Here is a 56,872-nt window from a genome sequence, read left to right as displayed (position 1 = left end):
TTGATGATCCTCTTCTTATTCACGGATGTGGTTACTATGGAAACTTTGAAACAATCTTTTATGCATGCGCCAGCCGTAGTCATTGGATTTCTTTTGGGCCTACTTTCATTGAAGCTAGTCAATTATCGAGGTTACATGGTCGGTGTTGACTGTCTTCTTGTCGTTGCAGCAGCAATGTTGAGCTTTAATTTTTAGTATACCTCCGATCAGAAGCAAGTTATTAATATAAAGAGTGGCGGTTAGGTAAATGAAAAATTTGGAAATTTGGATATTACCTGCCATTGCCTGACCTTTCTATTCTATCCTAATCCGACCCTGCTATAATAATATTCAGATCAAATTTTCATCTCAGTTGATGACGCTTTTGATTGAACATGGATGGAACTTTTCCAGGGTATGGTGCAATCAGTATCTGTTTGAAGAATTGCTGAAGCCGCTGCAATTCCCTTGACAAAAATGGTTTCATTATCATTGTTCTTAACAATATAAACCCCTTTGGGAGAAAAAACATGCTATTGCGACTTTTTTTATGTTTTACCCTCATCCCGGTAATTGAGCTTTACCTTTTAATAAAGGTGGGGACAGTCATTGGCGGCTTCAACACCATCTTAATTGTCATCTTGACCGGATTTGCCGGTGCCTGGCTTGCCCGCATGGAAGGGCTGAACACCATGTTAAAGGTCAGGCGGAATCTTGACCAGGGTATTATGCCGGCTGAAGATCTCATGGATGCCCTGATCATCGTCATCGCAGGACTTGTCCTCATTACCCCGGGATTGATGACAGATGTATTCGGTCTGATGCTGCTTTGGCCGGTGACCCGGAATGCATTCAAACGATTTTTAAGGAAAAAATTTGATGAGCTGAAGTCCAAGGGAGATATCAATATCACCCGGTTTCATTAACCTTATATTATTGCCCCGATTTTACCCTGCCCCATAAAGGAGAAGACCTTATGTTTAATAAACTCATTGAACAGCGAAGAAGCATTAGAAAATTTAAAAATAGGCCTATTGAACAAGAAAAAATTGAACAGCTCATCCAAGCAGCACTGAGATCTCCTTCCTCAAGAAGTTTCAACCCCTGGCGATTTATCGTGGTGGACAAACCCGGTCTTCTTGAAAAACTATCAGTGGCAAAAGCCCATGGTTCCGCCTTCTTAAAAGGAGCCCCCCTGGCAATTGTGGTCTGCGCAGATCCTAGTGCCAGCGATGTCTGGGTAGAAGATGCCTCCATAGCCTCCATATTCATCCACCTGGCAGCACAATCCTTAGGGCTTGGCAGTTGCTGGATACAGATCAGAAAGCGGGACCATGATTCGTCCACGAGTGCGGATACCTATATTAAAGATCTTTTGGGCATACCCGATAATATAATGATTGAATCCATCCTTGCGATAGGGTACCCTGACGAGGTTAAACAAGGACACCCAAAGGAAGCCTTGGAGTATGACAAGGTTTCATTTAATGGTTTTAGCGAAAAGGACTAAATGGACGTAAAAACCAAAATTATTAAAATGGTACAGAAAAGGGAGAGTGATATCCCAACGCTCCCCGTCGTTATTGACAGAATCATCAGTGTTGCGTCCGATGAACGAACAACCACCGAAGAACTCGCCGATGTCATATCCTACGATCAGGGAATGAGCAACAAACTCTTAAAACTTTCCAATTCAATGTATTATGCGCAAAAAACCAAGGTTGAAACCATAAAACGGTCTATCTCGGTCATTGGATTTGATGAAATTATCGGCATTGCCCTTGGTATGGGAATTCTTTCTGCTGTTACGGATAAATCAGGGTTAAGCCTGGACATGAAAGCCCTGTGGATTCACGGAATCGGGGTTGCAACTGTGTCAAAGGAACTGGCCAAAAGGACCAACCCTGCCATTGCAAGCAAAATATTTATCCCTGCTCTTCTCCATGACATGGGCAAGGTTATCTTTACCATGTATTTTAAAGAAGAGTATATGAAAGTCCGGCAGTTTGCCATTGAAAATAAAAAACCATTATATTTTGCGGAAAACGCAATCTTCAAACTGGACCATTCCATCTTGTCTGCCCTGTTAATGAAACGGTGGAATTTTCCCCAATCCATAATGGTTCCCTGCAGATTTCATCACACCCCAGAATCTGCGCCTGTAAAATTTCGACACCAGGCCTTGATTATCAATCTGGCAAACTATCTGACCCAGAAAGCAGGAATCGGGCACAGTGGAAATCCCGTGCCCGTCACCATCAAAAACGCCCCAAAAAAAATCGGCGTAAATGAATCTGTTCTCCGGTTGACCATTGACCAGCTCAAGCGCAAGGAAAACGATATAAAAGAATTTTTTAAGATCACAACGGCATAAAGACTAAAGATCCTTAAGTTTTCGATCCCCCGAAGAATCCCTGGCCGAACGGGTAAAGGTATTCAAACTTTCTTCCAATGTTGCAAAATCAAGGGCAGAACTCACATCAATGCAATTTTCTGCTGGCTGTTCAAACGCAGTAATCACATCCATTATCGTTAAGGATTCAATATCAATTGCAGGGGAATACCCCTGGGAACCTTGGGAAGAAGTAACCTGGAACAAAAGATTCGTTGCCAATAATTTTTCCAAAAGAATTTTGATAATTTTTAAGGGAAGCTTCAATTCCTTTGATATCTCAAGGTCCGTTGCCGGGCAATCCCCACGGGCAAAGCGTTTCACACACAACAAGACCATTCTCAACACGATAAGTTTTTGCTGGTGCAAACTCAACTTATCATAGTCCATCCCATCAGCCTCAAGGCTGGCTGTGTTTTCCCACACAAAGGCAATCTCTGCACCATACAATAAAATAACCCAGGAGAGTTGAAGCCAGATGAGAAATAAGGGCAGAGCTGCAAAACTGCCATAAATCGCATTATAATTGGAAACTCCCACCTGAAATTTCAAATAAAATATCTGGACAAGCTGAAAAATAGTACCGGCGATTACAGCTCCGACAGCAGCAGCCGTGACATCTATCTTTTTGTTGGGGATGATCACATAAAAAAAGACAAACAGTACCCAGATGGATAGAAGGGGGAAAATATTGAATCCAAAAGAGATCAAATTTTCTATACTGGCCGGCAGGCTGAGGTATTCCATAAAATTTTTAAGCCGGGTGGTGACAAAAATATTGGCGCTGCTTGAAAAAATAACCAATAGCCCGGCTGCAATGGAGATGGTCATATAATCGGTTATTTTCCGAAGAAGGGATCTGTCTCCTTTCACCCACCAAATTTGATTAAAGGCATTCTCAATGTGTCCCAGAAGTTTTACCAGGGAATATAAAAGCAAAATGATCCCTATAATTGCCATGGGCCCGCCATGGGTCTTTTCCAGCAAATTGTTTGAAAACGCCAGTACATTCTTGATGATCGCTTCCTGACCTTCAAACATGACCAAGACCTTGGATTCAAGAAACTGCTGAAACCCGAACCCCTTGGCAATGCCAAAGGCCATGGCCATGACCGGAACAATGGCAAAAAGGGAATACAGCGTCAGGGAAGCCGCCCTCAAAGAACAGCGATCCCGATGAAATTCCTTAAAGGAAGAAACAATGCCCCTGAAGCATTTTTGATACCATAAAAACAGTTCTTTTTTATAGTCCATACCGAGTTAACCCCTCTGTTTCAAGCCATTTTTTTAACCTTTTAAGCCCTTCTTCCGTAGAGACGGCAGGCGCATAACCAAGATCCTTTTTTGCCCGGGAAATGTTAAACCAATGGGATGTGGCCAGCTCCTTTGCAGCAAATCGGGTCATGGGCGGATCTTTTTTTATCCCCAATGTTTTGTAAATCAATTCAAACAGACCGCCTGCCAGATAAGCGGTCCTGCCAGAGACCCGACCTTTGATAGGGGGTAGCCCTGCAGCAGCGAGGAAGGCATTGGCCAAGGTCCATTTTGAGATGGGTTCATCCTGGCTGATAAAATAAATATTTCCTGAAAGGGAAGGATCGGTTAAAAGTTTTTCCGCAGCAAGGATATGGGCATCGGCTGCATTGTCCACATAAATGGTATCGGTGAGATCGCCCCTGGGACCAATCTTCTTTAAACGTTTGGCCCGGCAAAGGATCTTGGGAACCAGGTGGTTATCTTCCGGCCCCCAGATCAAGTGGGGCCGGAGAACAATGGCGGCTAACCCCATTTTGGCCGCACCCAGAACCAATTTTTCAGCCAGGGCCTTGGTTTCAGGATAGGGTGCCAGATAGGTTTCAGGGTAGGGAATGGATTCATCCAGATTTTCCATATCCGACGCGTCAAAGATCACACTGGGAGAACTGGTATGGATCAGCCGGGCCACATGATTTGCCCGGCAGGCCTCTATCACATGCTTTGTTCCCGTGACATTGATTGAATAATAACTTTGAAAGCTCCCCCAAATACCTGGTTTTGCCGCCACGTGAAATACGGTATCTATTCCTTGAAACGCCTTTATAACCTGCGTTTTATTGCATAAATTCCCTTGGATCTGTGTCACTCCCAGGGCCTCCAATGGTGGATACCATTGCCGGGAAAAAGAGGTGACCTTCAATCCTCTTTGGGTCAATTTACGGGCAATAACCTTTCCCAGGAATCCCCCTCCACCAGTGACCAATACATTCTCTATTTTCATTTTTTCCTTTTCAGTGATCCCCATAGCCACTGAATAAAATATTTTCCCATAAAAATTTGAATCTACGCTTGACAAAAGGCCTGTTTTAAAGTAGAAATTGCATGCTTTTGCTGAGCGGGAATAACTCAGTGGTAGAGTGCGACCTTGCCAAGGTCGAAGTCGCGGGTTCAACTCCCGTTTCCCGCTCCAGCTTTTTCTTCTTTTTTACCGAAGCGATCATCCCCCCAAAAAAAAACACCTTAACAGATTAAACCTGAGTTCAAAAATCAAGTACCTGACCTATTTTTTCCTTTATTGCCAGCTCATAAACAGCTGAGGCAACAGTCAGATCAAACAATGCCATGCCAACGGATTTAAAAAAGAGGGTTTTATTCTCCAGGTCAACCGGTTTTGTAATCAGGCCGGAAAATGCCTCCACTTTTTCAGGTTTCACAACCTTATTTTTAAGGGGGATACAAATATCCCCGGACTCTCGGGCGGCAAACAAGGTATCCGCATATACATGATCCGCTGTTGAAATAACCGCATCTGGAAATTCCTTCATATCCGGCCGAAAGGATCCAATGGAAATAAAAGTTTTCCCTTTTACAAGGGATGGATCATCTTTAAACAAGGGTGTGCGACTGGTGGTGGCGGCAATAATAAGTTGGGAATCTTTCACCAGATCTTCTGAATTGTCCGTGGTCACATAGGTGACATCGGGAAACTCCGCTTTAAGACTCCAGGCCATGTTGTCAGCGGATGCAAGGCTTAAATCTTTAATCCATAATTTTTTTATCCCCCGGTTAAAAAGCAGATACCGTGCCTGGCTGAGCCCCTGGACCCCTGCCCCCAGAATACCGGCGGTTTCAAGATTTTCAGGCGTTAACAAAGCAACCCCTAAGCCCCCGACAGCACCTGTTCTTTGGGCCGTGAGGGCAGCTCCGTCCATAATGGCCAGGGGCTTACCGTTTTTGTTATCGGCCAGTACCAGCACCCCATTAACAACGGGTTGGTCATATTTAGTTGCATCGGGAAAGACAGACACCAGTTTTGTTGCAAAAAAATCATTGCTGAAACAGGGCATCAGCAACAGAGTATTTTGCTCATTTTCAACATGTATCCGGTCCGGCATGGTATAGGAATTGTTCAAAACAAGTTCATAGGCATTTTTGATGGCATTCTGAATAATTTTCTGGTCTATTTTTTGGATATCTCGTTTACTTATAAATAACATGTAGTCTCCCCTGGGTGATGTATGGTTTATTCTTAATTACCATAGGAAAGTATAAATCTCCACGAAAACTAGATTTTCATTTTTTCCTGCAAAAAAACAGATCTCTTTTCCTTTCAGATAAAAATGTGATAAAGATTCAGCCTGCCACCCTGGTTATAAAATTGGTTAAAAAACAAATATTCAAGGATAGTGTTTGTGAAAAAAAATGAAAGAGTTCTGTGCATTCATCGAGACCGTTTACCCTCTTCATGGGTCCAACCTAAAAGCATTGTCCCCCTGGGTCTGACCACCTTCATTGAAACATGTACCCAAAGCGGATTTGATTTTATAAATCGCGAAGAAGCAGAACAAGACGCCTCCCTAAAGCAGGTGATTCCCTATATTCTCCTTCAAAATCAACACTCGGATCAGACGGCCATCTATAACCGCCAGGGAAATGAAAAACGCCTCCATGATCTTTGGTCCCTTGGGATTGGCGGACATATCAATCCCATTGATCAAAAAAATGGGGCGTCATTCAAGGATATTTTGATATCGGGTATGGAACGGGAACTGAATGAGGAGCTCATCAAAAGACCGAGCTGCGACACGGCAAAATTTGTCGGAGTTATCAGTGAGGATATCACCGATGTGGGCAGTGTCCATCTAGGTGCGGTGTTTCAAATTATTACCCGAACCCCGGAATCCTATCTCCCCGGCCCCGAACTTTCCCAGTTTCAATGGGCAGGAAACAAGGAGGTGAGCCAATTAAATCTGGAACTCTGGTCAAAATTGGCCCTGGCCTTGGTTTCACTTTAGCGGATTTCACTTTAACTGATTTAAGACCTTTAATACAATCGAAGCTTTATCTTTAAGCACCTTGGAGCCCCGGGTGATTTTGCAAAGACTGATACCATATTTCTCAGCAATTTTCCGCTGGGTCATTCCATTGTGGAGGTCTTTTAGCAGTTTCCATCTCAACGAGATATCATCCAGCTCGGCCGGGGTAAAGATATCATTGAAAAACCGGTTTAGCTCATCCAAATCATTGATGGACGAAATAATTTTTAGTAATTCCTTATCTATGGTCATATGTTTTTCCAGGTTCACGTTTATATCAGAAACGAATACTCCATTTTATCTATCTTTTGGCCCCGATGTTTAAAAATCAGGGGGCTCCCTATCCAGCTCTCCAAAAGACTGGACCTGATAAGTATAAACCTTCAATCCGCTTTTTTCCCACTCAGAAGCAGCCAATCCGGCTTTCATGCAAAGCTGGGTCAAAAACGCTTCCGGTTCCGGCAGTTGATCCCACACCTGGGGTAAAAAAGTAGCCCGATGATGATCTTTTTCAAGTATCACCCCATCAATCCCCGGGGCAAGGGATGAAATCAGTTCTTTTGCGCCTTTATAGACCAGGCGTTCCGGTTGGGTCAAAATACTGATTTCAATATCGATCAGGTTCAGTTCGTCCAAGGCCAAAGGAGAAAATCGGCTATCTTTAAAGGCAGCAGATACAGCATTCTCCCGAACCCCTTGCACCAGTGTTTTTACAGGTTCAATATTTCCAATACACCCGCGAAGCCTTCCCTTTTTGTGCAGGGTAACAAAGACACCCCGTTTTTTTTCAAGCAACCCTTTGGAAATCCCATTGGTAATCCCATTGGTAATTTGAGCCTCTGTATCCTTACCTTTCAATTTTCCGGCAATACACGCCCTGGCCAATCTTAAAAGTGCCAATTCTTCTTTACCAACGACAGATTCTTTCATTTTTACCCTCTCCACTTTGTTACGGTTAGAACACACTACCATTGGTTTAAGCAATAAAAAAACTATTTGATAAAAAAATTAACAACTCGCTAAGGGAAATGAAGTCAGGGATGAACGCCTTCAAGAAACTCCATTTTTCAACGCAAATAGACGTATTTTAAAGGGAATATATTACTTTAATGAATAGACCTCCGTGGAACGTCTAATTTTACGGCATTCTAACTTTTCATTGTCTTTTTTTTCCGGGTTAATTCGGATTGACTCAATTCTCAATCTTTAATATCATAGGAACCAATTGGATACGATCCCCTCAAAAATGAAGAAGACTCTCACACTTGGAAAAGGCTCCTAAATCACCCAGACAGCAAGGATAACAATGAAGATCATTGATCAAAAACTGATTCACAAACTGATTGAGAATGGCGTAGAAGCCTCTTTAATCCCCGGTTTTATCCGCAGCCTTGCCAATGCATATTTAATCAACCCGGACATGTCACATTGCCAGGCAAACAAGCGGCTCAAATTTCTTGGCTGGCATGATATCCAGATTGATTACCATACATTTGTGCTGGCCATTGATTGCCTGGAAACAAGGGGACTCAACCAGCTCAAATATAAATCAGCCCCATGGTATCTGAGCAGCTTCAAGGTCAAAACCCCTTCAATTACTCAATAATAGCATTTTTTTATTCGGGAAACCGCCGGTTAATTCCAATAAACTCATCTATATTTGTCAGAAAAATAGCCACCAGTTCCGGATCAAACTGAAATCCGGCTTCACGTTTAAAAAGATCCATAATTTTCCCCAAAGGCCAGGCCTCTTTGTAGCACCGTTTGTGGCTCAAGGCATCGAACACGTCGGCAATGGCTGCAATCCGCCCGAACACATTGATATTTTTGCCTTTCAAGCCCTGGGGATATCCCTGGCCATCCCATCGTTCATGATGCTGATGTGCAACGATGGCAGCTGTTGCCATAATCGAACTATTGGATTTTCTAAGAATTTCATACCCGGTTTGGGCATGTTTTTTCATAATCTCAAATTCATCGAAGGTCAGCTTTCCGGGTTTGTGCAAAATGGCTTCCGGCACTCCAATTTTTCCGACATCGTGCATGGGAGAGCCCAATCTTAACAATTCAGTTGTGGGTTCATCCATACCAAATTGTTTGGCAAGGCAATAACAAAATTCCGCCACCCGGGTAACATGATGGGCGGTTTCCTGGGACCTGGTTTCCACAACCTCCCCCAGGGTTAGGATGACTTCCTTCTGGGTATTAATAATTTCCCTGGCCAACCGGATATTATCAAACCCAATGGAAATATTATGGGCATATATTCTCAAAAGATATTTTTCAACGACACCAAGGGGAACAGAACTCTTTAAATATAAAAGGTTCACAAACCCTTTTTCAAATTTAAAAACACCCAAATATTGGTCTGTCAAAAAGACCTCTCCACCCGTCGAAGCCACCCGTTCATATTCTTTTAAAATAGATCCGGGAAGCACCTCTTCGAGGGGAACGCCTTCCCTGTCGCCATAAGATCCGGTTCCCGCCATGAGCAGTATCTGCCCAGCGGGCAACCCCATGAAATAAGCCGTATCTGCACCTGCATGCCTGTCAAGGTTTAAAATCACGTAGAGCTGATCCAGGATTTTATGTCCAAACTTTGCAAAGGAAGAATTTTCAAAAACAATGGGAGAAGAATTGATAATGGACTCAAGACCTTCCTGATTTCGCTCAATGGTTTTAAGGTTTTCGTAAGCCCGCAGGCAGGCCGTCACACAGGTAAATAATTTCTGGGCTGTAAATTCCGGCTTGGTTTTATAATCATTGATATCATACCGGGAGATGACAGTCTGCTCCGGGGCCTTTCCCGGCTGACCGGTTCTCAATACGATGCGGACTGAGTTATTTTCCAAATCATTGCGAATATACTCCACAAGTTTAAGACCGGTATCCTCTTGTTCCATAACCACATCCAAAAGAACCAGGGCAATATCTTTTTCTTCGGCCAGAATTGTCTTCACATCATCAGCGCTGTATGCACTGAGCAATCTTAGGCCCCGTCCCTGAAAGGTGAATCCTTTCAGGGTAATCCGGGTGATCTTATGAACATCTTCTTCATCATCAACAATCAAAACCGTCCAGCGTCCATTGATATCCTCTGAAAGGGTCTCCCTTCCCTGCAAAGAGATTTCTTCTTCGGCAAAAACAAGCGGTGCATCCAAATGGTCTTGTGGTTCATCTGGCATGGAAGAATACGCTCCTATACTTTTGTATTAAAATAGGTATCAACCAATTTTTCAGCAAGCCCCACATAGGTTGCTGGCGTCAATTGCCCCATGCGCTCTTTAAACGCCGGCGGAACCTTTTCAAGGCCGTCTACAAAGGTTTGCAATTCTTTTTTCCCGATTTTATGGCCCCGGGTGAGATCCTTTAACCGCTCATAGGGATTTTCTTCTCCAAAGACCCGCATGGCCGTTTGGAAAGGTTCCGCCAGAAGCTCCTGATTCGCATCAAGATCATCTGCCAGGGCCTGGGTGTTAAGATCCAACTTGGCGAGACCTTTTAAAGAATTTTTAACCCCAATTGAAAAATACCCGAATACAGATCCCAGGCTCCTTAAAACCGTGCTATCACTCAAATCCCTTTGAAATCGGGATTTCTGAAGCTTGACAGCTAAATGTTCCATCATGGAAATGGCAAGGCCCATGTTGCCCTCAGAATTCTCAAAGTCAATGGGATTGATCTTATGGGGCATGGTCGAAGAACCGGTCTCCCCCTCTTTAATCTGCTGCTTAAAATAACCAAGGCTGATATATCCCCACATATCCCGATCAAAATCGATCAGAATGGCCGCAGCCCGGACCAGGGAATGAAGCACCTGGGACAATGAACTATTGGGATTAATCTGGGTGGTAAACAAAATAGGGGCAAGATTAAGATGCTGGGTGATGAAACGGCTTGAAGCAGCAATCCAGTCAATCTCAGGAAAAACAAACCAATGGGCATTGTAATTTCCCGTTGCGCCGTTTATCTTGGCCTGAACCTGCTTTTCTTCCAGGAACAACGATTCCTGACGGATACGCCAGGCAAAGTTGACAAATTCTTTGCCTACCGTGGTTGGGGTTGCAGGCTGGCCATGGGTTCTGGACATCATGGGAACCGATTTGTATGCCATCGCCTTTTCTTCCATTTTTTCAATGGCCAAATTTAAAAGATCTGTTGCCAGTTCCTTGCCCTTTTTAAGCATCAAGGCATAGGCGGTATTGTTAATGTCATCAGAGGTGCAGGCAAAGTGAACCCATTCCTTGATAGGGCTAAGCCCTCCCTTGTCAAGCTTGTCCTTTATGAAATACTCAACCGCCTTTACATCATGGTTGGTCTTTCGTTCGATACTTTTAATCTGTTCTGCATCTGCCACATCAAAATTGGTGAGGATTTTATCTATTGTTTCTAAATCATGGGCCCCTAAATCAAGCCCATCGCTCTGGACAAGCTTAAGGTCGCTGATAATAAATTTAAGCCACTCAAGCTCAACCTGCACCCGATGTCTGATCAGCCCGTATTCAGAAAAAATCTCCGCCAGTTCATGGGTCAACCCGGCATATCGCCCGTCCAGGGCAGTAATTGCTTTTATCGTTGTCATAACCACTCCATCGTAAACCAAAATTAAAACGAACTATTTAAGACTATTTAATATTATTTAATATTATTTAATATTCGCCATCAAAATAATTAAATCTCCAGAAGAGACTCAACGCCACATACAAATAGCAAACTAAAAACAAATTAACAATCTAAATTGAGCCCTATGAATATCTGTTTAAAAAACGGAATATCAAATAAAAGAGAGAAGCGCGTCTAAAATAGCCAACGGATGAGGCGGGCATCCCGGAATATAAAGATCCACGGGTAAAATTGAATCCACCCCATTTTTCTGCAGACCGTGATCCCGGTATATTCCACCGGATATCGCACAGGCCCCGGTGGCAATAACTACTTTCGGGTGGGGGATGGCGGCATAGGCTTTTTTAAGTGCCCCCTCCATATTTTTTGTCACAGGCCCTGTGATAAGAAGGCCATCCGCATGCCGGGGCGATGCAACAAAGTCAATGCCAAACCGGGACAAATCCCAGCCAATCGTGGTCAGTACATTGGTATCGGCTTCACAGGCATTGCATCCGCCGGCACTGACCTGGCGCAGTTTAAAAGACTTTTTAAACAACCGGCCATTTTTTTTACCCCCAAAATCAGCAGGCTGCCAGCTGTTTTGGCTGATAATCAGCTGGGTTCTGTCCAGGACAGCCATCCGGTATTCTTTTGAAAAAGAGATAATCTTTTCGGGGCAAATATTTTCACACTTCCGGCAGAACAAACATTTGCCCAAATCAATAGACAATAATTTTTCAGACCCTTTTTCTTTTTCTGAAAAATGCATGGCCCCTGTGGGACAGATATCTTTGCAGGCACTACAGTCCTTGGGGCAGCTTTTTTTAATTTCAGGGCGGCCCGCATACCGATCCGGTAATTCCGGGGCCGGTCCATCCGGCCATGCAATGGTTCGGTATTTTTGTTGAAACCGACTTTTTAATATATCAAACATGATAAAAAATTTCCTTTACAAGTCATGACCACAATAGGAGAGATTAAAGCTCTTATTGCACAGCGGAAAATCACTGATCTGTTCGTTGCGCAGAGACAAAGACACCCCGAACCAATTATGGAATGACGGATCAACAATTTTGTAAAACAAAAACTTTCCATTGCTGTCCGTGGCGGCCGTATGGCAGATTTCACCCCGCCACCCTTCCGTCAAGGTGCAGGCCATCTGCCGTGAGCCCAGTGTTTTGTCCCATGGTACCGCAACGGGTCCTTTGGGAAGATTCTCAAGCCATTCACGGACCTGGCTGAAACTTTGCAGGGTTTCCTTCCACCGGACATGGGCTCTTGAAAAACAGTCCCCGAAGGTTTCCACACAGGTTGATATTGCACAGGCTTTATAAATACCGTAAGGATGAGTTGTCCGGATATCTAAATCCCTTCCCGAAGCCCGAGCACAAGGACCGACAAGCCCAATTTTCCGGGCTGTTTTTTCATCAATCCGGCCGGTGTTTTCAAGCCTTGCCAGAACGGACGGTGTGTCAAACATCAGGTCAATGGCGGTCTTGGTATCTGTCTCAATGCAGGTTAATCGATCCAGCATCTCGGATATCTGATCCGGGGTAATGTCCCAGAAAGTTCCGCCGGGAATAACCAATCCCCTTCCAAACCGGTTGCCGCAGATCATTGCCGTCAAATTGAGGACCTCCCCACGGATGCGGCCGCAATAGCTTGATGTGGGCAAAAAACCCACATCCCCTGCAATAGCACCGATATCGCCGATGTGGTTGGCGATCCGTTCCAATTCGGCTGCTATCCCCCGGATCATCTCTCCTCTTTCGGGCACCTGAATACGGGCCAGGGCTTCTATGGTTCGACACCCGGCTGTGGCATGGCCAATGGTGGAATCTCCGGACAGGGTCTCAAAATAATGGAGGATTCTGTTATCCGGGCCGCCCTTCAATGCCGATTCAACCCCCCTGTGCTGATACCCCAGACCGATCTCCAGATGGTATACGGTTTCACCATGGCATTGAAATCTGAAATGGCCGGGCTCAATAATCCCGGCATGAATCGGTCCCACTGCCACTTCATGGACTTCTTCACCCTGCATGCTAAAAAATTCCATTCCTGATTTATTTTTTTCTTTTCCTTTGCCGGGTTGAGCAAATTCGGTGAACCGAACCGGCTTGAGCCAGGGGTGGCCTTCGGGCAGGATACCGGATTGCTCATAGATTTCACGTTCAAACAAATGAACCTGGGGGCATTCATTGGTTACACTTTTAATCCGGTCTTTAACCCGGGTTGAGACCGTATCAAGGGTGCCCTTTTCGTCATCTGCCAGGACCGCTATCAGCGTTGTTGCCAAATTCTTTGAGGGGACAGCGAAATAAGAACTGATGCGACGACCGTTTTTCACCTGGGCTATGAGAGTCTTGCAAAATTCATCTGTTCCTATAATAGGGAGATCCTCTATATTTTTGGATACCTTTTCCACTATTGTCCTCCAAGAGATTGGGACACACGGTTTAACAGCTCAGAAAGCCAAGGGGGCATATAAAGGCCCAGCACAAGAGAGAAGGAACCGAAAACCGCAAGGGGTGCAATGGACCAGAACGGTTCAACCCGAACCGACTCACCACCGGATTTTTTTACACTCTGCAATAATTTTTCATCATTTTCATTGGAAGGCGAAAATACCATGGGCAGCACCTTGGCCATTAAAACTGCGAAAATAACCCCCAAAGCGAACAGATAAACAGCGGCAACAGCATATTGACCGGAATCGGTCATACCGCCTAAAATCGTTAATTCGCTTAAAAAAGTACCAAATGGGGGCAGTCCTGTTATGGCAATGCCACCTGCCAGCCACAACACGGCTGTCAGCGGACGTAGATAAATCAACCCTCTGACATCTGAAATAGTTTTTGTCTGATAAGCCGTCATAATATTGCCCGCTGTCATAAACAGCATGCCTTTGATCAAGGAATGATTGATTGCATGAAAAAGGCTACCGCCAATCCCAATACCGCCAATCCCGATCCCCAATGCAATAATCCCCATATGCTCCACACTCGAATAGGCCAGCATCCGCTTAAAATCTTTCTGACCAATGATAAACACGGCGGCAAACACAAGGGAAACAAGGCCCAGCAGGATAAAAAGGGTTCTGCTGGTCTGACCAAGGCCGGCCGCAATCATCACAGTATGAATTCTTAAAAGCGCTAAAAATGCACAATTTAAAAGTGCACCGGATAACAGGGCAGATACCGAGGACGGGGCTTCGCTGTGGGCGTCCGGCAGCCAATTGTGCATGGGGGCCAGCCCCATTTTAGTGCCGTATCCCACAAGGCATAGAACAAAAGCCGCCTTCATCCAGATTGGATTCAACTCCCGGGCATGGCTCAACAGATCATCCAGGCCCAGCAAATTACCGATACCCTCAATATGGGATCCGGCAACAACAATAAAAAAATTACCCAGCATGGCAAGTGCAATGCCCACCGAACAGATCAAAATATATTTCCAGACCGCCTCAAGGCTTCTGTGATGCCGGTGGTAATAAATCAGCGGGGCACTGGAAAGCGTCGTCGCCTCAATGGCGACCCACATGAGACCTAGGTGCCGGCTAACGGTCACAAGCGTCATGGTGGACAAAAAGAACAGCATGCAGCCGACAAAAACTGAATTGTGGCTGTTTTTGAAAAAAAAGTGTTCTTCAAGATCTTTTTTTTCATTTTTGGTTTCTGATTTGAGATATCCGAATGTATAAACAGATGACCCTAAAAAAAGCAGGCTGGTGATGCCCAAGAACAAAAGCCCGGTATCATCCAGACCGATCCAGCCGGAGGCGATGGTGCCGGTGTGATCCATCCCCAGCAAAATAACCAGAATGAAATGAAAAACGGCTGATGCGCATAAGATATACCGGCAAAGACTGCTGCTGCGGGAAATCAGACAAAAAAGGCCCAGCACAGCCGGAACAGCCAGCAAAAGGATGATCATCATATATCCCTCAAAACAGATAATTTGTCCGTATCAATATGGTGAAATTCCCGGCTGATATGAAAAATGGCAATCCCCATGATTAACACGGCGACAAAGATATCCAGCAATACACTGAGTTCAACGATAAACGGTTCATTGATGGCCATGGCCACGCCAAAGGTATAAATACCGTTTTCCATGACCATATATCCCAGCACCTGGGTGATGGCCTTTTTCCGAGCAATAATGAGAAACAACCCTGTAAAAAGCGTAAACAATGATACTGGGAGAAAAAAATCTTCGACCAGGGTATGGGATAGCGAAAGCGGCTGTGAAATCAATACGCTGATACCCAAAAGCATCGCACCGATAATCAAGGACGGCGTATATCCGACAAAGGGATCCAACTCCCTGGAAATCATGGCCTTTTGAACAACACGGGTCAGCATCCAGGGCAGGATGACCGCCTTTAAAACAATATTAACAGACAGCATGATATAAAGATGGAGCGCCATATGCCCATGGTGGGCAATAAAGGCCACACCGGGAAGAATCACAGCCTGGGCCACCAGGATACGGATACAGGGGATCAGGCGGCTTGAACTCAAGAGTCTGAAATTTAATAAAATTAAAACAATGACCAGAAAACTAAATAGGGTATTCATTTTATTACCTTATAATCAAGATCAGGCTGATAAGAGACAAGATGGTGGCCCCGACCAAAAGCTGGGGAACCCGGGTCAGCCGTAACCGGGCCATGATCGATTCAATGATCCCGACTGCCGCGGCCACGACCATTAAGGCCATCAGTCCTGCAACCAGGGATGTCCACTCACCCTCAATCCCCTGGGGGACGATAAGGCTTGCGGTTAAAGATGCATAGGCCCAAAATTTTAAAGCGGCCCCATATTCGATCAAGGCAAGGTCCGGGCCGCTGTGGTCCAGAATCATGACCTCATGGATCATGGTCAATTCCAGGTGAGTTGTGGGATCATCAAAGGGAATTCTTGAATTCTCCGCCAAAAGAACAATAAAAATAGCACCGGCCAGAACCGGCCGAGTACCGGCCTGAAGAGAGGTTACCATGGTATTCATAGACATCTCGCCACCCAGGGCGCTTAAGGCACAAAGGCCCAGCAGGAGAGCCGGTTCAGCCAGGAGGGAGAACTGAACCTCTCGGCTTGCGCCCATGCCTTCAAAGGGCGAGCCTGTATCCAGTGCTGCCAGAACGGTGATAAACCGTGACAGGCCAAACAGATACACCAGAAGGATCATATCTCCGGGAAAGGCCAAAAGCCCGGGGGTTTGTCCCAGGGGCACCACCATGACACCGATGATGCCGACCAGGACAATCACCAGGGGGGATGCCTTAAATATCCATGTGGTGGTGCTGCTGTAAACAGCGCCCTTTTGCAAAAGCTTTGCCAAATCATAATATACCTGCAAAAGAGGTTTGCCTTTTCTGCCGGCAAAAAAAGCCTTGACCCTGATAACCATTCCCAAAAGAAGGGGAGACAGTAAAAGCGCTGCGATCACATGAATAATGACGGTTATTTTCATATTTTCCTCTAAAACCAGAGTATCCAGAACAATAATACCAGCATCGTAATGACAATATAGAGGATATAAAGCTGGTTGTACCCCCGCTGCAGCCAGTGAAGTTTTAACGCACAATATTCAATCAGAGAAAATACCGGACGGTATACCCGGTGCATAAAGATATCTTTTGGGTGGGTCTCAAGCATAAAATTTGTTGGAAACAATCCCGCGTCTGCTATTATTTTTTTTTCAGGACAAAGAATACTGTCAAACATGGAGACAATAGGATCGGCAAAAGAAGATGCCGTATACTGTATCCTGGCAGTTGGACAGGAATACCCGCACCCCCAGGTGGAATCTTTCTCCACAATGCGGCTCTTTAACATCTTGTTCTTAACCAATGCCAGCAGGCATACTGCCAGAATCAAACCGGCCCCCACCCTGGAGATCATGACGAGGGGGAAAAAAGCCGGTTCCATCGATACAGCAACCAATGGACTCTCGACCATGATCGTCTTAAAAACCGGGTCCAGAAACAAGATCACCTGGGAAGAAAAAAGTCCGATAAAAAGACATAACCCCGACAAAATAACCATGGGCATTTTCATCATCCATCCTGCTTCTTTCGCATTCTGGATACCGGTTGTCCTTGGTTCTCCCAAAAACACAATTCCAATAGCCTTTGTAAAACAGGCCAACGCCAAAGCACCGATAAGGGCCAGGGCAACGATTACCGTCACACTAGCCAGTACGGAAAAGGTTCCTTTTGTGTTGTACAATGATGAAAAGGAGCCAAAATAAATTAAAAATTCGCTGATAAACCCATTAAACGGCGGCAGGGCACAGACTGCAGCAGAGGCAATGATAAAAGTTGTCCCGGTTACAGGCATCTGTTTCATCAATCCCCCCATCTTTTCCATATCCAGGGTGTGGGTGGCATGCCGAACAGCACCGGCTCCGAAAAACAAAAGGCTTTTAAATATGGCATGATTCATGACATGCAAAATCCCCCCGCTTATCCCCAACAGTCCGATAACGGGATGGCCGGTGGCAAGGCCTAAAAACCCCAGACCGATACCGATGGTGATAATCCCAATATTTTCTACACTACTGTAGGCTAAAAGCCGTTTCAGATCATGTTGGGATAAGGCGCAAAGCACACCGAAAAGACCGGTAAGCGCACCTGAAATAATCAATGTCCATCCCCAGGAGACCTGGACAGGTCCGACAAGGATACAGATTCGCAGGATACCGTAAATGCCGGTTTTTATCATGGCGGCACTCATCACGGCGGATACATGGGAGGGAGCAGCCGGATGGGCTTCGGGCAGCCAGACGTGGAAGGGTAAAAATCCCGCCTTGGTCCCAAAACCGATAAATGCCAGTATAAACACTGGGGTGGCCAGGGCACCGGACACATGAACAACATTAAAATCATAGGAATGAGAACTACCTAACAGCATGAACATCACCATTAAGCAGGCGGTTCCCAGATGGGTGGCAACCAGATATGTCCAGCCGGCCTTGAGCACACCGGGGCGTTCAGATTCAAAAATAACAAGGAAAAAAGAGGATACCGACATGATCTCCCAGGCGATCAGGAAAAGGACACCGTCCCATGCAGTGATCACCAGCATCATACCGAACATCAGCAGCAAAAAAAAAGACCAGCACCATCCCAGGTGTTTCTTATCGGTATAAACAGCAAGATAGGACTTGCCATACATGGCGGAGAGTCCGCATACAAGGGCAATCACCATGGCAAAAAAACCGGAGAGCGGGTCCATTTTCAGGTGAAGAGCGCCAAGCTTGAGCCCCCATGGCAAAATGAAATCGAAACCATCCCCTAAAACGGCATAGACACCGGATACAAAGGCTAAAACAGCCCCGACAACCGAAAACAGTGCCCCCATTGTATTTGCCAATACCCCACGACCGGTTAAAGGCAAAGACAATATGCCTGCCAATAATGTAATCATGGCCCATTCAAAAAGCGCCATTATTTTTATCCACCTTGAGTTAACATTCTTTGGGTCGTATACTGAAGGGGATGAAAAAATGTTTCAGTCGAATTCAGACGATCACGAGGGAGAAAAATATACCTGCTCTTTATCAATGTCAATACAAAATTAAACACTTTGTTGAGACAAATCTATTGTGAACCCGATCTTCCATGCCCTCTGCATTTGTGGATGCCACCAAATCAGTGGCAATGCCAGGGGGGGGGTTATCCCTTGACAACCCCCGAGGTTTTAACGTATTTTAACGATTATTTTTTAAAAGGCAAATGTCTTGCGGGAGTACTTTTTATGGCATTAACAAAAACCATCATTGCAGAAAAGATAAAGGATAGCTGACCTTCATGTTTTTTTCAGAGCACTTCATTACCACCCTTATCCTGGCAACTCTGATAATAGGATATTTGATTAACAGCCTGGCAGAATATCTCAACATTCGATACCTGAACCCAAACCTGCCCCATGAGTTTTCAGATGTTTATGACACAGACAAATATACCAGATCCCAAGAATACCTGAAGGTCAATACACGGTTTGGATTCATTACTGAAAGTTTTGACCTTGTCATTTTGCTGACCTTTTGGTTTGGGGGGGGATTTGGTGTCCTGGATACCTTTGTCAGAGGGCTTGGACAAAACTCAATTATCACAGGTCTCGTATTTATTGGGATCTTACTGCTTTTAAAGCTTGTGATATCCCTGCCTTTCAGTCTGTATTCCACCTTTGTCATCGAAGAAAAATTTGGGTTTAATAAAACAACCCCTGGATTATTTTTTAAAGATCTTATAAAATCTATTCTTTTGTCACTGATTATAGGCGGCTTTTTTCTATCCCTGATTCTCTGGTTCTTTGAATCCTTCGGCCCCCTGGCCTGGCTCCTGTGCTGGATGGCAAGCATCCTGTTCATCATGGCGATACAATATATAGTTCCCACCTGGATCATGCCGCTTTTCAACAAATTCACCCCCCTGGAACAGGGTCCTTTAAAAGAGGCCATTCTCCGCTATGCCAGGTCCATTGATTTTTCACTCACCCATATTTTTGTCATGGACGGTTCCAAGAGAAGCGGCAAATCAAATGCCTTTTTTACGGGTTTTGGGCGAAACAAACGAATCGTCCTTTTTGACACCTTGATCAAGCAGCAGAGTGTTGAAGAACTGGTGTGTGTTATTGCCCATGAAATGGGGCATTTCAAAAAAAAACATATTATCAAACGCCTTGTGGTCAGCATCCTTCAAATGGGGATTATTTTTTTTCTCATTTCCCTGTTCATATCCCAAGAAGGGCTGTTCCATGCCTTTTTTGTGGACAACCTTTCCATCTATGCCGGTTTAATATTTTTTGGTATGCTCTTTTCTCCCATTGATCTGTTTCTTTCACTGATCCTGCAGATTTCCTCCCGAAAAGATGAATATGAAGCAGATAGATTTGCTGCAATTACCACCGGGTCCCCCCATCACCTTGTCACGGCATTGAAGCAATTGAGTGCCCACAATCTGGCAAACCTTACCCCCCATCCCTTTTATGTCTTTTTAAACTATTCCCACCCACCGATTCTGGAGCGGATTGGGGCCTTGAAAAAAATGGGGAACACCTTAAAAGGTCTGACACCATGACCCGGCTGTTTGTCACGGCAGACATACATGGCAGCCTGAATACCTGGATGACCATCGAGGCATTGATGAAACCCTCTGACTGCCTGGTCATTGCAGGGGACCTTTTTGATACCCGTTACGGAAACTATTCCCACACCGACTTTCAACCTGAATTTATCCGAGAAGCGATACAAAAACGCTCCCCAATTTATTATGTATACGGCAATTGTGATGTCCCTTCTTTTTTTCCCGGATACGGGTTAACACTCGAATTCACCAGATTTGAAAAAAATATTTTTTTACACCACGGCCATGGCACCCTCCCCATTCCAGAGAAGACCGATATCATCATTTCCGGCCACACCCATTGCTGTTTTCTAGAAAAAAAAGGGTCCCGGATTTTCATGAACCCGGGGAGCCTCACAAACCCACGAAATAAGGTCTACACCTATGGTATCATTGATCGCTTCAAAGCTGAGATTTGGGATTTAAAAACAGGCCACTCCCTTGGTGCCATTACCATTTAGCAAAAAAGAGCCTCAAGGTTTATGTTTATTCCCAATGGGATTTACCCGGGTGACAGGCCCTATTTTTTCAATTCTACTATAATTTTGTTCTCCACTAGGCCGTCTCCTGGCATCGATTTGTTTTTTTAGGGCCATATACTTTAAAAAACGATTGTAGGGGTGAGCATCTGCAACCCGGGAAAGGTCCCTGGAATCCCGTGACCGAGTCCTGAAATACCGGCCGCGGTCCATTGTTTTATCCACAGTTCCATCAGGGTGAAGGGTATTCAAAATCGCAGCAAACCGGGCTTTTTTTATGGGGTTTTTTTTCTGTCGTTCCCTTGGTTTTATCGGCGGTTGAACAAAACGATTTGGCTGATTGCCGGGTTTCCTGTACAATGCGAATCTCTTTTTGAGCCTTTCTAGCATATCCAAAAACCAGATGTCTTTGTCGTTTGAGTCCTTGTCGCTTGAGGCCCTGGCCTTCTTTGCCTTAAAAGATGGCGGTATATCGGTTGATGCTTTGTCCGTCAATGCATCGGGTCGGGTCAACAAGGGCGCCAGCAAATGAAATGCCTGGTTAATCTCTTTCATACGATTCAATCTGGCCTCTGCCGGAGCCGGCAAAGTTTCATCAGTGGGAGAACGGTCCGGGTGGAATTGTTTTGCCAAATCCCGGAAGGCTTTTTTTACCTGGGGAAGGGATGCCCCTGGCCCGAGCCCGAGTATTTTAAATGCAGTTTTCTGATTCATCTCCATAAAAATACCCCCTGATACCCGGCAAAGTCAAGGCAATTGAAAAGAGATTATTTGAAAAATCGGTACTGAGGTGATACATTCTTTGCCTGAACCTATATTAAGGAGATCCCATGACCCATAACGGCTTTACCCCCATACAGATCGGAAAAGACCCCGACGTTGATGCCTGGTTCACCGCATTTTTTCTTGAAAATCATATTGACCCCTTTGCCTACCCCACAAAAGTCAGCACCCTGGAACAAATTGAGTTTATGGTCTATCCGGAAAATAATGAACGATTTTATCCTTGCTCTGATAAAATGTTTGACGCCATCATGTCCCGCAATTACCCTGACTTTCTTAAAGAAAAGTACCAGCGTGTCTATGATAAGGTCATTCAACTGGTGGATGACCTCATTGATTCGGACTATGACCGGCAATTTCTAAAATCCCTGATAAAAATAAAATATGACCATGAGATAGAAACAGGTCTTCTCGTCCCTTCACGCCTTGAAAAAAGGCTGTGTAAAATCTTTTTAAGCCGGACCCATATTGAAAATCCCTGTTTTGATGAAAAGAAAAAGGAGAATAGCCGGGTAAAAAAACTCTTAACCTCTGAAACCTTTAAAAAAGCCTTGAATCAGATAAACGGTTCCATAGAAAATATCAACAATCTGTCCTTGTATGAGCTGAGGGAAAAAATAAAGGAGATCGAATTTCACCGGCTTTTAAGTCTCCTGTCAGCCCCCCATTTATGGACCGGGGAAAATTTTGAGATTCCCACCCTGTCCCAGATCAAAACCATTTTCAACACCCAAATCTCAGGGAATGGAATGGCCTGTCTGACAGAACTGATCCATACCCCGAAAAGTAAAATTCTCTGGCTCTTGGATGAATCAGGTGCTGCACTGGTGGACATTTTCATTGCCAATTTTTTAGCAAATCTGGGCCACACCGTTATTCTTGCCGTTAAAGAGACGCCTTTTTTCAAGAAAATATCCCTCACCGATACCCGAACAGACCCGATATTGGCAAAAGCCCTTGAAACCGCCCAGTTTATCCATGAAAAAACCATCGGAAAAAACAAACTGGTCCAACTTCTCAAGCAGGATGAAAATATCTATGTGATCTCCGACGGCACCCAGGAGACATTGAATCTTCTCCTGACATCCATCACCTTTTCCCGGATTTTCAAAGAAGCAGACTGTGTGATCTCAAGGGGAAGGGAACAAAAAACCCGGCTGATCGACACCCATTTTCAATTCACCCGGGACATCATCAATATCAGTCCAGACGACAAAGGACTGTCCATCACCTTTAAACCCCGACACCCTGATTTTATAAATTTTTCCCATACAGATTTAGAAGAAAAAGCAAACAGAATCATAGACCAGATGAAATCAGCCAAGGCCCGGAACATGACCGTAATGTTTTACAGCGGTATCATCGGTTCCATACCCGGCAAGATCGATGTGGCCAAGGAAATCATGGGGCTCTTTATCCAGGATTTAAACCAATTGTCTGCCGATCTTTTTATCATCAATCCTTCCAAATATTATGAACCCGGCATGGATGCAGATGATCTCATGTATATGTGGGAAATTGTCCAGAGAAGCGGCTATATCGATATCTGGCGGTTCCAGACAGCAGACGATATCACCGACAGTTTTGCCCTGATGAACAAAAAAGTTCCCCCGGAATGGATTGGAAAGGACTCAACCTACAGCACCGGCTGCACAAAAGAGATGAGAATTGCCCAGGATGTCCAGAAAAAAAACACCGAAATGCAGCTCATTGGCCCCTCACTGGATAAATTCATGCGGCGCAATGAGTATGGCGTGGGCTCCATGTATGATCAGCGCCTGGCCGATATATAACCTATAATATAAACCAGGCTACCCGGAAATACTATCCAGGGAATGATCATTCTAAAAATCAAATATATTTTCTGTCATTGTCATTTTCACACATATTTTATTGATAATTGATTCATGAAGAAGCCTGATCTGTGATAATTACGCTTATGCCTGAACTCTCTTTGTCAAACCCATCTATTCCTGATGGTATACAGCTTTTAAAAATAAGACTCAAAGGATCAAAAAAACAATGGAAGCAGGTAATTCTAAAGATATAATAGAAAACCAAACGCCCAAAAAAGAAATAGAGGTCATCATTGAGATCCTTGCGGTACAAGTTTCTGAACTCAGACAAACAGACCTGATTGACTGCATGAATCGTCTGGGATACAAGGATAAAAAAAATAAGCTGCTTTCATACAAAACCATCCGTCCGTTTTTAACCGATCTTGCTCAAAACGGTTCTATTATCCACGATGAAAACGGTATCACCTGCCAGGACGGTTTATGGTTAGAAACCATTGAGCACCTGGTGACCGAAGACAGGTTCAAGGTAATTGCACCAGCGGTTTTAGCCACTGTCCCCCTGTTTAAACCTGCCCAAGAAAAACGTTATACCTTTAATACCATAAAAGAATTTCACAGGGCCGTCCTGATTGCTGTATTCACCGACGAACAATTTGCCGATCTGGACCTTGTCTACCGTTCCGGGAAAAAAATCAAAAAATTTTGGAGGGAAAATCCCCCCCCCTTTCTATCGCTTTTCAACCACCCTTTCCTTCCCAAACTGATGGAGAGGGTAAACTTGTCCATCAGGTGGAAGGTGTTGGGATATATGTTAGATGACGCACAACATAAAATGATCCCTGCTCCGGAAATCATGGTTCTAGGAGAATCTCTTTTATCCCAATTCCCCGGATCAGACAAAGAATACCGGGTACTGGATCATTATTTTATGATAGGCCAGCTGAACCTGCACAAAAAATTGTTATCCGAATTTAAGGATACAGACTCGCACCACCTTTTCCAGCAGGGGAAATCAGCATTGATTTGTGGAAACAACGGGGCCGCATTGATTCTTTTCAAACAAGCCCTGGCAATCATGGCGGAACAAAAATATTCTCCAAAGGGAGATAATTTCTTTTTTTTACTGCTTGCCCTGCTGGGAAGTGAAGAAGCAGAAGATCTTCAGTGGGGAATCCGCTGTATTCTTGATTTAGACGACCGTGAGTCTAATAATTTGTCCATGGAGATACTCTCAAAGGCCATGTTGCCTTTGTTTTATGCACAAGTTGGGAAAGATTTCGAACCCTTTATTTTTCCGGAAACTCTCATCTCCATGAGAAACCCAAGGATTGCTTTTTTTGCAATTTTAATTTTGAGCTGGCTCCAGGAAACCAGAGCAAAACCGTATGTCTACCTGCTGGAAAAAATTCGGGAAATGACAATGGATTGCCGTTACGACTGGCTGACGGCTGAAATCTGTGCATTGCTTGCCCGGTTGGGAAGAGAGACGAGTGTCAACATAGCCAAAGCACAAACCCTCCATGAAGCAATGGGAACAAAAACCATTGTCAACCTGTTCAGCCCTGTTTCCGGTTGGGAAAAGGCTCTCATATCAATGATTCGCATGGGAGAACATGGGGAAAATGATGCCTATGGGCTTGACGACAGGGCCAAGCAACGACTGATCTGGCAACTGAGATATAATAAAAACGACCGAAGTTGCCAACTTACCCCCCGTATCCAGAAAATAAACAAAACCGGCAGATGGACAAAGGGAAAACCCATCCCCTTGTCAACCCTCGGGGACACTTACCTCAGGCTGGATTGGCTCACCCCTCAAGATCATAGTGTTTGCACCGCCATTGTGAAAGAGATCCGCCATGACTCATTTGGATATTATAAGGATACAGGGTTTTGTTTAGATCTGGAAAAAGCATTGCCTGCCCTTGTGAACCACCCATTGATTTTTCTTGAAAACGAGTTGAATACCCCCATTGAATTTGTCAGCGGGGCCCCGGAAGTCCGGTTGCGAGACGTTGACGAAAAGCTTTATATCAGCATGGAACCCAGGCCGGTTGACCAGAGGACCTTTGTCACACTTTTAAGGGAAACCGCCACCCGGTTTAAGGTAGTGTGTTTTTCCACAGAGCATATCAACATTTCCCGCCTTGTCGGGGAAGGGGGCTTGATCATACCCAAAAAAGAGAAAAAGCGGGTCGGCCAGGCAATTGCGGCTGTTTCAGCATTTCTCACCGTTAATTCAGACATAGAAGCGGAAGGGATGCAACTCCTTGTGCCAATGGCGGCTGATCCAACCCCCCATGTACACCTGATCCCCTGGCATGAAGGGATTAAAATGGAAATACGGGTCAGGCCCTTTGGGCGGGCTGGATCATATTTCAGGCCGGGAGAGGGAGGATGCCATGTTCTGTCAGATCTTGAAGGTAAAAAAGCCAGGGTTATTCGTGATCTTGCCCTGGAAAAAAAGAATGAGCGAATCATCCTTGATGCCTGTCCAACCCTGGAGCAGATGGAAGCTGTGGGCGGAGAATGGGTGGTGGAAGAACCGGAACAAGCCCTTGAGCTGCTCCTGGAATTAAAAACCTGTGAGGCAAAACCAATATTAAAGTGGCCCCGGGGGCAAAAAATTCAACTGAGATCCAGCGCCTCTTTTTCCGATTTTTCCCTGACCCTGAAAAAAGAAAGAAACTGGTTCAAGGCCACGGGGAAACTTTTGCTGGAGGATGATACCACGGTTGATCTGCACCGGCTGATGGATCTTCTGGAATCCTCAACCGGCCGTTTTGTCACCCTGGATGACGGTACGTTTTTAGCCATTACCAGGGGATTAAAATCCCGGCTGGAGGAATTAAACGCCTATTCAACCCCCCATGAAGACGGATTGCTGTTTTCGCCCCTGGCGGCAACGGCCATGGAAGAACTCACGGATCAGGCGGGAGCACTGGAAACCGACCTTGCCTGGAAATCCCATTGCAAAAGCCTAAAGGAAACCATTGAGCCCAAAATTCCCGACACGCTCCAGGCCAGACTCAGAGATTACCAGATCACAGGTTTTAACTGGCTGTGCAAGCTTGCCCACTGGAATGTCGGGGGATGCCTGGCAGATGATATGGGCCTTGGGAAAACAGTGCAATCCCTGGCGTCCATTCTTGTCAATGGGTCCAAAGGCCCGACACTTGTGGTGGCACCGTTGTCGGTCATGAACAATTGGAAGGAAGAATGCCAAAATTTTACCCCAACCCTCAATCCCCTTCTCTTTGGCGGCAAAAACCGACAGCAAATGCTGGACGAGCTGGCCCCCTATGATCTTGTTATCTGCAGTTACGGTCTTCTCACGATCGATGCAAAAAAACTTTCAACGATTGATTGGCAGATCGTTGTTTTGGATGAAGCCCAGGCCATTAAAAACAGGAAAACCAAGCGGTCAAAAGCCGCCATGGCATTAAAGGCAAAATTTCGTTTAATCACCACGGGAACCCCTGTGGAAAACCGATTGGACGAGTTGTGGACACTTTTCAATTTTTTGAATCCAGGGCTTTTGGGAAGCTATTACCGGTTCAAACAGATGTTTGTTATTCCCATTGAAGGGAATCAGGACAAGGAGGCATCCCACCGCCTCAGAAAACTGATTCGCCCCTTTATCCTCCGCCGCCGTAAAACAGAAGTTCTCAAAGAGCTGCCGGAAAAAACCGAAATTACCCTCCAGGTGGAAATGAGCCGTGACGAAGCCATCCTCTATGAAGCCCAACGCCTTAAATCCATTGAAAAAATTCATCAAACAGATGAGAATGCCCCGGCACAAAAACATTTCCAGATACTGGCGGAATTAACCAGATTGCGCCAGCTGTGCTGCAACCCTTCCCTGGTATTGCCCGATGCCAATATTGAAAGCTCAAAATTAAAAGTATTCATGGATACCATAAAAGGATTGCGGGATAGCCGGCACAAGGCGCTGGTATTCAGCCAGTTTGTGGGTCATCTGTCCATTTTACGCAGGGCCTTGGACGAAGAAAACATCAGCTACCAATATCTGGACGGTTCCACTTCGGCAAAAAAACGCATACAGAGGATCGATGCGTTTCAAAATGGGGAGGGGGACTTTTTCCTCATCAGCCTCAAGGCCGGCGGAACCGGGCTGAATCTCACGGCTGCAAATTATGTGATCCACATGGATCCCTGGTGGAACCCGGCAGTGGAAGACCAGGCTTCGGATCGGGCCCATCGCATCGGCCAAACCCGTCCGGTAACGGTTTACCGCCTGGTGGTTAAAGATTCCATAGAAGAGCGGATCGTCGATCTTCACAAGGAAAAAAGGGATCTTGCTGAAAGCCTTCTGGCCGGTAGCGAGACTGCGGGCAAATTATCTGTATCGGAGCTGCTCGAATTGATGCAGGGAAAAAAGACAGAACATTAAAAAAACCGACAGGGTTATCCCAGGCAAATTTTGATTTGAATAAACAACACTGCTATTTATCAAAATAAGACCGAGGCAGACGAGAGAAGACTCCGATGCCGAGGAATAACTATTCTTGTTGACATCGCTGAATCTTAAATATAATGTTCCAGACTGACCGGTCAGTTTTGCAATTCACTCATTTCTAAACTGCAAAAAGGAGAAAAACCGATGCTGGAAGAGAAAATTCACGTATATCCATACCGCTGGGTGGTGTTTTTTGTTTTTGCCTTTATACTGGGTTTCTTTCTTCTGGGGGCAGGGGCTCCGGTGGGGTTTCAATATTGTGCAGAAGTCACACGCCCCGCACCTGAATCCATCTCCCAGGGCCTGCTCCTTTTCACGGGCCAGGTGTCCGGAATCCTGTTCATCGTTTTTATGAATTTAGTGGGGATAACCCCTGCCATGATGATATTTATCGGCCTTGCCCTTATTAATATTCTCCTGAGCCTGGGCCTCAAAAAATCAAAAATGATCCTGGCATCCAGACAAATAGATGTAAAACAAATGTAATCCTACAATTTTCCTTGTATTTTATGACTATAAAATAGTATTATTTTATAGTCATAAGTAAGCTATAGATTTTATGAACCATTCCTCCTGTCTGATACATAAGGGGGGACCTGGAAAGGAGAAAATATGGGCGTCAGACTGCAGGAATCCTTTAATTTTTATTCCCATCTGGCAGGGGGTATTGCAGCCCTTGTGGGAACCATCTATTTGGCAAGGGTGGCAAGCCATTCAGCCTCTATGCTGATCACAGCCATTATTTACGGACTATCTTGTGTCTTCCTTTTTTCTGCCAGTTCCCTTTACCATAGATTTAAAAAGAAAGAAAATGAGCTTTCCTTTTGGCGGAAAATGGACCGTTTGGCTATTTTCTTTATGATCGCCGGAACCTGCACCCCCATCTGTTACTTTTGCCTGGAAGGAAATTGGCGCTGGACCATGATCGGGATCCAGTGGGGACTGGTAGGCTTTGGGGTCATCTCCCAATTATTTTTTCCCCGGGCACCCAGGGCCCTTTATGTGCTCATCTACATTATCATGGGCTGGTCCGTCCTTCTTCCCATGAAACAAATACTTTCAAACATGTCCCTATCCCAGGAAGTGTTATTATTTGCCGGTGGGACTGCCTTTACTCTGGGCGGTCTAATTTATGCCCTTAAAAGACCCCGGCTTGTTCCGGGAATATTTAGTTTTCATGAATTGTTTCATGTCCTGATTCTCATCGGTGGTGTCCTCCACTATGCCATGATTTATCGGCTCTATTTTGAAATCGTTACCTACGCTTAAATCATCAGCATACCCTTACCCTTAGCGTTTCCATGCCTAAAGGAGTTCATCAGACACCAACGGCAGGTTTAAAAATGAAAGCACCTAACCCGACAAAAGAAGGAAGAGGAGTGATCGGCAAAAATCTTCTTGACCAGGAATGCCAGCGCTTTAAACGGGAGTATCAAGCCCATTTTTTAAACGGCGAAACAAAGCCAAAAAATATTGGAGAACCCTTTCTTTTACGCAATGCTTCACCAAAGGCGGGGATTCTTCTGGTCCACGGCTTAATGGCAGCACCGGAAGAGGTTCGGCAATGGGCCCAATTTTTATATTCAAAGGGATATACCGTCCATGTGCCAAGGCTTGCCGGACACGGCACCTCTCCAATTGATCTTTCGACCCGGCATTATGGCGAATGGATAGAATCCGTGGATCGTGGAATTGATATCCTCAAAACCTGCTGCAAACGAATGGTGATCGGCGGTTTTTCCACCGGGGCAGGACTCGCGCTTTACCAGGCCATCCAAAACCCCACTGCCTTTGATGGGGTCATATCCATCTCTGCCCCCCTTAAGTTCAAAGGGGTTTCCACAAAGTTTGTAAAAATTCTCCACGCATGGAATCAAGTTGCAATCCAATTGGGCATGGCCCGATTGGCAAAACGCTATGCACCAAATCATCCGGACAATCCCCAGATCAATTACCACCACTGCCCCATACAAGGCATTGTGGAGGTAAAGGCCCTCATGAAAAAGGTATATGATTCCCTTTCAACCCTTAAAATTCCCTCCCTGATTATCCAGGGCAAAAATGATCCAAAGGTGGATGGGCAAAGCGGGCTAAAAATTTTTCAGCGTATCAATCGTATGGATTCCCATTACAGGGAAATTGATTTCCATCTCCACGGAATTATCCGGGGGCCCATTGCCAAAGAAGTGTTCCAGGAGGTTGAAACCTTTCTCAACACCCTTTATCCTGAGTATCCCAAAGCCCTGGCCACTCACTAAAACCGATACAGGGGCCACCCCCGTTCATTGGCACAGGCGGCAAGCTGTTTTGTGGGATTTATGGCAACCGGGTGCCCGACACTTTCAAGCAAGGGAATATCTGCGTGATGATCCGAGTATGCAAAGCTATGGTCCAGGTCAATTTCCATTTCCCTGGCAAATCCACGAACCACAGATTATTTTTCCTCCTGGGCAAAAAGGGTCAGCAAAATTTTCCCCATATATGCCAATGATGGGATTTTATTTTTTAGAATAAATTTGGCTTCCAATGCCTGACTTTCCCCATAGATCAGGGTTCCGTCCACATCAAAAAAAGCAGCATTTTTTTTCTTCACTTTCCCTTGCGCTCCTTGACTTTTTTTATGGACCCGTCAATTTGACGAGTTGTATTGACCGGTCAGTTTTTTTAATTGACAGGGCTCAGTTCGTAAAATATAACTGCCCCATGAAAAAAGAATTAAAAAAAGACCAAATCCTTGGAGCTGCCGGCATTGTTTTTTCCCAACGAGGGTTTCACCAGGCAACAATGGATGAGATCGCTGTCCGGGCTAAGGTTGCCAAAGGCACCCTCTATTATAATTTTTCCAGTAAATCCAAACTTTTCTCTGCCACCGTCACCCAGGGACTGAACAAAATAATGGCCCAAATCAAAGAAGAACTTGAGTCGGATCTACCCTTTATGGCCCATCTAAAAAAACTTGTCGCCTGCATTGTCCGCCTCTATATCTCCCATAGTGAAGTGAGCCGGATTTACGCCAATGAAATGTCTTGCAGTATTGATGACCAGGTGCGATTGGAAATCAAAGAGGTTCGAAAAGAATTCATCCACTTTATTGAAGATATCTTGAAAACCGGTGAAGAAAAAGGGTATCTTCGACCCCTTCCCCACCACCTGTCTGCCCTGGCTGCCGTGGGTATGATTGATACCCTGTGCGCAAATCATCTGGAAAATCCGGACAAGGACACAATTGATCTTATCAGTGAAACGGTTTTCACCATCCTTTCCACAGGACTTGTGGCACAAAATTCTGGGTCCACGTCTTAACATTCTCTGATCCCGGCCCCTCAACGGTTAGGAACGTTATTTAGAGCCCAAAACAATTTTTTGTTCTGAAGATAAAGCTGTTTAAACACCCGAAACATCCGGTTATATTGATCCCGGGTTTGGCTGTCCGGGGTATAGGTGGAAGAAATACAAATCAGCTCCTTGACGTTTTCTACCGAGGAAATGGCCGCAAGTCCCAACCCGCAGATAATGGCAGCACCGGCTGCCCCGACATTCTGGGGGTCTTTTGGCACCTCTATCTTGTGACCGGTGATATCGGCCATGATCTGGCAGAGAATTGTTGACTTGGCACCTCCCCCCACAAACCGCAGGCTGTCCTGTTTGGGCACTTTTTTTTCAATGGCTTCCAGCATCCACCGCTTGTGGAATGCGATACCCTCGAGCACAGACCGAATTAATGCCCTTTTCCCTGTATTCAGCCCAATATTAAAAAACATGCCCCGGGCAAAGGGATCCTCCCGGGGGGAGCGATTTCCATAGAGCCAGGGAGTAAAAATACCCCCCCCCCTGATCCCGGCGCTATCTGCGCTACCTTTTCATTCATTAAATCATAGAGATCATTATTTTCCAGAACATCATGGGTCTTGTTTCCCCTCAGATAAACACCTATCTCATCCAGGGCCAGGTGATCCCGGACCCATTGAAGGCAGAGACCCGATGTTTCCTGTTCTGCCACATAATTGTAATGACCTGAGATCGCACCACAAATAGAGGCCGTGAAATTTTTCAAATCCACCATTCTTCGATCAACATTGGCAACCACCCAACCCGAAGTCCCACATAGATATGGGTATCATTGAGATTTAAACAGCCGGACCCAATGGGAATCAACGAGATGTCCCCTCCCCCGCCAAAGACCGGAGTTCCCGTTGTAAGCCCCAGATCCTTTGCCGCCTGGCGCAAAGTTCTCCGGACCTGTCCGTGGCTTCCTGGACCCTTGGTAAATGATCCGGGTTGACATTAAAACGGTTACACAGACTTTTGGACCAGCCGTCCATATAACCCATGGGGTTCCGGACGGCTCGGCCAGCCTTATCCACCAAAACCAGAGCCTGCATCTGGCAGGTTTTAGCACCGGTGGTACCAATGTCATAGCTCAGCAGATGAATGGCATCTTTCATTTTATCTCTACCTGTTTTAAATCATCATCCCAGCCCCAAACACATACTGACCAGTCAGTATAGTCAGCTCTAAGAAAACATGGTATTATAAGTTATAATAATCAGCCTATTACAGAAAAATCAGGGTGTAACGCAATATCATTGACAACACTATCTTATCAATCAAAGGATTGATCTATGGGGTATAAAACAGTATAATCCTGTCTTAAATATTTTAAAAAAAATTTGAGGGTATATCGGGTATAAAAATGGTTCAAAAAATTGACACCCTGTTTGAGGTGTTACGAAAAACAAGTCCGGTTATACGCAATTTTACGGTTCCGGAAACCCTGGCCTTTAGAATGGCTCCGACAAAAAAGGGAATATCTCTTGCCATTATTGATGGTTCTGGAAAAGAGGTAAACCCGGGCTATGAGTTTTATTCCGGCCCTGAGCGAAGTATTTTAAAAGAGATAAGCAGGGTAAAAGAACAGGATGCTTTCACCATTGACTGGGAAGAACAACCCGATAACCGATTCTATCTCAATGGCAATGATTATCTGCTTTCCCTGCTTTTTTCTTCAGATCATTTTATTGATGAAAAAGGGAAAAAAATAGAACTCGCCCCAGGAAATGCCCGGGTCAGACTCACCATTGTGCAAACGGATAAAGGGCTTGAAACCGACATGGGGCTGTGGCATGAGTCAAAACATATAGTATCTTTGGTCCCCGTGACAGAGACCCACATACTTTCAGGCCATACCATCTATTGCGTCAAACCGCTTGGTAAAGGCTTTGATTCATTGTCTTTGTTTGAAACCACCTTAAATTTAGATCTTCTGGAACAATACCTGACCTTATTATTTTCTAACCTCATCAATATTGAGATAGCCTATTCCGGATACACTATTATCAAGGGAGATCCTAAAACAACCCGGCCTGCCGTGATATTTGAAAATGTTGCAAAGGATCAATCCCTGCATTTAAGGGTATCGGCCACCTATCCTGGGTTTTCTCCTGATTTTTTTGATAATTTTGAAATGGATCGCCTCGTATCGGTCAATGAGATGGAAAACACCATTACCTTAAGCCCCCTGGTCCACGGTGATATTGCTGCTTGCTTTAATGATGTCCACAAGGCCTTAAAGCGTCATGCCCGCGCCCTGAAACAGGACAAGGCTATTTTTATCCAGGACAATTTTATCATCATTGAGCCAGATCTGGCAAAGCGCTTTATCACCCTGGAACTTTCCTCCCTGCTGTCGAGGTACACGGTTATGGGGGCGGAAAAACTCAAATCCTATAAGGTGAAATATGTTCAACCCCAACTGGATTTGCGCCTTGCCCACGGCATTGATTTTCTTGAAGGAGATGCGAGCCTCACCCTTGCCGGGGAAAAATTTACCATTAATGATGTTTTGAAACAATATCAAAAAGATTCTTATGTACGGTTGAGCGACGGTTCCAGCGCTGTTATCAACCCTGAATACATGGAAAAACTGGCCCGGATTTTCAAGAAACAAAAATCCGGTGTAAAGGTCTCTTTTTTTGACCTTCCCCTGGTGGAAGAACTCATTGGAGAGAAAATTGCCAAAGAGGCCTTTAACCAATCCCGGCAAATTTTTCTGGGATTTAACAAATTGAAAAATTCCAAAAAACGATTGCCTGCCATCAATGCCACTCTTCGGGGGTACCAGAAACAAGGGTTTCGGTGGGCCTCCTATCTCTATAAGCACAAGTTAGGCGGCTGTCTTGCCGATGATATGGGGCTTGGAAAGACCATCCAAACCATTGCCCTTCTGGCTTCCGTCTATCCTGGCCAAAAGCTGCCAACCCTTATCGTCATGCCCAAGACACTCTTGTTTAATTGGGAAAATGAACTCAAACGATTTGCGCCCAAGCTCTCCTTTGCCCTTTACTATGGTCAGACCCGGGATATCAAAACAATCCTGACACACCATATTATTTTGACCACCTATGCCATGGTGAGAAACGACATTGAACAATTAAAAGAAGAACCCTTTCATATGGTTGTCCTGGATGAGTCCCAGAATATCAAGAATATTAATGCCAAAACTTCCAAGGCGGTTATGCTCTTGCAGGCAGACCACCGCCTTGCCCTGAGTGGAACCCCCATTGAAAACAACATTGGGGAACTCTATGCCTTGTTTCGGTTTTTAAATCCAGCCATGTTTGGTACCACTGCTGATTTTACAAAAAATTACCTGAATCCCATCCAGAAAGGGGATAACAAAGCCGTGGTAAAAGAATTAAAAAAAAAAATTTACCCCTTTGTGCTGAGACGGCTTAAAACCGAAGTGTTAAAGGATCTTCCAGATAAAATGGAACAAACGCTTTATGTGGACATGACCCAAGAGCAGGCCCGTCTTTATAACCAGAGACGGCTGATGTACAAAAGAGCCATTAAAGAAGAAATCCAATCCAAGGGGCTGAAAAAATCCAAACTTTTTATCCTCCAGGCCATGGGAGAGCTTCGCCAGATCGCTTCCATTCCCGAAATCAAGAGCGAGAATAAGATCATCTCTCCCAAACGAGAAATTCTCATGGACCATGTGGCAGATGCCGTGGCCGGCAAACACAAAGTGCTGGTGTTTGCTAATTATCTTCATTCCCTGGAATGCGTTTCCAAGGACATGGAAGCTGCTGGAATTGATCATTTGGTCATGACCGGAGCCACCCGTAACCGAAGCTATGTTGTGGAACGGTTCCAGGAGGATGATACCTGCCAGGCCCTGTTGATGACTTTAAAAACAGGGGGACTGGGGGTGAATCTAACGGCTGCGGAATATGTGTTTTTATTTGATCCCTGGTGGAACCTGGCCGCTGAAAACCAGGCCATTGACAGAGCCCACAGGATGGGCCAGAAAAATACCGTATTCAGTTACCGCCTCATTGCCCGGAACAGCATTGAAGAGAAAATTCTTGAGCTTCAGGAAAAGAAAAAAGAGTTATTTGACTCCCTCATTGCCAGTGACAATGCCTCCATCAAACAGATGGAGGAAGCTGATATCGATTTATTGCTGGGAGAGTAATGCTATGAGAACAATGATGATACGTCTTGATCAAATTAATGACATGGAACCCTGGAAAATCCTTCAAAGGGAATGTCCTGTCTGTAAAAAAATGGCAACTTTGTTTACCGGAAATATTACCGACCAACAAGCATGCACGGCTTGTTTTCATAAACAATTGGAAACCTTGCTTATACAAAAAGATATAAGCCAATGGACCTGGGAACGTTTTTCCTTTTCTCTTTCTTCTTTGGGTGAAATGGAGGACCGCCTCAGGGCATTGATCCATTTTAGCTTTTTCCAAACCATGGAAGCCACACCAGAACTTTTGGTTGAAAACCTGGGATTTGACACGGCCCATCCCCTGGCCTGGTATGCCCGACAAAAGGCCCATGAAGCATGCCTTTATTTTAAAGATAAAGAAAAAATAATCAAAACTATTCTGGGAATCGAAAAATTTGGTTCATGGCAGCAAAAGGCAAACATGGTCAACGTGAGCTATGATATAGGTCCTACCCAGGCAGAAGTTATTGAATTTATAGAAAGAATGGCTTCCGACCCCAGTCCCAGTGTAAGAAGCTGTGTGGCAAAAATTGTCATAGCAAAAAAAGTAAAAAAAATAAATTGGGCAAAAACCCTGTATGAAAAATTATCCTATGATAAAAATCTTCTGGTCCGGGAAGCCTGTGGTATGGAAAACAAAGACCAAAATGATATTTTTTTCCACACCGCTTTTTTAGAAAGAAAAAGAGAAGGCAGAATCAGAGCCAACAGAACTAAAAAACCAAAAGCTTCCTATAACGTAACCGAGATGATCATCAACCAGCATTGTAATTTTCCTTTACAGGAAATGGTTTATGAACTTTATTTAAGCCATATTCCCGATCTTCTGGATAAAAATCAATATAGTAAAGATACATTGACAGCACTTAAACAAAATACAAATGACGCCTTTGTCAGGATACTTGCCGCTGCGATAAACAATGATCTTTTATTTAAAACGATTCTTGAACGATTGCCCAGACAGGTGGTAACGCTGCTTTATCTGTTCGTGTGGGAGTTTGAAAAATGCGAAATAAAAACGCTGGCACAAAAGCTTGACTCACTCATGAAACAAGATAGGTCTGACGCTGTTTTAAACCAACAGACAACCATGCCTTTGCAGGAGGCTGTGAAAAAAGATCCAGCCTATTTTATGTTCCAGATTTGCAAGGACTGGTCCTATCACAAGGGTGATATGAATTTTATATGTATCAATCGATATTTAAGCGCTCATATCCAAAAACGATTGCCGGCACCTGATTTTGGACGCCTTGATCCGGTGCAGGATATCCAGCCCCAGGTTGAAAAAGTCCATGAAGATAGCCAGGAGATTTTCCGACAATTACCTGTTATTTTAAGCTTTATTGCCCAGGGAAATCTCAAGTTCAATAAAAACGGCAACACCCCCCTTTTGGGCTCCTTGAAAAAGATGGCAACTGCCTGCAAGATTGACGAATATTACACCAATGGCGTCAAGGACTTAGCTTATTTAAAAACAACCCTTCTTGCCGAATTTTTGAATTGCACTGCCTTTAAACCAAAAGACCTGGAAGATCTGCCGGCCTTTATAAAGAATCGAATCAATCATTATTTTTCATTTAAAGACTTTACAGCCCACAGTAGTCGTAGTGTCTTTGGTTATATCAAACGGCAAATGTACGATCTTGGGCCTAGTAGTGACGAACAACAGATACGCCTGAATTTTAAAAAAATTTTAAACTCACTTCCTAAAGGAGAGTGGGTTTCCACTGACAACCTTGCCAGGGCTACATTTTATGATGGCATTAATTTTAATCCTTTTTTGGAGCCCTATGAATTCAACAGCCTTTATATCCAAGTGGATGGTCCTGCTAGTTACGCCGGCCAGGAAAAACAACATATACATAGGCTTTCTATCTATGATGTTATCACGCTTCCCTATGTCAAGGCCATGATGTTTCTTTTCGGGGCCTTAGGCATGGTGTCCCTTGGATATTCATCCCCCGAAAATAAGATTTATCGCCAATACAAGAAACCCTGGCTCAGTATTTATGACGGATTAAAATACGTAAAGCTGACCGAGTTTGGAAATTATATTCTTGGCCGAAAAAAGCGGTTTATCAATGAGATAACAATTTCATCAGCCAAGATTGAGATTGATGAACAAAAAACCATGCTTTCCATATACGGACAGAATCCTATAAAGCAAATGGCATTGGAGGCTGTGGGCCAACAAATCAATGGTTCAAGCTATATGGTCAATTATCAATCTTTTTTAAAAGAGTGTGACACCCACAAGGATGTTGAAAATAAAATACAATTTTTCAGGGATAACATTGTTAAAAAACCGCCAGCCATCTGGGAAGATTTTTTTAAGGAAGTCTACGCGCGGATGAATCCCCTGGAAGAGGTTCCGGCCATGTCTGTTTTCCGTGTAAAACCGGACAGGGAACTTTTGACCCTTTTAACAACGGACAAGATGCTAAAAAAATATGTTATCCGGGCGGAGAATCATCACATGATCGTTCTAAACTCTGATTTTTCAAAAGTGAAGAATCGGTTGGCTTTTTTCGGGTTTTTTATCAGCTGAGAATGGAGGGGGGATTTTTGTATTGACAATACCCTAAAAATTTATTTTTATACTGGCCAGTCAGTTTATAAAATCACAATAAAGCCCCCCCCCAATCCGGGGTGGAAGCCTGGGTCATGCACAAGGTCTATTTATTCATGTATTCCAAGAATAAAGAAGCAAACAGGTAAAGCCTGCTGCCACATATCTGTTTCAATGGTTCCGGGACAAAAATGTCCCGGAACTCTGTTCCAAATTTCTGCGCTTGATACAAAAGAGACAGTCTATATTCTTATTTCACTTTTTGCATCGATTCTCCTTTTTTTATCCGACCGGGTAAAACTCCCTTGAAAAGACGCTTTGAATTGTTTATGCTATTTTATTTTCAAACGATGTTAATTTTCTTACATTGACCCCTTTCGGATGTGGCATAAGAATTGCTTTTCAAGTTGCTACTCGGGTTGTAGAACTCGAAAAACTATATCTTAAGAAAGGACACGGGGCATAAAAAAACAATGAAAAACAATAACCCAATAAAAGTTATCGACACTGTCTATAACTTTTATCGGGATGGGTTCAGGGGAATGACCCTGGGAAAAAAACTTTGGAAAATCATTCTGATTAAGCTGTTTGTGATGTTTGTGATTCTCAAACTTTTTTTCTTTCCCAATTTTTTAAACACCAGTTTTCACACCGATGAAGAGAAAGGAAGTTTTGTGCTTGAACAAATGACACGCAATGCAGACCCAGGAAAATGATCTCGCCACACCAATTTAATTTTTTCATTTAACAGGAGGGAAAATAATGATCGATATTGATTTGAGCATGGTAAACTGGGCCAGGGCTCAATTTGCGTTTACTGCCATGTACCACTGGATATTTGTCCCGTTAACACTGGGACTTTCTTTCTTATGCGCTTTTTTTGAATCCATTTATGTCCGAACCGGAGACAGGGAGTGGCGAAACCTTACAAAATTTTGGATGACCTTGTTCGGCATCAATTTTGCGATAGGCGTTGCAACGGGCATCATCCTTGAGTTTCAATTTGGTACAAACTGGTCCAATTATTCATGGATCGTCGGGGATATTTTTGGTGCTCCCCTTGCCATTGAGGGAATTTTTGCTTTTTTCCTTGAAGCAACTTTTTTTGCGGTCATGTTTTTCGGCTGGAACAGGGTTTCAAAACGCTTTCATCTTTTTTCCACCTGGATGGTTGCCATCGGTTCCAACCTTTCTGCCGTATGGATCCTTGTGGCCAATGGCTGGATGCAAAATCCGGTTGGGATGATCTTTAATCCGGAAACCGCCCGGTTTGAGATGAATAGTTTTTCTGAAGTGGTTTTTAATCCCGTGGCGATTTCTAAATTTATCCATGCGTCCAGTTCCGGTTTCTTAATGGCCTCTTTGTTTGTGCTCTCGATTTCCTGCTGGTACCTTATGCGGGGCAGACATCTTCAAATGGCAAAACGCTCTATTATTGTGGCCTCGGTCTTTGGGTTGCTATCTTCAAGCTATGTGGTTCTCACCGGAGATGAATCCGCCTATGAAGTTGCCCAGAAACAACCCATGAAGCTTGCCGCCATTGAGGGGCTGTATAAGGGAGAAACCAAGGCCGGAATTGTTGCCGCCGGGATTCTCAACCCGGACAAAAAACCCGGAGACGACCAGGACCCCTTTCTCATCAAAATGGAAATCCCCTATCTTCTGTCTCTTTTGGCAAATCGTTCCCTTGACTCATTTGTGCCCGGGGTTGACGACCTTGTCTATGGCAATGAAGCACAAAACATAGAAGGGATGGCACCCAAAATGGCCAGGGGTAAAATGGCCATAAAGGATCTGGCCGAATTTAAACAGGCAAAAAAAGAAAACAACAGCCAGCAGGCTGAAGTATCATTGAAAAAATTTAAGGAAAACCAGGATTACATGGGGTACGGCTATCTGGACACGCCTGAAGAAGCAGTTCCACCGGTTGCAATTCCCTATTACGCCTTTCACATCATGGTAATCTTAGGCTCCCTCTTTCCTGTTCTTTTTGCACTCTTTCTTTTTTATGGTCTGAAGGATTCTCTTCCCCAGAAAAAATGGTTATTACCCATTGGGTTAATATCGGGTTTTCTGGGACTGATGGCCCAGGAGTCGGGATGGGTGGTGGCAGAGGTCGGCCGCCAACCCTGGGCAATTTACGGACTATTACCCGTTAAGGTGGCAACAACAAATCTTGCAGCCGTAAATGTCCAGATTACCTTCTTTATGTTTTTAGGATTATTTACGCTCTTACTGGCTGCGGAAATATCCATCATGCTCAAACAAATATCCATCGGACCTTCGGAAGGAGAGTTAAAATGATCTCAAACCTTGACTATGCAACCTTGCAGCAGCTTTGGTGGATAATCTGCGCCATTGTGGGTTCACTTTTTTTGTTTCTTACCTTTGTCCAGGGGGGCCAGACCCTTTTGTGGCAAATCGCTAAAACCGATGTTGAAAAATCATTGGTGGTCACCTCCCTTGGACGCAAATGGGAAATGCCCTTTACAACCCTTGTCTTGTTTGGCGGTGCCTTGTTTGCGGCCTTCCCCAAATTTTATGCCACCAGTTTCGGGGGTGCCTACTGGGTATGGATACTGATTCTTTTTTCATTTATCATCCAGGCGGTGAGCTATGAATATCGGAAAAAACCCAATAACGTTCTGGGATCAACTGTTTATGAATTATTTCTTTTTATAAACGGTTCCGTGGGGATTCTGCTCATTGGGGCTGCCGTGGGAACCTTTTACACCGGCTCAAATTTCACCCTTGACCTCTACAACAAAGTTACCTGGGATTATACCCTGCTGGGAATCAATCTGAGGGGACTTGAGGCAGCCTTTTCCCTTTTCAATCTTTCCCTTGGCATTTTTCTTGTCTTTAATGCCCGGGTTTTGGGGGCTTTATACCTTTTAAACAGTATTGATCTTTCTTTAACCCCGGATCTTGAATCAAGATTGCGCAAGGGCGCCTGGACAAGTTTTCTCATTGCCCTTCCCTTTTTGCTCTATGTATTTATTTCCCTTCTCGTGATGAAAGGCTTTGGTGTAGACAGCACAGGCACAGTTTCTCTGGTCGGTTCCAAATATTTATCAAATCTTCTGGCCATGCCCCATCTTTTGGTTCTGCTGCTTCTGGGAATCGTGCTGGTACTTTACGGCGTTGTGTCATCGGCGTTTACACAAAGCGACAAAGGAATCTGGTTCAGCGGATTGGGCACGGTTTTTGTGGGCCTTGTTGTCCTCTGCCTGCCGGCATTTAACAACACGGCATTTTATCCGTCAAAATTAGATCTCCAATCAAGCCTGACCATTTATAATGCGTCCTCTTCCATGTTTACCCTGACCATCATGACCTATGTTGCAATCGGAATACCCTTTGTCCTTGGCTATATCGTATATGTCTGGAAACTCATGGATTCAAAAAAACTGACCGTGGATGAAATCACCCATGAAAAAACATATTAGCATGTTTGTCACAAAACAAACCTGCTAAAAAAAAGGAGACCAATGTTAATGAGCGCAATACTTTTGATACTCTATGTTGTTTTGATAATTGCATCTTATAAAGGGACAATATTTGCCCTTAAAAAAGCAGATTTATTATAACGGATCATTTTTGTTTTTAGATTTGATCCATTGGAATATAGTGAATGGAGTAACTTATAATCAATAGATAAAGGAGAGTGTATTATGGACAAATATGTATGTGGACCCTGTGGTTATGTGTATGACCCTGCCGACGGCGATGCTGACAATGGGATTGATCCGGGAACCAAATTTGAAGATCTTCCCGATGACTGGTGCTGCCCCATCTGCGGCGCATCCAAAGATGAGTTTGATAAAGAAGATTAGTGAGTTTGATAAAGAAGATTAGACTATTAAAATAAGTTGTTCCCTGAAGCTCATGGTGATTTTTTTTCTCTCCTTGGGTCTTCAGGGTAACAGCAAGGCCGAATTCAAGAGCAGTAAAGTTTTTATCGGCCTTTTTTTATCTTTTTTTCTAAGGAAAAAACCATGGCCCTGTCTGTTGTTGATCTTTATGTAAAAATTCTGCCCAGAACCAATTGCAAAGACTGCGGGTTTCCCACGTGTATTGCCTTTGCCGGCATGGTGGTATCGGAAAAACTTCCCCTGAAAAATTGTCCTCACATTGACCCCGCTCTTCTGGCACCGGCCCAGGAAGAACTGAACGAACAATATGCTTTAGGTAAATGGCTAAAAAAAGATATGGCCGCCGAATCCCTGTCCCTGGCAAAAGAAAAAGCCGCCTCCATGGCCCTTGAAGATATTGCCCAGAGAATCGGCGCCAGCCTCGGTACCCATGACGGCCCTCTCAAAAAAATTGACCATATCGTTCTGCCCTATTTTAACCGGACCGTCCTCATTTCCAAAAGCCGGGTGACAGACCAGACCGGAGGCGATCTGACCCGGAATGAACAAACGGTTATCTATATCCACATGGCATCCGGCGGCACTACCTCACCCACCGGCAATATGAAAAGTTTTAAGGAATTCCCCAATACCGTCTCCAAAATTGTCTCCATGAGGAATCAGGTGGAAATACCCCTGAAAAAAGCATTTTCCGCCCGAAAACAAAACCTTGAAATTGCCTGCAAAAAGGCAGGCGGGACCAATGTAAAGGACCGGTATGAATCCCCGGACCTGGCCTTTCAGTTCAGGGTATTCCCCAAAATTTTTATCACCCTTTTGTTCTGGGATGCGAACGAAGGATTTGAGGCCGATGTAAAACTGCTCTTTGACGAGACCATTTTAGACCATCTGGATATTGAGGCCACCCTGTTTTTGAGCGAACATCTTTGCAGGCTGCTCACCGAACAGGTCACCTAGGTTTCCAGTCACATCAATCCCATGACGGCATGGACGCCTCCAACACCGTCACCTCAAAAACAGGCCAGGCAATTTTCACTAAGACCTATAAGACAATAATGGGAAGAAACTAAGATTAGATTGCAACTTTTTTGACAGCTTCCCAACCGACTATTGCCTTTTTCCTGGAAGAACCCCAGCGATATTGGTGGATCTTGCCGGATTTAGCAATAACCCTATGACAGGGGATTAAATATGCAATCGGATTTATGGCAATGGCACTTGCAACAGCTCTAAATGCTTTTGGACGACCTATATATGCGGCTATATCCTGATAGCTGACTACATTTCCACTGGGTATCTGTAATAATGCTTTCCATACATTGATTTGAAAATTCGTACCCTTGACCAAAATATTAAATGGACGAGCGTCATCAACCTGATCAAGATTGAATATCCTATTTAGGAGGGGCTCAATTGGTTCAGAGTTTTCATAAAACATCGCTCCAGGCCATGCCTCATATAATTGACTAAGTGCATCAGATCTATCATTTTTTTGAAGGAATCCAAAATGGCAAACGCCTCTTTCAGTCGTCGCGATCAAACATTGGCCAAAGGGAGAACCACAAAAACAATACTTTATTTTCAGACCATCCCCCTGTTTTTTGAAATCACCTGGTGTCATTGCATCAAATGTAACAAACAAATCATGTAATCGACTGGGTCCGGAAAGACCCGCATCTAATGAAGCATCTAATAGGCTTTTTGAATTTGCCATTTTTTGTTTAGTGTAATCCAGAGTAATAAAATGTAGAAACTGAACAGGCCCAATTCCTGCCCACCGTTTAAAAATACGGTTAAAGTGAAATTTGCTTAAATGGACACTTTTCGCAATTTCATCAAGTGTAGGTTGAGATTTAAAATTATCTTCAATAAAATGAATGGCATTTTCGATCCTTTTATAGTCGTCTGCTTGTTGTGAATAATCAACCATAGCAATCTTATTCTCCTATTTTTATAATATTCTAATTCAATTAATGCCTGATAGCCACCCGAATATTGCTATAAAATTCAGCAATATTCGGGTGGCTAATTTAATTTTAAATGCTAAATTGGTTACAATATAAAAACATTATTAAAACTGGAGGTTCAATATGGAAGATAAATATTCAGTATTAAACATTGCTTTGACAGAGGCAAAAAAATGGCTTAACGAAATTGATGACAGACCTGTTAGCGCGAAATTGACATTTGAGGAACTGAGTGAAAAAATAAGGTTCCCTTTGAATAGTTCAAGTATACCAGCTGAAGATGTAGTTAAGCATATTGTTGATTCTACCAAGGATGGTTTATTGGGATCTGCTGGTGGAAGATTTTTTGCCTGGGTAATTGGAGGCTCGGTCCCTTCTGCATTGGCCTCAGACTGGCTTGTCAGTACCTGGGATCAGAATTCCGCACTTTATGCCTGTAGTCCCGCTACAAGTATCATTGAAGAAACAGCAGGTGAATGGATATTGGAGTTACTTGATTTGCCGAGAGAAAGCTCTTTCGCCTTTACAACCGGCTGTCAGCTTGCACATTTTACCTGTCTTTCAGCGGCAAGAAACAAGGTGTTAAAAAACGTCGGTTGGTCTGTTGCTCAAGATGGGCTTTTTGGTGCCCCCCCGATTAAAGTATTTACCAGTCAGCATCGCCATGGCTCTGTTGATCGTGCAATACGCTATCTTGGCCTTGGGAACAAATCGTTTCAAGCAATTAATACAGATCAGGGTGAAATACTCATTTCGGAGTTTGAAAATGCTTTACAGGAATTCAAAGGGCCTAAAATCGTTGTCTTAGATGCAGCTGATCTAAATATCGCAGCATTTGATTCATTCTCCCAGCTTATTCCCATCGCACGACAACATGATGCTTGGGTACATATTGATGGTGCTTTCGGCCTTTTTGCTCGTGCTAATTCAAATAAAAAACACCTTACAAAAGGTATAGATTTAGCTGATAGTTGGGCAACGGATGCCCATAAATGGCTTAATGTTCCTTTCGATTGTGGTATAGCCATTGTTAAAGATAAGGATTCTCACCGGGAAGCAATGACAATACAAGCGTCTTATATTGCTTCTGATAAAATAGCCAGAGATCAAATTGATTGGAATCCGGAATGGTCACGAAGAGCCAGAGGTGTTCCAGTTTATGCAGCTTTAAGAGAACTTGGTAAAGAAGGCGTATCTGATTTAGTAGCAAGAACTTGTAACTTTTGTAAAATGATTATTGAAGGAATTGGAGAACTGCCTGGTGCTGAAGTCATATGGAAGTCCCAACTAAATCAAGGGTTACTAAGATTTCGTGATTTAAAACAGACTGCAAGCGAAATAGATCATGATACTCAAACACAAAAAATTATGGATGCTGTTAATGATTCTGGAGTGGCATTTTTCTCGTCAACTACCTGGGAGAATAAATTGGCAATGCGCGTAAGTGTCGTAAATTGGAGAACAAGCGAAAGCGATGTCAAAAAAACGATAGAAATATTTCGTAAATTGCTATCTTAAAATTTGGAATGTCACGATGGTGATGTACAATACGATGGAACCTTTTTTTCCGGTATCTCAAACACAGGAATCTATTGCCGTTCAACTTGCCATGCAACATCTCCAGTAGAAAAAAATAATTCTTTTTATCAAACCAAGGCACAAGCCAAGAAAACTGGTTTGAGACCGTGCCTTCGCTTCCGGTCTGAATTAGCACCAGATAAACCTATTTATTTAGATTCTATGTGACAGATAAATTTTACAGAAGAAATAGCTGCCATTGAAGGTTTTTCACAAATACTTCCCTTGTTAAGAACACCAGACTTAAATATGAATCCCTGAAATTACGGGATTTTTAGCTCTATGATTTGCCAAATCCCGGGATATAGACTGCCTTTTCTATCTTCTTTAAGACCAGGGTGGCCAGGGAAACCAGAACAAGATAATAAAGCCCGATGATGGCAAATACTTCTGTAAACCGGAAGTATTCCGTGGCAAGGGTTTTCCCCTCTCCGGTCAACTCCATGAAGGTCACCACATATGCCAGAGAAGAGTACTTGATCAGGTATACAATTTCATTCCCACAACCCGGCAGCGCCTTTCGCATGGCCTGGGGAATAATGATCCAGACGATGGACTGAAAACTTGAAAAACCCAGGGCCTGGGAGCCGAAATACTGGCTCCTCTTGATGGAAAGAAGTGCCCCTCGGATATATTCCGACTGATAGGCACCGCTGCACAGGGCAAACCCGATCACTGCCGCCGCATAGGGAGAAAGATAAATACCGATATTGGGAAGACCAAAATAAAGAATAAACAGCTGAACCACCAAGGGGGTGCCCCGGAAAATGGCCGCGTATATGTCACAGGCACTGCGGACAGAGAATCTCCCGTAGGTTCTGAGGCATCCGGCAATGACACCTATGAGAACACCGCCAAGGGCGGAAGGGATGATCAGCCCAATGCTCATGAGAAGCCCTCGGTTCAGCGCTTCAAACAATTCCTGGTAAAAAGGGGAGAGCACCATTCTTAACGCCTTTCCCCGGTGATACGATTAAGTCGATCGCAAAAGTCCTGACTCCGGCCCCCCTGGATCAGCAACTCGTTGGGCTGTCCCTGTTCCACCACAGACCCTGCCTCCATAAAAAGAATTTCATCGGCAAGGGTACGGATCAGACTGATCTGGTGGGTGGCCATGATCATGGTCATCCCTTTTTCAGCCAGGTTGCGGATCACATCAATCACCTCGCCCATCACCTCAGGATCCAGGGCCGAGGTGGGTTCATCCAGCAAAAGTACCTTGGGGTCCATGGCCAATGCCCTTGCAATGGCAACCCGCTGTTTTTGCCCCCCGGAAAGTTCCGCCGGATACAAATGTGTCTTGTCTGCTAACCCCACCTGGGCGAGTTCTGCCATGGCCCGGACTGTTGCTGCTTTTTTGCCCAACCGTTTAACCTTGCAAAGGGCAATGGTCAAATTATCAAGAGCGGTTAAATGGTCAAACAAATTAAAATCCTGGAAAATCATCCCCACCTGCTGCCGAAAGGCATAGAGTTCCTTTTTATGGGTGATATCCACGGGTTTTTCTTCCAGCCAGAACTTGCCTGAATCCGGGGTCACCAGACAGTTCATGCACTGCAGCAGGGTGCTTTTCCCGCCCCCGGAAGGCCCGATGAGAATTTTGATTTCCCCCTTGCCCAAACTTAAGTCCACTCCCTTGAGAATGGCTTCGCCATTAAAAGATTTTCTTATGTTTTCCACTCTGAGTATGGGATGACCCATGGGTTTACATTCCTTTGTTCGAATAGCCTGGTATTCTGACGGTTTTTTCCAATTTTGACAAGGCCATAACACCGGCCCATGTCAAAACAAAATAAATAAGCCCTGCAATAATATACAAGGGAAGGTGCTCGTATGTCCGGGAAGCAATAAACTTGGCCCGGGCCATAATCTCCGGTGCCCCCAGAACAAAGGCCAGGGCCGAGTCCTTCAGGACAATGGAGAACTCATTAGACCAGGCCGGTATGGACAATCGCAATACCTGGGGAAGGATGATACTGGTAATGGCCGTAAGATCACTCATGCCGATGGCGCTGGCCGCCTTAAACTGACCTTCCGGCAACAAAAGAATGGCACCCCTGAAGATATTTGCCTGATAAGCCGCCGTGGCCATTCCAAGAACCACCATGACCGCTGCAACAGCACCGATGTTGAGGCCGATATAATTAAACAATCCAAAATAAAAAAGGAACAGAAGAACCAAAATCGGGACCCCCTGGAAAAACCAGATGTAGATCCCAATGACCCGTTTAAGAAAGGGATGGCCGTAGACCTGCCCCACGGCCATGCAAAGCCCCAGAACAAGCCCCAATGCCATGGCACCCACTACGATCACAAGCGTTATCACGCCTCCCTGGAGAAGATAGGGCAACGATTCTTTTATGGCGTTAAAACTTTCTATCATTTTATCACGCTTCAACCTTAATTACCTGGGCCCGGACCAAAAGCCCGGGTTCAGGCCCAGCAACCTTATTTTATATCGTATTTTTTAACCAGTTCTTTCCAATGGGGAGAGGCCATAAGTCTTTTCAGGCCTTCGTTTATATCGGCCATGAGCGTTTTGTCCTCTTTGCGGATGGCATATCCAAAATCTTCTGAATGCATGCCAAAGGTGCCAAGGACCTTAACATCTTTTTTACCGGCAGCATCCTTTGCAGGGGCATCGTCCATGGCAGCCGCAGCAATTCTTCCGTTGAGGATATCTTCAACCGCCAAAGGAGAAGAATTGTAATATCGAAGTTCAAGGTTCCATCCGTTTTTCTTGGCTCCTTCCTTGAGCCATTTGGCCTCGGTGGTTCCCTGCTGAACCCCGATAAGTTTCTTGCCGCGAAGCAGGTTGTCCAGGGTCAAATCAGACCCCTTTTGAACCACCATCACCTGTTCAATTTTCCAATAGGGGTTGGTAAAGGCAACCTTTTTCAACCGGTCCGGGGTAATACTCATGCCCGAAGCAACCATATCGATTTTTTTAGTCAGCAGACTGGTCACAATCCCGTCCCAGTCAAAGGCCTGGTGTGTCACTTCATAGCCCATCTCCTTTGCGATCCAATTCATGGCTTCCACGTCAAAACCGCTGGGGGTACCTGTTTTATCAATAAAAGCAAAGGGAGGAAAGTTGGCATCGATTCCATTTACAAGTTTCTTACCTGCCAGGGCCTGGCTGCTTCCTGCCAGGAGAAGTGCCATGATACCGGCCAGGATTATCAGATTTCTTTTAAACATTTTATAGCTCCTTTTTTTAGTTCGTGTATCGGGAGTGGGGTTCACTCCAGTTCCATAAAATCAGCCGGGTGCCAATCCAGCACCCGGCTCAATAACATCATACTTTTTTTATTTACCACAAAACCGGCTTCATTGTCTTGATTTTTTTCCGAAATATTATTCTATTTTCTTCCCCGCTGTTTTTTCAACCAGACAAACAATCCAGTCGGCAATCGCTTTTTGACTCACCCCTTTTATCTCTTTACGGACAAGTTTCAGGGAAAGTTCGGCCCGGGCCATGGTCTTTTTTCCACCGGCAGACCCGAATTTCGCAAAGGCCTCCTTGGCTGTATTGCCCGCTCCTTTTCTCAATCCATCATTGCGGAAAATGATGATCAATTCCCTTCCCATTACCCCGGAAATGATGCTCCAATTGACCCGGGCAATGTTCAAGAAAAAATCTGCCACCACCACCAACTCATCTGGTTTGGAAATAATGCCGGCATGGAAAAAGGCCCGGTTATTGATAACCTTTCTTTTTTTGATGGCATGCCCTATAAAATCCATGTTACTCTCTGTTATCAATGCCCGCCCCACCTTTGTGACGATATGCATGTCTGCAAACCGATACAAATACTGAAAGGCCCGGATATCCTTAAGACTGGTCTGACGGGTAAAATCGGCGGTATCGGTTTTAATGCCCAGCATCAGGGCAGATGCAAGTTTTGCAGAGGGCTTGATTTTCAATACCTTTAAATATTCGGTCATGAGGGTAGAACAAGCACCGTACCCGGGCCTGATATCTGCATAGGCGGCCTTGTCAAAGGACAGGGGGTGATGATCAATAATGGCATCATAGGTAAAGGGCAAAAATGCCTCATTGTGATCCGGCTGGGAATCCACCACCACAAACCGCTGAAAACTCTCTTTTTGTATGGATTCCAAAGGAACGAGTCCGGCCTCGGTATACTCAACCATGGCCAGGTTATCCGGGCGGCTGATCCTGTTAAAATGGGCAATACAAACCTCTGCAACCTTTCGCCAGAGGATTCGTTTGATGACCATGGCAGAGCCAATGGCATCGGGATCTGCATTGATCACCACCAGCACCCGGTCCCCCTTGGCAAACAGGGCTAAAAACTTTTTTATTCTCTCAACATTTCTCATTTACCGCCCCCCCCCTAAGGGATACTTCCCTGTAGTTGCTGCTAAAAAACAGGGTAATGGTAATAAAAGCGTATCCTATAATAGCCAACATAGCAAACCAGCCGTAGAAAACCCCTAAAGGGGCTAAAACAATAGCGGTTAGCCAATGGATAAAGATAACCGTGGGGGAATGGAGATTAATGGGAAAGTCATCAAACCGGCAAATCAAGGACAAACCGCAGAGGTTCCAGCCATAAAGGGAGGCAAAAACATGCATGTGGAGCAGCCATTTCGTTTTTTCCGGGTTATAGTCGTCTCCCATCTGGAAAAAAATATAAAGAATACCGGAAATAGCCGTAAAAATCAAAAACCCGATACCCGAGGTTAAGAACAGCTTTTGCTGCATCTTGTCGGCAAAGGTTGAGTACAAATAGAACACCGTGACAACCGCTATAAAAAGGGCAGTTGTTACAAATATCTGGGGTATAAAGCGTTCAAACAGTATAAAGACAAAAAAGATGATCACCCCCAGAGTAATGGTCCAGAAACACGCTTCCATAATAACTTTCCGGCCGGACCCTTCAATCTTTTTCAACATTGAAAAAACAAGGGAAAGGGTGATCAGGGATAAGGGAAAAGAAAACCCCAGAAAGAATGTGTTTAAGGTCAATTTTTCCATGGTAACCCATTTGAAATATTCATTGTTCAAAATCACCAGGGATGCCATGGCAATACCCGTGGAAAGGCAGAGCAAAGAGGCCTGGTGAAATTTGTCCGACACACTGACTCGGTTTTGAAAGAACTGAAGGGGAAGAAAAGAAAATTTTTCTATTCTCACCTTTTCCACTAATATATAAAGGCCCACAGAGACAAGTATTGTGAGAGGATAGACCAGGAAAAAAGCAGAGAAGGCATAAACAAGAGACCCCAAAAAAAACAGCTGCACGGTTTTGGAGACCCTTGCTTGACCTTCGGTATAATACAGCAAAATAGAGCCGCCGGTGCAAAGATTAAACAAAAAGATATGAAGCCTTTCAAAACTATAGGTCTGAACGGGATAATATATATCGATGAACCCGAATGCCAGGGCTGTAATCATCAAAAAAGAGAACAAGACTTTTAATTTGTTATTCATTGAGGAATCCGTTTTAAGTTAGTTATAAACTCTCTGGTTTCTTTTATCCTGCGTATGGTTTGTTGTCTGCATCACCTTCCCAGCATATCTTTCAATGCCGGGGCCAGCTCATTATGCTCAAACACAAAGCCGTTTTCTAGTAATTTTTCCGGGACCACCCGGGCAGAGGTCAAAAGGGTTTCTTGTCCCATGTTTCCCCACAACCCAACGGCTATCCACCGGGGAAGAACAAAAAAGGCCGGCCGAGAAAGGGCACGGCCAAGGAAGCGGGTAAATTCTTTATTGGTCACGGGATGGGGAGCTGTCAGGTTGACCGGCCCTTGGATGGCCTTATTTTCTAAAATATGAAGGATACCGGCGAGCGCATCATCCATGCTGATCCAGCTCATGTACTGACCGCCATGGGACAGCCGGGCCCCAAGCCCCAGGGAAAAGGGCAGCATCATCCTTTCCAGGGCTCCTCCGGCCGGGGTAAGGACCACCCCGAACCGCAATTGAACCGTACGAATCCCTGCGGATTGAGCCTTTAAAGAAGCTGTTTCCCATTGGTCACACACAGAGGAGATGAACGAGTCTCCCTTTGTCTGATTTTCCGTGAAGACCCGGTCTCCTCCCTCTCCATACAACCCAATGGCAGAAGAGGAGATAAAGATGGAGGGCGGGTTGGCCATTTCACTCATTTTTTTTGCCAGCAAAGTGGTGGGTGCTACCCGGGAATCAACAATCAATTGTTTCTGATCCTTTGTCCATTTGCCCCGGGAAATATCCACCCCGTTCAAATTGATCACCGCATCAATAGGCCCTGCTTTTTCCATATCTAAAAGATTATTGTACGGATCCCAATAAAGTTCATCCTCGGCCGGGTTTGACGAATCCCGCACCAGACGGATCACCTCGTGGCCGCAGGTCCGTAAAAAAGGCACCAGAATCGAGCCAATGGTGCCGCTGGCACCGGAAATAAGGATTCGTTGTTTTTTAACTTTGTCAGCTCTTTGTTCCAGGTCATGTTTCAACACCCGATGGCGGTAGTCAAACACCCTTGCCAGTTGCCTTCGGGCATGGCCGTAAAAGGGAAGACTTAAAAACCCCAGAGGCAGTTTATACTCAACCCGGTCCTCCATAATGGTCCTGTTTTTACCCTGGGCATGGAATAAATGGGTATGGATCCATTTGCCAAAGGGACCCTTTGTCTGGTGATCCTGGAAAAGAACATTTTCATGGTAGGCGATGTGTTCGGCCTCCCAGATCATGGGAATCTTAAACAGTCTCATCTGGAACCGAACCTGGACCCCTTTGTCGATGCCATTGCCGCTGCGGGAAATAAGCCGAAGGGGTGCCCAGGGCGGTGTCAGCCTCAAAATAGCCCCATTCCTGGCATGCCAGGCAAACAATTGTTCCACCGGCACATTAATGGTGGTTTTTTTTGTAAATATCCGATCGTTCATGATATCTCTTTTATTAAATGATCATTGATTTTAAGGCCCTTATCCTATAATAATACCAATCAAGTTGAAACCTTTTTTATCACTCATCCGAGGTTCTCCTTAAAGGCACGGCCTTTGCATATGTTTTGTATTGGTTTTGTATTGGTTTTGACACGACAATGATCGAGTATAAGATGGTTTTTAAATTATTATTTTACTTTTTTTGGAGGATATGATGATGAGTAAATATGAATGCCCCTGCGGATATGTATATGACCCGGCCCAAGGAGATTCTAACAATGGTGTTGCCCCTGGAACTTCATGGGATGACCTTCCTGAAGACTGGGTCTGCCCCCTTTGTGGTGCTGCCCAGGAAGATTTTGAAAAACTGGATTAAATTTTAAAGAGGTGGCACCATGTATAAACCCATTGAAATAGCAAAAGGGGTATTTTCTGTTGGATGCCGGGACTGGGATATCCGTGATTTCCACGGATATTCAACCTATGAAGGCACCACCTATAATGCCTTTTTGGTTCTAGGCGAAAAAAATGTTCTCATTGATACGGTCAAGGAACACTTTGGGGATGAGCTGCTGGCCAATATCAGCAAAATCATCGACCCGAAACTCATTGACATTGTCATCAGCAACCATACGGAAATGGATCATTCCGGTTCCATTCCAAAGCTGATGCATAAAATCGGGGAAGACAAACCCATCTATTGTTCCAAAATGGGGGCCAAAAATATAGAAGCTCACTTTAACCGGAAATTCAATTTCCAGGTGGTGGGAACTGGAGATACGCTCAAGATTGGCAACCGGACCTTTTCCTTTCTTGATACAAAAATGCTCCACTGGCCGGACAGCATGTTTACCTATCTTGCAGAAGAGGCCATCCTCTTCTCAAGCGATGCCTTTGGTCAGCACTATGCCGGAGACATGTTCTTTGATGATGAGATCGGCGATGAAATCATGCCCCATGCCCGGAAATACTATGCCAACATCCTGCTTCATTTTTCCCCCAGGGTCCAGGCATTGCTCAAGGATGTGGCCAAGCTAAACCTGAAGATCGACATGATCTGCCCGGACCACGGGATTATCTGGCGGGACAACCCATCCAAGATCATCGACGCCTACGACACATGGTCCAGACAGGAACCCACCCGAAAAGTTGTGATCATCTTTGATTCCATGTGGGAAAGCACCGCAAAAATGGCCCGGGCCATCACCAGCGGAGTTGAATCCGAAGATGTCAATGTCAGACTGATGAACACCCGCAAATGGCATAGAAGTGATATCATGACAGAAATATTGGATGCCGGTGCCATTGCCGTGGGATCCCCCACATTAAACAATAATATTTTCCCTGTGATTGCCGACGTCATGACCTATATCAAGGGACTTCGTCCCCAGAACAAAATTGTTGCAGCCTTTGGATCCTATGGCTGGAGCGGTGAAGCCGTTAAAATTTTGAACAAAGATTTTGAAGAGATGAAACTTACCATTATTGATCCGGGTGTTAAAATTCAATATGTCCCTGATGAAGCAGATTTGGAACGCTGCTTTGAGTTGGGAGTAAAACTGGCAAAAACACTCAAAGAAAAATTATCTTAATCATATAATAAATTTGGAGGAAAGAATGGCCAACGAATTCTGTGCAAATGATATCTTGGAAATAGCAAAGCAAATTGAAATAAACGGTGCCCGCTACTACCGGGAAGCCGCCAACCGGGTGGATGAAAAGAAACACAAACAATTTCTTATTGGCCTTGCTGAAATGGAAGACACCCATGAAAAAACCTTTGCCAACATGCAAAAAGGTTTGGCAGGTTCAGCAATTTCAACCATGACATATGATCCGAAAAATGAGAGCGCACTTTATTTAAAAGCCCTTGCCGACACCCGGGTTTTTTTTGAAAAAGATCAACCGGAAACCTCCATGAAAGGAATTCTTACCGCGGCCGTCACAGCGGAAAAAGATTCCATTGTCTTTTATCTTGGCATGAAAGAACTCATTTCAGAAAAAATGGGCAAATCCAAGATAGACAATATTATCAAAGAAGAAATGGGCCACATACGAATGCTTGCCGGAAAACTGATGGAATTTAAATAAATTCAATCCAACAAAACAATAAGAAATCCCACTGTTTTTCAAAGAAAATACAGTGGGATTTCTTTTACTAACCGAAACTCCTTTAAACAAGAATCAGGGAGAATCAGGATTTCCAAAGGCCGTGGAGGTTACAATAGGCCAAGGCAACCACCTTATCCGAATCGGTTTTAAATGTGGCTTCCGGCACACTTGTGGGCGTCAGCATCTGCCGTTGTACATAGTTCCCCTCACAGCTGACAAGCTCAATCCATTCGATCCAATGATCGGCGGTCATGGGATGGGCCACACTGCCAACTTTGACCCGGTAGCCGCCATCCACTTGCTCAACAACCGGTATATGTTTTTCCACTGCTGCATCCACTGTATTTTCCACCAAACGGTCCATTGCCTGGCCACAGCACATAACCGGTGGTGTCTCTCCATGGAGAACCTGTGCGATATTGCCGCATTTAGCACACTTGTAAATACCCATTTTTTCTGCCATTGAATTCACTCCTTTTTTTGGTGTTTTGTTTGAACGAACTGATTATCGATTAAAAAATAGAGATAATAATTTTATATGCTATTTACAAAAAATTTACCATGAATATCTGAAGAAGTTGATATTAAAATCTCTTCCATCAATTCAGTTTTCAATTTTATTTCATCCTGATCTTTTTTAGCCTGGGTGACCTCTTTAAAAAGAGAAGCCATTTGAAAATATATTTCGTTTTTGGATTTTAATGCCCCGTAAAAGTTTACAGACAATACTTGGGGATTCTTTTCCAATCCTTTCCCATATTTTTTTTTCTTTTTTTGAACGTTGAATTCAGCCATGTGCATTCCTCCTGAAGTATCTTTCGCAACCTTATCTTTTTACACTATCCTTAATTTTTGCAATCATCATACCAAACAAGGCAATTCTTTAATAATATTGCATCACAGGTCTCGTTTGAGTATAATTGTACGCAAAGCAGACCCTTGAATACAGATCTGTCTCAGAAAATCGTATCACTAATCCACTTTGTTCAGTACAAATATGTCCCAGGTGGTAAAAAATATCGCAAAGAATAGTTAAAAGAAGAGGCGATAAAAAATAATATCAGAATCATGTCAAAAAAATCAAGGCCTAATTTTCTGTTTTTATGACACTTTGTAAAAACTTCGGACGGGTTGTGGTGAATTAAGCGCAGCAGAGACTATTCCGGATATATCAACTCAAGGCAGTTGATCATGGTGGACAGATGATCTTTCTCCGCCTCGGCCAGGGTAAAAAACATATTCTTAATCACCGGCCCCTTTGAACGCTCAGCCATGGTCTTATATAGATCATAGGCGCAAAACTCCAATTCAATGGCAACCTCAAGGATATCGACTTTATTTTCAGGAGAAACCCCTTCCAGGAACCTATTCATTTCGTCAAGGGACTTTCCCCCCTCAAGGATATCACCCGGACATCTATCAAAAACATCCTCAAAGGAAAGAGGGCCGGGTTCCTTTTCAGAAAGCATCTTGAATATGATCTTTGCATGGCCCACCTCGGCCTGGGACATCTTAACCATGATCCCATGCAAAGGGGTTCCGATAAATTTTTTCTTTGCAGCATCATAGAAAAGAAACGCCCCTTTTTCAAAATTAATGGCGCGTTCCATAACCGCCACCAATGTCATGCCGGAAGAGAAAAGGTCCACCCGGGGAACGTCCAGAAGAATTTCCCCGGTATAGGCCATCATGCCCCCCCTCAAATGAAAGGCATTTTCTTGGTTCAGTCCCGCATCGGTTGCCAGCACAACAGCCACTGTTGACCGGATGCCGTGGCGGCAATAAAAAATCACCTTCCTTGTTTCATCAAAAACAAAGGGATCAGACCCAATCTCTGCCAGGGGGATATTCACCGCCCCCGGAATATGGTCCAGGCGGTATTCCGCAGCCTGGCGGACATCCACGATCAAAAACGCCTTTTCCCTGGTGTCTGCAATCAATTGTTTCAATTGCTGGGCTGTTAATTCGCACATTATGCTATCCTTTCTTTGGAAGGGGGCAGGCTATCCCAGATACTGCGCAACTCTTCCATATGTCGGATCAGAACGCCCATAAAGACTGCCTCTAATTCCAGCATTTGTTCATCTTTTTTCCGAAGCCACTCTGCAAGCCAGGCAAATCGCAGGGCCAAAATATACTCGGGAAAATACTGCCACCCCATGGGGCTGATAATCCCGGCAGACCTGATTTTGCCTAAAAAGGTGGTGACCATGGGCATGGCAAGCCCCTCGGGATTTTCTATCCCGGCGCACCCCAAAAGGTTGGCGGCATCATAGCAATCGGGTTTCAGGCCAGCAAATTCCCAGTCAATGACAGCCCTAATCCGATGCTGATCCCAGAGCACATTCAGGGGATGAAAATCCCCGTGGCAAAATATTTGGGGCAAACGATCATGGGCATC

General features: G+C 44.5%; 57 protein-coding genes and 1 tRNA gene (2 of these 58 running past the window's edge). 27 read left to right on the top strand and 31 right to left on the bottom strand.

Annotated features, from left to right (window positions below):
* The 4 genes from ACZ45G_RS07940 to ACZ45G_RS07925 all read left to right on the top strand — a co-directional run.
* Positions 1–195, top strand: the 3' end of a protein-coding gene (locus tag ACZ45G_RS07940) for a sulfite exporter TauE/SafE family protein (protein WP_464176761.1). Its footprint begins 525 nt before the window's first position; only the last 195 of its 720 coding nucleotides appear in the window; its start codon lies beyond the left edge, outside the window; the stop codon is at positions 193–195.
* Positions 196–509: 314 nt separating this feature from the next.
* Positions 510–905: an FxsA family protein gene (locus ACZ45G_RS07935; RefSeq protein WP_464176759.1), complete on the top strand. Its 396-nt coding sequence runs from the start codon at positions 510–512 to the stop codon at positions 903–905.
* A 50-nt stretch (positions 906–955) separates the two neighbouring features.
* The gene (locus ACZ45G_RS07930; protein ID WP_464176757.1) at positions 956–1,489 is read left to right on the top strand and encodes a nitroreductase family protein; all 534 of its coding nucleotides are present in this window, start codon (positions 956–958) and stop codon (positions 1,487–1,489) included.
* The gene (locus ACZ45G_RS07925) at positions 1,490–2,353 is read left to right on the top strand and encodes an HDOD domain-containing protein (RefSeq protein WP_464176755.1); all 864 of its coding nucleotides are present in this window, start codon (positions 1,490–1,492) and stop codon (positions 2,351–2,353) included. It begins immediately after the preceding gene.
* A 3-nt stretch (positions 2,354–2,356) separates the two neighbouring features.
* Here the strand turns inward: ACZ45G_RS07925 and ACZ45G_RS07920 are convergent, their stop codons facing one another.
* Positions 2,357–3,625, bottom strand: coding sequence for a YihY/virulence factor BrkB family protein (locus tag ACZ45G_RS07920; RefSeq protein WP_464176753.1), 1,269 nt, complete (start codon positions 3,623–3,625; stop codon positions 2,357–2,359).
* Entirely contained in the window at positions 3,615–4,628 is a 1,014-nt protein-coding gene (locus ACZ45G_RS07915) for an NAD-dependent epimerase/dehydratase family protein (protein ID WP_464176751.1), read from the bottom strand. The genes ACZ45G_RS07920 and ACZ45G_RS07915 overlap by 11 nt, the downstream gene beginning before the upstream one ends.
* A 114-nt stretch (positions 4,629–4,742) precedes the next feature.
* Between ACZ45G_RS07915 and ACZ45G_RS07910 the strand changes: the two genes are divergently transcribed.
* A tRNA-Gly gene (locus ACZ45G_RS07910) sits at positions 4,743–4,817 on the top strand.
* Between the two features lie 70 nt (positions 4,818–4,887).
* Here the strand turns inward: ACZ45G_RS07910 and ACZ45G_RS07905 are convergent.
* The gene (locus ACZ45G_RS07905; protein WP_464176748.1) at positions 4,888–5,844 is read right to left on the bottom strand and encodes an ornithine cyclodeaminase family protein; all 957 of its coding nucleotides are present in this window, start codon (positions 5,842–5,844) and stop codon (positions 4,888–4,890) included.
* A 195-nt stretch (positions 5,845–6,039) separates the two neighbouring features.
* Between ACZ45G_RS07905 and ACZ45G_RS07900 the strand changes: the two genes are divergently transcribed.
* Positions 6,040–6,642, top strand: a complete 603-nt coding sequence (locus tag ACZ45G_RS07900; RefSeq protein WP_464176746.1) for a phosphoesterase — start codon at positions 6,040–6,042, stop codon at positions 6,640–6,642.
* Positions 6,643–6,648: 6 nt separating this feature from the next.
* On the opposite strand, the gene ACZ45G_RS07895 is transcribed toward ACZ45G_RS07900, so the two are convergent.
* Together ACZ45G_RS07895 and amrA are read right to left on the bottom strand one after the other, a co-directional pair.
* Positions 6,649–6,915 (bottom strand): Trp family transcriptional regulator, encoded by a 267-nt coding sequence (locus ACZ45G_RS07895; RefSeq protein WP_464176744.1) that lies wholly within the window; start codon positions 6,913–6,915, stop codon positions 6,649–6,651.
* A gap of 69 nt (positions 6,916–6,984) precedes the next feature.
* Positions 6,985–7,593, bottom strand: a complete 609-nt coding sequence (gene amrA, locus ACZ45G_RS07890) for an AmmeMemoRadiSam system protein A (RefSeq protein WP_464176742.1) — start codon at positions 7,591–7,593, stop codon at positions 6,985–6,987.
* A gap of 376 nt (positions 7,594–7,969) precedes the next feature.
* Between amrA and ACZ45G_RS07885 the strand changes: the two genes are divergently transcribed.
* Positions 7,970–8,269, top strand: a complete 300-nt coding sequence (locus ACZ45G_RS07885) for a hypothetical protein (protein ID WP_464176740.1) — start codon at positions 7,970–7,972, stop codon at positions 8,267–8,269.
* Between the two features lie 10 nt (positions 8,270–8,279).
* On the opposite strand, the gene ACZ45G_RS07880 is transcribed toward ACZ45G_RS07885, so the two are convergent.
* The 8 genes from ACZ45G_RS07880 to ACZ45G_RS07845 form a co-directional block, all read right to left on the bottom strand.
* Positions 8,280–9,848 carry a DUF3369 domain-containing protein gene (locus ACZ45G_RS07880; RefSeq protein WP_464176738.1) on the bottom strand — a complete coding sequence of 523 codons (1,569 nt, stop codon included), beginning with the start codon at positions 9,846–9,848 and terminating at the stop codon, positions 8,280–8,282.
* Positions 9,849–9,862: 14 nt separating this feature from the next.
* A complete protein-coding gene (purB, locus tag ACZ45G_RS07875; protein ID WP_464176736.1) occupies positions 9,863–11,245 on the bottom strand; it encodes an adenylosuccinate lyase in 1,383 nt (460 codons plus the stop codon).
* Between the two features lie 192 nt (positions 11,246–11,437).
* Positions 11,438–12,202 carry an NADH-quinone oxidoreductase subunit B family protein gene (locus ACZ45G_RS07870; protein WP_464176734.1) on the bottom strand — a complete coding sequence of 255 codons (765 nt, stop codon included), beginning with the start codon at positions 12,200–12,202 and terminating at the stop codon, positions 11,438–11,440.
* A 15-nt stretch (positions 12,203–12,217) separates the two neighbouring features.
* On the bottom strand, positions 12,218–13,696 hold the full coding sequence (locus tag ACZ45G_RS07865) for a hydrogenase large subunit (protein ID WP_464176732.1): 1,479 nt from the start codon (positions 13,694–13,696) through the stop codon (positions 12,218–12,220).
* Positions 13,696–15,207, bottom strand: coding sequence for a proton-conducting transporter transmembrane domain-containing protein (locus ACZ45G_RS07860; protein WP_464176730.1), 1,512 nt, complete (start codon positions 15,205–15,207; stop codon positions 13,696–13,698). Before ACZ45G_RS07860 ends, ACZ45G_RS07865 begins: the two co-directional genes overlap by 1 nt.
* Positions 15,204–15,851, bottom strand: a complete 648-nt coding sequence (locus ACZ45G_RS07855; protein WP_464176728.1) for an NADH-quinone oxidoreductase subunit K — start codon at positions 15,849–15,851, stop codon at positions 15,204–15,206. The genes ACZ45G_RS07860 and ACZ45G_RS07855 overlap by 4 nt, the downstream gene beginning before the upstream one ends.
* A 4-nt stretch (positions 15,852–15,855) precedes the next feature.
* Complete coding sequence (locus ACZ45G_RS07850) at positions 15,856–16,746, bottom strand: respiratory chain complex I subunit 1 family protein (protein ID WP_464176726.1); 891 nt, start codon at positions 16,744–16,746, stop codon at positions 15,856–15,858.
* A gap of 8 nt (positions 16,747–16,754) precedes the next feature.
* On the bottom strand, positions 16,755–18,725 hold the full coding sequence (locus tag ACZ45G_RS07845) for a proton-conducting transporter transmembrane domain-containing protein (RefSeq protein WP_464176724.1): 1,971 nt from the start codon (positions 18,723–18,725) through the stop codon (positions 16,755–16,757).
* A gap of 362 nt (positions 18,726–19,087) precedes the next feature.
* On the opposite strand from ACZ45G_RS07845, the gene ACZ45G_RS07840 reads away from it, so the two are divergent.
* Positions 19,088–20,359: a M48 family metallopeptidase gene (locus ACZ45G_RS07840; RefSeq protein ID WP_464176722.1), complete on the top strand. Its 1,272-nt coding sequence runs from the start codon at positions 19,088–19,090 to the stop codon at positions 20,357–20,359.
* A complete protein-coding gene (locus ACZ45G_RS07835; RefSeq protein ID WP_464176720.1) occupies positions 20,356–20,865 on the top strand; it encodes a metallophosphoesterase family protein in 510 nt (169 codons plus the stop codon). Before ACZ45G_RS07840 ends, ACZ45G_RS07835 begins: the two co-directional genes overlap by 4 nt.
* Positions 20,866–20,877: 12 nt before the next feature.
* On the opposite strand, the gene ACZ45G_RS07830 is transcribed toward ACZ45G_RS07835, so the two are convergent.
* Positions 20,878–21,603 carry a J domain-containing protein gene (locus tag ACZ45G_RS07830; RefSeq protein ID WP_464176718.1) on the bottom strand — a complete coding sequence of 242 codons (726 nt, stop codon included), beginning with the start codon at positions 21,601–21,603 and terminating at the stop codon, positions 20,878–20,880.
* Positions 21,604–21,713: 110 nt separating this feature from the next.
* Here ACZ45G_RS07830 and ACZ45G_RS07825 point away from each other — a divergent pair, with 110 nt between their 5' ends.
* From ACZ45G_RS07825 to ACZ45G_RS07805, 5 genes are all read left to right on the top strand, one after another.
* Complete coding sequence (locus tag ACZ45G_RS07825; RefSeq protein ID WP_464176716.1) at positions 21,714–23,459, top strand: ARMT1-like domain-containing protein; 1,746 nt, start codon at positions 21,714–21,716, stop codon at positions 23,457–23,459.
* Positions 23,460–23,688: 229 nt separating this feature from the next.
* Positions 23,689–27,879 carry a DEAD/DEAH box helicase gene (locus tag ACZ45G_RS07820; RefSeq protein ID WP_464176714.1) on the top strand — a complete coding sequence of 1,397 codons (4,191 nt, stop codon included), beginning with the start codon at positions 23,689–23,691 and terminating at the stop codon, positions 27,877–27,879.
* A gap of 210 nt (positions 27,880–28,089) precedes the next feature.
* The gene (locus ACZ45G_RS07815) at positions 28,090–28,431 is read left to right on the top strand and encodes a hypothetical protein (protein WP_464176712.1); all 342 of its coding nucleotides are present in this window, start codon (positions 28,090–28,092) and stop codon (positions 28,429–28,431) included.
* Between the two features lie 126 nt (positions 28,432–28,557).
* The gene (trhA, locus tag ACZ45G_RS07810; protein ID WP_464176710.1) at positions 28,558–29,214 is read left to right on the top strand and encodes a PAQR family membrane homeostasis protein TrhA; all 657 of its coding nucleotides are present in this window, start codon (positions 28,558–28,560) and stop codon (positions 29,212–29,214) included.
* Between the two features lie 74 nt (positions 29,215–29,288).
* Entirely contained in the window at positions 29,289–30,203 is a 915-nt protein-coding gene (locus tag ACZ45G_RS07805; protein WP_464176708.1) for an alpha/beta hydrolase, read from the top strand.
* On the opposite strand, the gene ACZ45G_RS07800 is transcribed toward ACZ45G_RS07805, so the two are convergent.
* Entirely contained in the window at positions 30,200–30,376 is a 177-nt protein-coding gene (locus ACZ45G_RS07800; protein ID WP_464176706.1) for an HAD family hydrolase, read from the bottom strand. The two genes, ACZ45G_RS07805 and ACZ45G_RS07800, sit on opposite strands and share 4 nt — an antisense overlap.
* A 3-nt stretch (positions 30,377–30,379) precedes the next feature.
* Complete coding sequence (locus ACZ45G_RS07795; protein WP_464176704.1) at positions 30,380–30,538, bottom strand: hypothetical protein; 159 nt, start codon at positions 30,536–30,538, stop codon at positions 30,380–30,382.
* A gap of 41 nt (positions 30,539–30,579) precedes the next feature.
* Between ACZ45G_RS07795 and ACZ45G_RS07790 the strand changes: the two genes are divergently transcribed.
* Positions 30,580–31,248 (top strand): TetR/AcrR family transcriptional regulator, encoded by a 669-nt coding sequence (locus tag ACZ45G_RS07790; RefSeq protein WP_464176702.1) that lies wholly within the window; start codon positions 30,580–30,582, stop codon positions 31,246–31,248.
* Positions 31,249–31,268: 20 nt separating this feature from the next.
* Here the strand turns inward: ACZ45G_RS07790 and ACZ45G_RS07785 are convergent, their stop codons facing one another.
* The 3 genes from ACZ45G_RS07785 to ACZ45G_RS07775 all read right to left on the bottom strand — a co-directional run bounded on the left by ACZ45G_RS07785 (position 31,269) and on the right by ACZ45G_RS07775 (position 32,390).
* On the bottom strand, positions 31,269–31,766 hold the full coding sequence (locus ACZ45G_RS07785; RefSeq protein WP_464179897.1) for an FGGY-family carbohydrate kinase: 498 nt from the start codon (positions 31,764–31,766) through the stop codon (positions 31,269–31,271).
* Positions 31,685–32,032 (bottom strand): hypothetical protein, encoded by a 348-nt coding sequence (locus tag ACZ45G_RS07780; RefSeq protein WP_464176700.1) that lies wholly within the window; start codon positions 32,030–32,032, stop codon positions 31,685–31,687. Before ACZ45G_RS07780 ends, ACZ45G_RS07785 begins: the two co-directional genes overlap by 82 nt.
* A gap of 64 nt (positions 32,033–32,096) precedes the next feature.
* Positions 32,097–32,390: a hypothetical protein gene (locus ACZ45G_RS07775; RefSeq protein ID WP_464176698.1), complete on the bottom strand. Its 294-nt coding sequence runs from the start codon at positions 32,388–32,390 to the stop codon at positions 32,097–32,099.
* 248 nt (positions 32,391–32,638) lie between these two features.
* Between ACZ45G_RS07775 and ACZ45G_RS07770 the strand changes: the two genes are divergently transcribed.
* The 7 genes from ACZ45G_RS07770 to ACZ45G_RS07740 all read left to right on the top strand — a co-directional run bounded on the left by ACZ45G_RS07770 (position 32,639) and on the right by ACZ45G_RS07740 (position 42,865).
* Complete coding sequence (locus ACZ45G_RS07770; RefSeq protein ID WP_464176696.1) at positions 32,639–35,422, top strand: DEAD/DEAH box helicase; 2,784 nt, start codon at positions 32,639–32,641, stop codon at positions 35,420–35,422.
* Between the two features lie 4 nt (positions 35,423–35,426).
* Positions 35,427–38,012, top strand: coding sequence for a hypothetical protein (locus ACZ45G_RS07765; protein WP_464176694.1), 2,586 nt, complete (start codon positions 35,427–35,429; stop codon positions 38,010–38,012).
* A 494-nt stretch (positions 38,013–38,506) separates the two neighbouring features.
* The gene (locus ACZ45G_RS07760) at positions 38,507–38,749 is read left to right on the top strand and encodes a DUF4492 domain-containing protein (protein ID WP_464176692.1); all 243 of its coding nucleotides are present in this window, start codon (positions 38,507–38,509) and stop codon (positions 38,747–38,749) included.
* A gap of 46 nt (positions 38,750–38,795) precedes the next feature.
* Entirely contained in the window at positions 38,796–40,337 is a 1,542-nt protein-coding gene (locus ACZ45G_RS07755) for a cytochrome ubiquinol oxidase subunit I (RefSeq protein WP_464176690.1), read from the top strand.
* Positions 40,334–41,482, top strand: coding sequence for a cytochrome d ubiquinol oxidase subunit II (cydB, locus tag ACZ45G_RS07750; RefSeq protein ID WP_464176688.1), 1,149 nt, complete (start codon positions 40,334–40,336; stop codon positions 41,480–41,482). The genes ACZ45G_RS07755 and cydB overlap by 4 nt, the downstream gene beginning before the upstream one ends.
* A 225-nt stretch (positions 41,483–41,707) precedes the next feature.
* The gene (gene rd / locus ACZ45G_RS07745) at positions 41,708–41,869 is read left to right on the top strand and encodes a rubredoxin (RefSeq protein ID WP_464176686.1); all 162 of its coding nucleotides are present in this window, start codon (positions 41,708–41,710) and stop codon (positions 41,867–41,869) included.
* Between the two features lie 162 nt (positions 41,870–42,031).
* The gene (locus ACZ45G_RS07740) at positions 42,032–42,865 is read left to right on the top strand and encodes a DUF3786 domain-containing protein (RefSeq protein WP_464176684.1); all 834 of its coding nucleotides are present in this window, start codon (positions 42,032–42,034) and stop codon (positions 42,863–42,865) included.
* 115 nt (positions 42,866–42,980) lie between these two features.
* Here ACZ45G_RS07740 and ACZ45G_RS07735 read toward each other — a convergent pair whose 3' ends face one another.
* Entirely contained in the window at positions 42,981–43,838 is an 858-nt protein-coding gene (locus tag ACZ45G_RS07735) for a bifunctional helix-turn-helix domain-containing protein/methylated-DNA--[protein]-cysteine S-methyltransferase (RefSeq protein WP_464176682.1), read from the bottom strand.
* A gap of 160 nt (positions 43,839–43,998) precedes the next feature.
* Here ACZ45G_RS07735 and ACZ45G_RS07730 point away from each other — a divergent pair, with 160 nt between their 5' ends.
* Both ACZ45G_RS07730 and ACZ45G_RS07725 read left to right on the top strand, forming a co-directional pair.
* Entirely contained in the window at positions 43,999–45,393 is a 1,395-nt protein-coding gene (locus tag ACZ45G_RS07730) for a pyridoxal phosphate-dependent decarboxylase family protein (RefSeq protein ID WP_464176680.1), read from the top strand.
* A gap of 3 nt (positions 45,394–45,396) precedes the next feature.
* Positions 45,397–45,621, top strand: a complete 225-nt coding sequence (locus ACZ45G_RS07725) for an Ada metal-binding domain-containing protein (protein ID WP_464176678.1) — start codon at positions 45,397–45,399, stop codon at positions 45,619–45,621.
* A 112-nt stretch (positions 45,622–45,733) separates the two neighbouring features.
* Here the strand turns inward: ACZ45G_RS07725 and ACZ45G_RS07720 are convergent, their stop codons facing one another.
* From ACZ45G_RS07720 to ACZ45G_RS07690, 7 genes are all read right to left on the bottom strand, one after another.
* Positions 45,734–46,399, bottom strand: a complete 666-nt coding sequence (locus ACZ45G_RS07720; protein ID WP_464176676.1) for an amino acid ABC transporter permease — start codon at positions 46,397–46,399, stop codon at positions 45,734–45,736.
* A 2-nt stretch (positions 46,400–46,401) separates the two neighbouring features.
* On the bottom strand, positions 46,402–47,154 hold the full coding sequence (locus ACZ45G_RS07715) for an amino acid ABC transporter ATP-binding protein (RefSeq protein ID WP_464176674.1): 753 nt from the start codon (positions 47,152–47,154) through the stop codon (positions 46,402–46,404).
* A 4-nt stretch (positions 47,155–47,158) separates the two neighbouring features.
* Positions 47,159–47,851, bottom strand: a complete 693-nt coding sequence (locus ACZ45G_RS07710) for an amino acid ABC transporter permease (protein ID WP_464176672.1) — start codon at positions 47,849–47,851, stop codon at positions 47,159–47,161.
* A 50-nt stretch (positions 47,852–47,901) separates the two neighbouring features.
* Positions 47,902–48,654, bottom strand: a complete 753-nt coding sequence (locus ACZ45G_RS07705; protein WP_464176670.1) for an ABC transporter substrate-binding protein — start codon at positions 48,652–48,654, stop codon at positions 47,902–47,904.
* Positions 48,655–48,810: 156 nt separating this feature from the next.
* Positions 48,811–49,800: a DHH family phosphoesterase gene (locus ACZ45G_RS07700; RefSeq protein ID WP_464176668.1), complete on the bottom strand. Its 990-nt coding sequence runs from the start codon at positions 49,798–49,800 to the stop codon at positions 48,811–48,813.
* The gene (locus ACZ45G_RS07695; protein WP_464176666.1) at positions 49,787–50,914 is read right to left on the bottom strand and encodes a hypothetical protein; all 1,128 of its coding nucleotides are present in this window, start codon (positions 50,912–50,914) and stop codon (positions 49,787–49,789) included. Before ACZ45G_RS07695 ends, ACZ45G_RS07700 begins: the two co-directional genes overlap by 14 nt.
* A gap of 71 nt (positions 50,915–50,985) precedes the next feature.
* The gene (locus ACZ45G_RS07690) at positions 50,986–52,359 is read right to left on the bottom strand and encodes a TIGR01777 family oxidoreductase (RefSeq protein WP_464176664.1); all 1,374 of its coding nucleotides are present in this window, start codon (positions 52,357–52,359) and stop codon (positions 50,986–50,988) included.
* A gap of 217 nt (positions 52,360–52,576) precedes the next feature.
* Here ACZ45G_RS07690 and ACZ45G_RS07685 point away from each other — a divergent pair, with 217 nt between their 5' ends.
* The 3 genes from ACZ45G_RS07685 to ACZ45G_RS07675 are packed head-to-tail and all read left to right on the top strand — an operon-like array spanning position 52,577 to position 54,450.
* A complete protein-coding gene (locus ACZ45G_RS07685; protein ID WP_464179895.1) occupies positions 52,577–52,735 on the top strand; it encodes a rubredoxin in 159 nt (52 codons plus the stop codon).
* Positions 52,736–52,754: 19 nt separating this feature from the next.
* On the top strand, positions 52,755–53,951 hold the full coding sequence (locus ACZ45G_RS07680) for an FprA family A-type flavoprotein (RefSeq protein WP_464176661.1): 1,197 nt from the start codon (positions 52,755–52,757) through the stop codon (positions 53,949–53,951).
* A gap of 25 nt (positions 53,952–53,976) precedes the next feature.
* Entirely contained in the window at positions 53,977–54,450 is a 474-nt protein-coding gene (locus tag ACZ45G_RS07675; protein WP_464176659.1) for a ferritin-like domain-containing protein, read from the top strand.
* A gap of 103 nt (positions 54,451–54,553) precedes the next feature.
* Here the strand turns inward: ACZ45G_RS07675 and ACZ45G_RS07670 are convergent, their stop codons facing one another.
* The 4 genes from ACZ45G_RS07670 to ACZ45G_RS07655 form a co-directional block, all read right to left on the bottom strand.
* Entirely contained in the window at positions 54,554–54,934 is a 381-nt protein-coding gene (locus ACZ45G_RS07670; protein ID WP_464176657.1) for a desulfoferrodoxin, read from the bottom strand.
* A gap of 71 nt (positions 54,935–55,005) precedes the next feature.
* The gene (locus tag ACZ45G_RS07665; protein ID WP_464176655.1) at positions 55,006–55,266 is read right to left on the bottom strand and encodes a hypothetical protein; all 261 of its coding nucleotides are present in this window, start codon (positions 55,264–55,266) and stop codon (positions 55,006–55,008) included.
* 362 nt (positions 55,267–55,628) lie between these two features.
* A complete protein-coding gene (locus ACZ45G_RS07660) occupies positions 55,629–56,444 on the bottom strand; it encodes a rhodanese-like domain-containing protein (RefSeq protein WP_464176653.1) in 816 nt (271 codons plus the stop codon).
* Positions 56,444–56,872: the end of an aminoglycoside phosphotransferase family protein gene (locus tag ACZ45G_RS07655; protein WP_464176651.1), read on the bottom strand. 570 nt of this gene lie beyond the right edge of the window; 429 of the gene's 999 nt are visible here — the last part of the coding sequence; the start codon falls outside the window, past its right edge — the gene reads right to left on this strand; its stop codon occupies positions 56,444–56,446. The genes ACZ45G_RS07660 and ACZ45G_RS07655 overlap by 1 nt, the downstream gene beginning before the upstream one ends.

The sequence above is a fragment of the Desulfoconvexum algidum genome, assembly GCF_055382125.1.
The sequence above is the reverse complement of the archived record's forward strand: the minus strand, read 5'-3'. Positions and strand labels throughout refer to the sequence as shown.

What these genes read in the sequence shown, in the direction of transcription:
- ACZ45G_RS07690 (WP_464176664.1), bottom strand. Translation starts at nt 52,359, where the DNA reads ATGAACGATCGGATATTTACAAAAAAAACCACCATTAATGTGCCGGTG.
- ACZ45G_RS07775 (WP_464176698.1), bottom strand. Translation starts at nt 32,390, where the DNA reads ATGAAAGATGCCATTCATCTGCTGAGCTATGACATTGGTACCACCGGT.
- ACZ45G_RS07735 (WP_464176682.1), bottom strand. Translation starts at nt 43,838, where the DNA reads ATGGTTGATTATTCACAACAAGCAGACGACTATAAAAGGATCGAAAAT.
- ACZ45G_RS07830 (WP_464176718.1), bottom strand. Translation starts at nt 21,603, where the DNA reads ATGGAGATGAATCAGAAAACTGCATTTAAAATACTCGGGCTCGGGCCA.
- ACZ45G_RS07670 (WP_464176657.1), bottom strand. Translation starts at nt 54,934, where the DNA reads ATGGCAGAAAAAATGGGTATTTACAAGTGTGCTAAATGCGGCAATATC.
- ACZ45G_RS07825 (WP_464176716.1), top strand. Translation starts at nt 21,714, where the DNA reads ATGACCCATAACGGCTTTACCCCCATACAGATCGGAAAAGACCCCGAC.
- ACZ45G_RS07730 (WP_464176680.1), top strand. Translation starts at nt 43,999, where the DNA reads ATGGAAGATAAATATTCAGTATTAAACATTGCTTTGACAGAGGCAAAA.
- ACZ45G_RS07740 (WP_464176684.1), top strand. Translation starts at nt 42,032, where the DNA reads ATGGCCCTGTCTGTTGTTGATCTTTATGTAAAAATTCTGCCCAGAACC.
- ACZ45G_RS07760 (WP_464176692.1), top strand. Translation starts at nt 38,507, where the DNA reads ATGAAAAACAATAACCCAATAAAAGTTATCGACACTGTCTATAACTTT.
- ACZ45G_RS07705 (WP_464176670.1), bottom strand. Translation starts at nt 48,654, where the DNA reads ATGTTTAAAAGAAATCTGATAATCCTGGCCGGTATCATGGCACTTCTC.
- ACZ45G_RS07695 (WP_464176666.1), bottom strand. Translation starts at nt 50,914, where the DNA reads ATGAATAACAAATTAAAAGTCTTGTTCTCTTTTTTGATGATTACAGCC.
- ACZ45G_RS07895 (WP_464176744.1), bottom strand. Translation starts at nt 6,915, where the DNA reads ATGACCATAGATAAGGAATTACTAAAAATTATTTCGTCCATCAATGAT.
- ACZ45G_RS07680 (WP_464176661.1), top strand. Translation starts at nt 52,755, where the DNA reads ATGTATAAACCCATTGAAATAGCAAAAGGGGTATTTTCTGTTGGATGC.
- ACZ45G_RS07700 (WP_464176668.1), bottom strand. Translation starts at nt 49,800, where the DNA reads ATGAGAAATGTTGAGAGAATAAAAAAGTTTTTAGCCCTGTTTGCCAAG.
- ACZ45G_RS07870 (WP_464176734.1), bottom strand. Translation starts at nt 12,202, where the DNA reads ATGTTTGATATATTAAAAAGTCGGTTTCAACAAAAATACCGAACCATT.
- amrA (WP_464176742.1), bottom strand. Translation starts at nt 7,593, where the DNA reads ATGAAAGAATCTGTCGTTGGTAAAGAAGAATTGGCACTTTTAAGATTG.
- ACZ45G_RS07820 (WP_464176714.1), top strand. Translation starts at nt 23,689, where the DNA reads ATGGAAGCAGGTAATTCTAAAGATATAATAGAAAACCAAACGCCCAAA.
- ACZ45G_RS07935 (WP_464176759.1), top strand. Translation starts at nt 510, where the DNA reads ATGCTATTGCGACTTTTTTTATGTTTTACCCTCATCCCGGTAATTGAG.
- cydB (WP_464176688.1), top strand. Translation starts at nt 40,334, where the DNA reads ATGATCTCAAACCTTGACTATGCAACCTTGCAGCAGCTTTGGTGGATA.
- ACZ45G_RS07860 (WP_464176730.1), bottom strand. Translation starts at nt 15,207, where the DNA reads ATGATGATCATCCTTTTGCTGGCTGTTCCGGCTGTGCTGGGCCTTTTT.
- ACZ45G_RS07845 (WP_464176724.1), bottom strand. Translation starts at nt 18,725, where the DNA reads ATGGCGCTTTTTGAATGGGCCATGATTACATTATTGGCAGGCATATTG.
- ACZ45G_RS07855 (WP_464176728.1), bottom strand. Translation starts at nt 15,851, where the DNA reads ATGAATACCCTATTTAGTTTTCTGGTCATTGTTTTAATTTTATTAAAT.
- ACZ45G_RS07770 (WP_464176696.1), top strand. Translation starts at nt 32,639, where the DNA reads ATGGTTCAAAAAATTGACACCCTGTTTGAGGTGTTACGAAAAACAAGT.
- ACZ45G_RS07805 (WP_464176708.1), top strand. Translation starts at nt 29,289, where the DNA reads ATGAAAGCACCTAACCCGACAAAAGAAGGAAGAGGAGTGATCGGCAAA.
- ACZ45G_RS07885 (WP_464176740.1), top strand. Translation starts at nt 7,970, where the DNA reads ATGAAGATCATTGATCAAAAACTGATTCACAAACTGATTGAGAATGGC.
- ACZ45G_RS07920 (WP_464176753.1), bottom strand. Translation starts at nt 3,625, where the DNA reads ATGGACTATAAAAAAGAACTGTTTTTATGGTATCAAAAATGCTTCAGG.
- trhA (WP_464176710.1), top strand. Translation starts at nt 28,558, where the DNA reads ATGGGCGTCAGACTGCAGGAATCCTTTAATTTTTATTCCCATCTGGCA.
- ACZ45G_RS07715 (WP_464176674.1), bottom strand. Translation starts at nt 47,154, where the DNA reads ATGGGTCATCCCATACTCAGAGTGGAAAACATAAGAAAATCTTTTAAT.
- ACZ45G_RS07685 (WP_464179895.1), top strand. Translation starts at nt 52,577, where the DNA reads ATGAGTAAATATGAATGCCCCTGCGGATATGTATATGACCCGGCCCAA.
- ACZ45G_RS07755 (WP_464176690.1), top strand. Translation starts at nt 38,796, where the DNA reads ATGATCGATATTGATTTGAGCATGGTAAACTGGGCCAGGGCTCAATTT.
- ACZ45G_RS07765 (WP_464176694.1), top strand. Translation starts at nt 35,427, where the DNA reads ATGAGAACAATGATGATACGTCTTGATCAAATTAATGACATGGAACCC.
- rd (WP_464176686.1), top strand. Translation starts at nt 41,708, where the DNA reads ATGGACAAATATGTATGTGGACCCTGTGGTTATGTGTATGACCCTGCC.
- ACZ45G_RS07675 (WP_464176659.1), top strand. Translation starts at nt 53,977, where the DNA reads ATGGCCAACGAATTCTGTGCAAATGATATCTTGGAAATAGCAAAGCAA.
- ACZ45G_RS07850 (WP_464176726.1), bottom strand. Translation starts at nt 16,746, where the DNA reads ATGAAAATAACCGTCATTATTCATGTGATCGCAGCGCTTTTACTGTCT.
- ACZ45G_RS07660 (WP_464176653.1), bottom strand. Translation starts at nt 56,444, where the DNA reads ATGTGCGAATTAACAGCCCAGCAATTGAAACAATTGATTGCAGACACC.
- ACZ45G_RS07880 (WP_464176738.1), bottom strand. Translation starts at nt 9,848, where the DNA reads ATGCCAGATGAACCACAAGACCATTTGGATGCACCGCTTGTTTTTGCC.
- ACZ45G_RS07665 (WP_464176655.1), bottom strand. Translation starts at nt 55,266, where the DNA reads ATGGCTGAATTCAACGTTCAAAAAAAGAAAAAAAAATATGGGAAAGGA.
- ACZ45G_RS07720 (WP_464176676.1), bottom strand. Translation starts at nt 46,399, where the DNA reads ATGGTGCTCTCCCCTTTTTACCAGGAATTGTTTGAAGCGCTGAACCGA.
- ACZ45G_RS07905 (WP_464176748.1), bottom strand. Translation starts at nt 5,844, where the DNA reads ATGTTATTTATAAGTAAACGAGATATCCAAAAAATAGACCAGAAAATT.
- ACZ45G_RS07930 (WP_464176757.1), top strand. Translation starts at nt 956, where the DNA reads ATGTTTAATAAACTCATTGAACAGCGAAGAAGCATTAGAAAATTTAAA.
- purB (WP_464176736.1), bottom strand. Translation starts at nt 11,245, where the DNA reads ATGACAACGATAAAAGCAATTACTGCCCTGGACGGGCGATATGCCGGG.
- ACZ45G_RS07915 (WP_464176751.1), bottom strand. Translation starts at nt 4,628, where the DNA reads ATGAAAATAGAGAATGTATTGGTCACTGGTGGAGGGGGATTCCTGGGA.
- ACZ45G_RS07925 (WP_464176755.1), top strand. Translation starts at nt 1,490, where the DNA reads ATGGACGTAAAAACCAAAATTATTAAAATGGTACAGAAAAGGGAGAGT.
- ACZ45G_RS07835 (WP_464176720.1), top strand. Translation starts at nt 20,356, where the DNA reads ATGACCCGGCTGTTTGTCACGGCAGACATACATGGCAGCCTGAATACC.
- ACZ45G_RS07815 (WP_464176712.1), top strand. Translation starts at nt 28,090, where the DNA reads ATGCTGGAAGAGAAAATTCACGTATATCCATACCGCTGGGTGGTGTTT.
- ACZ45G_RS07840 (WP_464176722.1), top strand. Translation starts at nt 19,088, where the DNA reads ATGTTTTTTTCAGAGCACTTCATTACCACCCTTATCCTGGCAACTCTG.